Below are 57,671 nucleotides of genomic sequence, written 5' to 3' on the forward strand. Positions count from 1 at the left end.
GCAGCCACCGCTACCGAGGCTTGTTGCTGGGTACCATAAACGCTTACCGGCAGCTTCTCGTACCGGGTCTCTTCCAATAAATTTAATCGGGCCATAATTTTCTAAGAACCTGTGTTATAGTTATATGATGAATAAAAAAAGTCACTATACAAAAAACCCCCGCCGAAACGAGGATTTTTATCAAACCAATTAACAAAACCTTTTAAACCTCACCGACATGAGGCTAAAGTAAATTCCGTTGAATAACATGCTGTACATTATTGTTACAAACTTAATAAAACTAATTTTTAATTTCAAACACTTTTTAAATTTTTTTAATAAGTAAAATTCATTTTATCAAATTATTAAATAATCGTCTGCGGGGCTTAAGTTTGGTTTAAAAATATTTTGATGTAGAGAGGCATACTTGCGTCTCCCACAAGACAAGCCGCTTTGCAAAACGTTTAACCGACTTAATTAATGTGCATGCGGGAGACGCAAGTATGCGTCTCTACATTTAAAAACAATGGAATTTAAGCAGCCTTTAGGGGGTAAAATAAAAAAGAGCTCCTGATGGGCAGGAACTCTAATTAACCAATTATAAAACATAAATATGAGAGAAGAGAGATGCAGGGGAGGGAGTCGAACCCATCCGTTTGCTGCCGAACCAGCACCTGCTTTTGAGTTATATGAAATGAACCACCATTTATAAACCTTCTGTTGCAAATATAATATTTAATCTATTAAATCTATGTATTTAGTAGATTAAATTGTAATTATTTTTCATTTATAATATTTCGCATTAACTTAATACACGTACAAAGGCAGCGCGCCTGCCTTTATAATAATATTTAAATTTTATTAATGCGTTTTGCGCCGGGGCAAGCTTACCTGTGCGTGCTAAATAACCGAATAATAAAAGTATAAGCATCTGATTATTTAACTAGGCCGGCAAATTTCTGATAAAACACAGTAGGGCTGTTGGCATCTTTCGGCGCATATTTACCTGCAATAATAGGTACATAGATCACACGGCGGCGGCTGGCTTCGCCAATGACTGATGATTGCGCTACCCGGTGCCATAACCGGCCGTCATGGATGGTGAGGTCTCCGGCTTCTGGTGTAATGGCCAGCTCATTCTCGTCGGCATCGTGATCCAGGAAATATTTCTTTTTAAAAAGCATTTGATAAAGTCCTTGTTTATGAGTTCCGGGCAATATCCTTAATCCGCCATTTTCTGGTTTCAGGGTACTCAGGTGGATGCCTACATTTAGCATGGGGTTTAACTTTTGTCCATGGAAAATATCGCGCAGGCCATCCGTATGCCAGCCCATTTTGGTAAAGCTGCTTTGCTCGCTGTTTACGTAATGATTCAATACCATCCCATCTTTTTCATCAGTCCCAAACCTGGCATCGGGGCCAATAATATCAAGTAAAGTATTAAAACGGGGATCCTGTATAAATTCTGAAAACACAGGGTGGTGCTGGTTGATGAAAGCGAAACGCTGTACAATGGTATCACCATTCAGATCCTTACCATATTTTATAGGTACACCATTAACTTTGGCTACTTCGTTTTTTATCCATTGCTCCTGCACCTGCTCAGATGCCCTGGTGATGAGCTGCACGGTTTCGGGGTTAATGAAATTTTTGAAATGAATAAAACCATGCTCATTAAAAAAGGTGTGTTGTTCGGTGGTAAGCTTATCGCCTAAAAGAAATTTTTTATATACGGTACTCATGTTGAAATTATAAATAGTAAAAAATGATGTAGAAACCCCGGCTATGTGATAGCAGGTAATTGTATTGTAGTATGCAGCGAGGTGAAAAAGATCAACAACAACAAACCATTACCTTCTTGGGGAAAGGCATTCGCATGTAACATGCATTGGTTATATGTGAATTTTGTGTTGTCAATTATTTAATATATAATGTCTATAGATTTAATAGACATTGCAAATGTAGCAAGTGATCTGGAAAAAACAAATAATTATGAAAATATTTTTTGAAATAGGCTAATTGGGTGTAGTTCAAGCTGCCGTACGGTGTCGGCTCACCTTATCATCGCTGCGCTCGACATCCCTCCGCCTTCGGTACTTCCGCTCCATACGTCATTGCGAGGTACGAAGCAATCCCCGATAAGCAAGGCCGCTCTGTAAGCATAGAGATTGCTTCGTACCTCACAATGACGCGAGGAGAGAATCCCTCTAAAATATATCTTCACGATTTTATTTACTCTTATACAAATCACCCCCAATTTTTTCAATTAGTGCCTTAGGCAAATGCCGGGCCCCAGTCACCGAAAGTTTGTTCAGTAAACCGGGCACAATCTCTACCTTTTTATTAAATAGGCCTTTTAACCCAATTGCTGCAACCTCTTCAGGCTGCATATTGAACTTAGCCGCCAGATTGGCAAAGGCATCAAGACCTGCGCGATGGGCGAACCCCGTATCGGTAGGACCGGGACTAAGGCAACTCACGGATATAACAGAATCTTTAAGCTCATATCTCAGGGCCCTGGTAAACGACAATACGAAAGCTTTTGTTGCCGAGTAAATAGCCAGTGTGGGTACTGCCTGATAGGCCGCGGTACTGCCCACATTTAAAATATAAGCTTGCGATTGTTGCTTTAATATAGGTATAAACGCGTGTGTCAATTTCACCAGCGCATTGATATTTAGGCTGATCATGTTGAGCTGCCCGTCGATAGTTACATTTTCAAAACTGCCCCATAAGCCATAACCCGCGTTATTGATGAGCACAGATACGGGGTATGAATTATCGGTACACCATTTAACAACTTTTTCCGAAGCCTGGCTATCAGATAGGTCGATAGCCAGCCACCGGGCCTGTACCTGATAGGTGGTTATTATTTCGGTTGCCAGTGCTTGCAGTTCGTCTTTGGAACGGGCTACCAGTAAAACAGGGTATCCTTTTTTTGCCAGTTGCAGGGCTAAAGCCCGGCCTATGCCTTTGCTGGCCCCCGTAATTAAAGCGTAAGTATTCATGTTATAAGACCCTAAAATGCTATTGATAAACAAGTGTACAAATTTCTTTTACAAAATGACTACTAAATTTGTAGACTATTTGTATGTTTGTATCTATATGATTACAAACGCCACACATATGATTAACACTATATGCAACGTTAAGTGTTGTAGTATCAGGTTATTGTAGAGGGGCGGCATAAAATACAGATCAATATTTGTTGTTGGGCCTTTCAGTTTTATGAAAGGCTTTTGTTTTTAATAACCGTTTTGTTCAACCAAACCGCAATGAAATGAAAGCATTATTACGATGGATAGGATATAGTGCCATTATATTACTATCACTGCAAGTACCTCTTTATGCACAGAATGCCCCGGTTGTTAGATATGCGCAGTTACGGGTCGATTCTGGTGCTGTGCATAATAGGGTCATTTCGGCCACTGCCTTTAAAAAGCCCGATGTTACCGCGGATAACACCCTGAGCGCGGCCGATTTTGATGAAGAAAGCTATCTGCAAAAAGTAGCCAGTCTGGATGTATATGGCAAAAAGCATGATGCCCGGCCTATTGCCAAGCTCCTAAAAGCCGACCAGGTAAAAGCGGTAACCAGCGATAAAAAACGAAGCCACAAGTTTTACTACCACATGGCCAACATATTTGCCAGGCTCCGGATGTATTCGCTGGCGATGAAATGTTATTTTAAAACCCTGCAGGTAGAGGATGAACGGATTGGCACGCGTTTAACAGATTCGGTGGCTGTGGATAGTTCTTATACAGCTGATAACAAACCCACTTTTACACAGATAAATTTACAGGATAATGCATCAATTGCCGGTTTATTGGCTATAAACAAAGCAGATGAGCAAATGCTGGCTGCTGATTCTGGTAACTATGATTACCCTGACAGGGAAATAAAATCACCGCCCACGCAGCTGGTCAATATCATTGATCCTTTTGATGATGGTAAAAAAGCTTCGGCCTATGCCCTGTTGATCCATATCTCACAACCGGTATCGGGTAAAAGGAGAATATTTGTGAAATTAAGTAAGGTAGGGCATACCTTTATAACACTCATCAAGTATAACGCCGATTCTACATCGGTATCCAGGTCGTTCGGGTTTTATCCCAAAAAAGACCACTTTTTATCGGCCACGCCATTATTCCCGACAACAGGATCCGTTTTTAAAAATGATGAGCTGCATGGTTGGGACGAGACCGTTGGTAAATTTATATCAGAGCGGAGATTTAAGAGGATTCTCAAAGTGATTAAGCAGTTCGATCAGAAAAATTACAACCTCAACAGAAATAATTGTACCGATTTTGGATTGAGCCTGGCAAGTACAGCGGGTATCAGCATTTTATATACTAATGGCAGCTGGCCCTTGGGGCGGGGTAATAACCCAGCCAGTGCCGGGCAAAGTGTACTGGAAGGCAAGGTGCTGAATACAGACAATAACTATAATTTGTTTATCTGTAATGATTTATTGAGAGAGAATCAAGAGGTTAGAGTCAAGAATCAAGACAAATAAAATAGTATGGGTAGTTACGCGCTTATAAAAACATGGTTTACATATTTTTATGAAGGTAAGTATGTAATTATCTGATTGTCAATAAAATAAATCAATGTAAACCATGAAAAGTGTAAACCATGTAAACCCACTTTTAACAAAATGGCCTGCCTGTTTAATGATCCTGCTTCCGTCCACTAGCCTTGCGCTCGTTTGCAACGAGTGCTTAACATGGGTTTGCGTTTAAAACGCAAGGGCGATGCAATCGCCGTTCCACAATAAGCACTCGTTGCAAACGAGCGCAAGTAAGTTGTGAAGAGTAGTCCATAGCTATTAAGCCTTTAACTATGGACCATGGTCTATGGACTATGGACTATTGACTATGAGTAATCGCGCATAATTTTTTATCTTTACCCATCCAAAAGTTTTTTAGCATATAATGAGTGAAGATCTGAATCAAAACGATATACCCGCAGGCAATGAACAAAAATTACATAATGTTACCTCACTCGACGGGTTATACGAAAACTGGTTTCTGGATTATGCCTCTTACGTAATTCTCGACCGTGCTGTTCCGCATATCAATGATGGACTAAAACCTGTACAGCGCCGTATCCTGCACTCGCTAAAGGAGATGGACGACGGGCGATTTAATAAAGCAGCCAACGTAATAGGTAATACCATGAAGTATCACCCGCACGGGGATGCCTCTATTGGTGATGCCATGGTGCAGATTGGGCAAAAGAACCTGCTGATAGATTGCCAGGGAAACTGGGGCGACCCGGTAACCGGCGACTCGGCCGCGGCGCCACGTTATATTGAGGCGCGCTTGTCCAAATTCGCGCTTGATGTTGTTTTTAATGCCGATACCACCGTTTGGCAGGCTAGTTATGACGGGCGTAACAAAGAGCCGATTACACTTCCTGTAAAGTTTCCTTTGCTGCTGGCACAGGGTGCCGAAGGTATCGCTGTAGGTTTGGCTACCAAAATATTACCGCATAATTTTATTGAACTGATAGATGCATCTATCGCTGTATTGAAAGGGGAGCGGCCAAACCTGCTACCCGATTTTCCTACAGGTGGTATGGCCGATGCTTCTTTATATAACGAAGGACAACGTGGCGGTAAGATTCGTGTGCGTGCTAAAATTGTAGAGCGCGATAAAAAAACACTGGCCATTACCGAGATTCCCTTCTCGACCACGACCGGCAGTTTGATCGATAGCGTGATATCGGCCAATGATAAGGGTAAGATCAAGATCAAAAAGATCGAAGATAATACTGCTCAGCATGTCGAGATCATGATACACCTGGCACCCGGTATTTCGCCCGATGTAACTATCGACGCGCTGTATGCATTTACCGATTGTGAGGTATCCATATCGCCCAATACCTGCGTTATCCAGAATGATAAGCCAAGGTTCATGAGCGTAAATGATATGCTCAGCGAAAGCACCTTTTTTACCAAAGATTTGCTGAAGCAGGAACTGGAGATTAGGCTGAAAGAGCTAATGGAACGTATCTTCTTTAGTTCATTACTCAAAATATTTATACAGGAGGGGATGTACAAACACCCCGAATATGAAAACTCAGGCAATTTTGAAGCCGTATTAGAGGTATTGAATCGTTTGTTTGAACCTTTCTTCCCGCAGTTTTACCGGGAGATCTTACCTGAGGATTATAAAAAACTGATCGATAAACCCATGAGCAGCATCACCCGCTTTGACGTTAAAAAAGCGGATGAATTGATGAAGACACTGGAGAACGAGATCAAGCAGGTGAAACACCATCTGAAACACCTCACCGATTATACCATTGCCTGGTTCGAGAAACTCAAGGAAAAATATGGTAAGGATCGTGAACGTAAAACAGAGCTGCGCACCTTTGATAGGGTAGAAGCCGCCCAGGTGGCACTGGCCAATGTAAAACTATATGTTAACCGTGAGGATGGCTTTATCGGTTCGGGTCTTAAAAAGGATGAACTGGTGGGCGATTGCTCGGATATTGACGAGATCATTGTTTTCCGTGCCGATGGGCGTTGCATCATTACCAAAGTGCAGGACAAGGTATTTGTGGGTAAGGAGATCATACATGTTGCTGTATTTAAAAAGAATGATGAGCGTACCGTGTATAACATGATCTATAAGGATGGTACTAGCGGTATCAGCTATATTAAACGTTTCTCGGTAGTAGGTGTAACCCGCGATAAGGAGTATGACCTCACCAAAGGCACCAAGGGCACCAGGGTGCTTTATTTTAGCGCTAACCCTAATGGCGAAGCCGAAGTGGTGAACGTTCAGCTAAAACCTCATTCCAAACTCAAAAAGTTGCAGTTTGATGAAGATTTTGCTGTCCTGGCTATCAAAGGCCGTGGCTCTATGGGTAACATCATTACCAAATACCCGGTTAAAAAGATCATCTTGAAAAGTAAAGGTGTATCAACATTGGCCGGTCGTAAGATCTGGTATGATGATATCCTGAAACGCTTGAATGCCGATAGCCGCGGTAAATACCTGGGCGAATTTGATGGCGACGACCGTATATTAAATGTGCTGAGTAACGGTGTATACGAACTGACCAGCTTCGATCTGAATAATCATTTTGATGATAAGATGATCCTGATCGAAAAATATGATCCTAAAAAAGTTTATTCGGTGATACACCTGGATGGCAAATCGAAAAACTATATGGTCAAGCGTTTCTCATTTGAGCATATAGCTTTAGGCAAGCAGGTTAGTATTATTAGTGAGGAAGCCGGATCAAAACTGATATTGATGGCCAAGGAGTCGCCGCTGGTGAGTGTGGTGCAGCTGAAAGGTAAAGAACAAGCCCCCGAAACAATTGAAATAAATCTGGCCGAACTGATTGATGTAAAAGGCATGAAGGCCATGGGTAACCGCTTGTCGCAATTTCCGGTAAGATCAGTTGAACTGATAGCCGATAGCGAAAGCGCGGATGAACCCCTTGATACAGAAGAACCGGAAACCGTACTGGATGAAGAAACAGGTTCAGATGAACCTGTTGATCAGTTGCCGGACGAAGAACCTGAACTGACAGAACAGGAAACGGAAGTAGAGCAGCCTAAAGTGGGAGCACAGAAACCGCCGAAACCACCTGCTGCTTCAAAACAGGAACCGAAAGCGCCTGAAGCCAAAGAACCGGAACCATCAGACGATCAACCCAAAGAAGTACACAAAAAAGTAGATTTTGAGATCACCAACCCGGATGACATCCAGTTGGATGACAAAGGGCAGTTGGGACTCTTTTAAATAAAATAGCAAAGCCACCGCGAGTAAATACCGGTGGCTTTGTTGCTTTAAGACCAAAACATGACATAGACGGATAAAATATTGATTTTCTGATGAAAGTATATTTGCTTACCGCTTCGTTTTTTTATTTTTGATCATACAAATCACCTTTATCTTTTACAATGAATATGTTTTTTGGCGGCGGCGGTTCCTATTATTATATTATTATTGGTTTGCAGATCCTGTGTGCTATTCATAGCGCCCGCCGGGGTACGCTTAGCAGATGGATTTGGCTCATTGTATTTATACCTGTTATAGGCTGTATCGTATATATCTATAGCGAAATGATTTCGAACAGGAATATCATCAGGGCACCCAAAATAGATGTAGGCGCTGTACTGAACCCGGGCGGCAAGATCAAAAAGCTGGAAGATGAGTTGCGCTTTACCGACACCTTTGCCAATAAGGTAAAACTGGCCGATGCCTACCTGGCCGCAGGATATACCGATAAAGCGGTTGAACTATATACAGCAAGCCTCACCGGGGCCTTCTCAGAAAACGAACACGTACTTGCCCAACTCATCATTGCTTATTTTGAACAGCAACGGTATAATGAAGTGATCCCCATTGCAAAGAAGCTTTATAACCTGCCTCAGTTTACTCGTTCAAAGGCGCATATTTTGTATGCGCAATCGTTGGAACGTACCGGGGAAATGACATTGGCCGAAAACGAATTTAAAGCTATGAAAGGGCGGTATTCTTATTTTGAACCACGCTATGAATATGGTTTGTTTTTAACAAGGGCTGGTCGGGATAACGACGCTTACCAGGTTTTTGCAGATATGCTGGAAGAGCAACCCCACCTAAGTCCAATGGAACGGAAAAGCAACCGGATTTGGTTTGCCAAAGCAAAAGATGAGCTCAAGAAACTGTCGGTTCAAAAAACGGTATAAATAAAAAGGCCTCCCAAATACATCAGGAGGCCTTCTTTATTTTATAATGCCGATTAAAGGATCAGGATCAATACTAAAATGATGATGATAATAGCACCTACTGATAAGTAAACACCACCGCCACCTAATGCATTGGCTTCATGTTTTAAACCTTTAAGTTCTGTACGTAACTCTTTTTTATCTTGCCTGGTAAGTTCAGACTTATCCATAGCCTTAATTTCATTCACCCGGGCTTTGATCTCTTCAACACGGGCTTGTTTTTGCTCAGTGGTCATACTGGCAATTTGTTCCTTACTCAATATAGTTAAAGCACCGTCTGTAGCGGTAGATGCATAACTGTTAAATGCCGCAACAGAAAGCAGCATCGTAAGGGCGATAAGATAAATTTTCTTTTTCATGTTAATTAGTTTTAATAGCGTGTTGTGTTTAATTATTGTAAAATAAAAAAGCAGCAAAAATGTTTTACTGCTTCCCTTATTTTTTTATAGCAAAAATCCTGCCTAAAGACTAATAAAATAGGGGGCTTCAAAAACATGGCCTGCATGCAGGGTTTGTATGGCTTCTTTTTTGTTGATGTTTACGTGGTGATCCTGCGTATCAGCGCAGCCCAGCCAGGGTTCAATACACACAAAATCGGCGCCGGGCTTGGCCCATACGCCTAAGTAATTATAGTGTGGAAATTCTACCGAAACAGATTGATCATGCTTTTTACTTTTAATAGTAACCATCCGGGAGTTGAGCTGTTTAAAAACAAGTGCGTCGGCATCAAACAAATGGCGGGTTAAGTAGAGTTTATTACCTGGGGTTGCTACCGGGTGGGTTTCGCCGGTAAAAAATCCATCAGCCGATAGCATGTTGGCTTCCAGATGTTCGTCGGTTTCAAATTCAAGGTAATAATCCTCGTAGTTTTCACCTTTAAAAAACGGTATGTTAAAAGCAGGGTGCGCACCAACCGAAAAATAGATGGTTTTTTTATCCAGGTTGATCACCTTGTGGGTTACCCTCAACGAATTATCGATCAGCATATACAAAACCTGGTAATCAAATTTGAATGGATATACCAGTAGTGTTTTTTCGCAGTAAGGGAGCGAGAAACTGGCCGACACCTCATCAGATTCCAGCAAAATAAATTCTGATTGCCTTGCAATGCCATGTCTTGCCATATCGTATGCCTGTCCCTCAACTAGTAACTGGTTGTTGATGAGGCCGCCCACAATCGGGAAAAGATTAGGCGAATGCCAGGGCCAAATATCAGGATCGGCCTGCCAAAGGTGCTCAATACCGGTTTCTTTGTTATAAAATGAACTGAGCTGCGCGCCTTTCAAATCAATGGCTACTTTGAGAAACTCGTTTTCTAATACGGTCATACGTCAACGGCAATTATTTTTAGAAAATTAACTAATATGCAAGCAAGTTACAGCAATTTTTGTGAATTAGGATGTGCCAGATAGTACAAAAAATGCGTAATTTTTAGACTATTGTTTACTTAACAAAGCAAAACCTATCCTGTTTCTTTTTCATTAAACCATTGAGTAAACTTAAATATGAGTTATATTTGCAATGCTTAAACATAACCTATGAATTTTGAGCATCTCCTTCAACAAGTGGCTTTCATCCACGAAATAGACAAGGTAAAATACATCCAGCGTAAATCCCGCCTTTTTAACAGCGACAGACGTGAAAACGACGCCGAGCATAGCTGGCATTTAGCAGTAATGGCCATGGTTTTGGCCAGACATGCCAACGAGTCGGTAGACACGCTTAAAGTGATCAAGATGCTGCTGATACATGATGTGGTGGAGATTGATGCTGGTGATGTATTTTTGTACGATACGGTAATTAACCACACCAATACCGAAGCCGAGCGTAAAGCCGCCGAAAGGATCTTTGGCCTGCTGCCACCAGAACAAACCGAAGAATTTACGGCCATATGGGAAGAGTTTGAGGCCGGCGAAACTCCCGAAGCCAAATTTGCACGTGCCATGGACAGGCTGGAACCGCTACTTCAGGATGTTTCTAACAATGGCGTTGTCTGGCGGGAGCACAACATTAGTTACGATAAAGTGGTACAAAAGAATAGTATTATTCAGTACGGCTCGCAAACCCTCTGGGATTTTGGCAAATCGCTGATTGATGAACTGGCTGAAAAGGGCATTTTGAAAAAGGAAGAGTGATAAAATAGAAATGAGCGCCCGGTATAATCGGGCGCTCATTTCTATTAAGTATCAAGTCATGCCGAACTTGTTTCGGCATCCCACATGTAAGGTTGTATAACTAACTGTCCTGAGAGATTCTGAAATAAATTCAGGATGACTTCTTTCGTTTTTTACTTACTCGTTAATACTATCGACGCGCTTTGCAAACCATTGGAGGTTGCCGTAAAGTTAATAACGCCGGCCTTTTCTTTGGCCTGTACAATAGCCAGTGCCAGTCCATGGAATGCCTTACGGTAATTTACTTTAAAAGAATCGTGACTAACCGGGTCGCCGTTATCAACGCTGGCTATAAATGCCTCACCGTTAATTTTAAAGTTAATCAGGTTGTTGGCATCAGGTACAACGTTGCCATCTTTATCCAGAATTTTTACGGTGATGAACGACAGGTCTTTTCCGTCGGCAGCAATCAGTTTACGATCGGCAGATAATTCAATTTTTGCCGGTACACCCGCGGTATGGATCTCGCGGGTTAAAACAACTTTACCATCCTTGCGCGATACGGCCTTCAATATGCCGGGCTCAAACTTTACCCTCCACATGATATGCAGATCGTCGCCGGTTTTCTTTTTAATACCTAATGATTTTCCGTTCAGAAAAAGTTCTACCTCATCGGCATGGTTATAATAGGCCCAAACATCAACCGTTTTTCCAGGCTCCCAGTTCCAGTGCGGAAAAATATGAAGTACCGGTTTATCCGTCCATTCGCTCTGATACATATAATAAACATCCTTCGGGAAGCCCGCCAGGTCAACTATACCAAAGTAGGAACTGCGCGATGGCCAGCTGTAAGGCGTAGGTTCGCCCAGGTAATCAAAGCCTGTCCAGATGAACATGCCCGAAAGGAAGTCATATTTTTTCATCACCTTCCAGGTAGCCTCGTGGGTCGAACCCCATGGTGGTCGTACATTATCATAGGCCGAAACATTGTTGCCCTCCCGTACAAATGGTTTGTCCCAACGCTCAGGCCATATCCGGATACTGTCTGATGGCATTTCATAATATCCACGGGTTTCCAGGCCTGAAGTTGTTTCTGTAGCGATGAATTTTTTGCCTGGATATCGGTCATGAAATTTGGCGTATTCACCTTCATGATAGTTGTAACCCACCAGGTCAATAGCGCCAGATTTGATGATCTTATTACTGGTATCGGGGTTATTATTGGCAGCGGTAATAGGCCGGGTTTTATCAAGACTGTGCACTATTCGGGTCAGCTCGGGCGCGATCCGTAGGGCCGAAGTATCATGCTGCTGCGGGATCTCGTTACCGATGCTCCAGATCATCACACTGGGGTGGTTGCGGTCGCGCAGGATCTGATCTTCCAGGTCGCGTTTGTGCCATTCCTTAAAAAACAGGTGATAATCATATTTCTCTTTTTTCCAGTCCCAGCAGTCAAAAGCTTCGTCCATTACAATAAAACCCATTTTATCACAAAGGTCAAGCAGTTCAGGCGCAGGTGGATTGTGCGAAGTACGGATGCCATTACAACCCATCGCTTTTAAAATTTGCAGCTGGCGTTCCAGGGCACGGGTATTGATGGCAGCCCCTAATGAACCGAGGTCGTGGTGATCACATACACCCAGGATCTTCATGGATTTACCATTCAGACTAAAACCTTTGTCCACGTCGAAATTAAAATAGCGGATACCTAAAGGTGTGGAGTAGGTATCAACTATTGTTTTTCCGCTGATCACCTGTGTTACTACCTTGTATAAGTAAGGTTGGTTAACCGACCATAAATGAGGGTTTTTAACGGTAAGATTAATGGAGTTTTCAAATACCGTATCCTGTAAATCAGTTTTTGAAGGGATGGAACCACCTGTCGATACGACTTTACCTGTTTCGTCATAAACAGATGTTTTGATTGTAAAAACTTCCTTTTTACCGGCTCTGTTTTTCACTTTGGCCTTTAAGTTTATACTTGCTGATGCACTGCTTACTTCTGGTGTAGTGATATAAGTTCCCCAATGATCAATAGCTACTTTATTGGTAGTTATCAGCCATACATTCCGGTAAATACCCGAGCCGGAGTACCAGCGTGAGTTGGGTTGTACTGAGTTATCAACCTTAACCGCGATCACGTTTTTACCACCGAAGTTTAAATAGGGTGTAAGCTCATACCTGAAGGAGATATAGCCATTAGGCCTGAAACCCAGGTGATGCCCGTTGATCCAAACGTCGCTTTTTTGATAAACGCCATCAAAATCAATATAAACCAGCTTGTTTTTTGATGCCGCAGGAACGGTAAATGTTTTGCGGTACCAGCCTATGCCACCCGGCAGGGCGCCGCCTTCGGGCGTGGCCGGATTGTCTTTACTAAATTTCCCTTCAATACTCCAGTCATGCGGCAGGTTCAATGAGCGCCAGCCGGCATCGTTAAAGCCGGATAGCTGTCCATCGGTAACAACACCTAAATTAAATCGCCAGCCTTTATCAAAATCGACGGTTTGCCGGCTCTGTTGGGCAAAAGAATTTAAGCAGGTCAGCATCACCATACAAAGCAGACCATGCTTTAGTAAAGACAGTTTTAAAGGAGGCATAATTATTTATTTAGATTTTAATTGTGTTTTTGACACTAAATTATAAATAATTATGGAATAGTGAAATCGGGTAATTATTTTATCGTTTGACGAGGAAGATGTTTTTAGCCCCCTCTCCTTTGGAGAGGGCCGGGGTGAGGTTTAAAACTCAAATGCCGCCTCGCTTTCCGGATTGCTCAGTTTGGTGCTTTTGCGCTGGCCGCCTACGGTTACATGCAACATATTGATCTGCTCGGGATGCTCGGTGAACAGCAGATCGTCATGTACCTCAAATTTCTTTACTTTACTAATGCCCTTTACCTCAAAATAGGTCCAGGCGGCATCTTCCTGAATTTCATAACCTACATAACTTAACGCGAGCACTTTGCCATCGGCTTTAATGATCAGATGCTTTTTAATGTAATCATTCAACAACTGATTCATTTTGCTTTTATCGGCAGGCTTTACGATATCTACATGGGTGTGGTATTGTTTTTCCAGCGTACGTTCCAGATCGTCATAAAATATGCGGCAACTTACCTCAACCGCCTGTGTGTGGGCATTATGGTTAATTTCGGTAACGCTCACATAAAAAGGGTGGAAGAAGCTGAGCCAGCTGATGATTATTAATTGCAACATAATTGCGTTAAATAGTTTTGCTTTTCACAAAAAACGTTAATTTTATTGGCAATTGCGAATTTGACTACATGACTGATTTTTCTTTATACTTTGAGCTGGGATGGCAACACATCTGTAATTGGGCCGGGTACGACCATATTTTGTTTGTAACCGTACTGTGCGGAACTTATTTACTGGCCGACTGGCGCAAAGTACTGGTACTGGTTACCGCGTTTACTATCGGGCATTCTATTACGTTGGCATTAAGTGTTTTAAATATCATTCATATCAATACCTCGCTTATTGAGTTCCTGATACCCGTAACCATTGTTTTTACCAGTCTGGTAAATGTATTCAACAAAAAGCGTACGGTAACCACCATGCGCCTCAATTATACATTGGCGCTATTTTTCGGGCTGATACATGGCATGGGGTTTTCTAATTACCTCAAAAGTTTGTTGGGCAACAGCAGTAATATTACCGCGCAGCTGTTTGCTTTTAACCTGGGATTGGAGTTTGGGCAGGTGTTAATTGTAATATCTGCGTTACTTATCTCTTATTTATTAATCAAATTTGCTAAAACACCGCAACGGGAGTGGACAATGTTCCTTTCGTCGGCTATATTTGGAATTGCTTTTATCATGTGCATTGAACGCTTTTTACTCATAAAATTCAGATGAATAAATTTTACTTCGCATTATTTTCCTGTACACTATTAACATCAGCTGCCTGGGCGCAGTATGATAACAACCCTGGCTCAAACCACGGTAACCGTTTTGAGCAGTTAGGCACCATGATCTCTACGCCAAATGAGTACCGTTCGGCCTCTGGCGCTCCCGGTCCAAAATACTGGCAGCAAAAGGCCGATTACGAGATCAGCGCTACGCTTAACGATGACAAGCAGCGTTTAGACGGTAACGAAACCATCACATATACCAACAATTCGCCCGATCCACTCACTTATCTGTGGCTGCAGCTGGACGAGAATGAGCATAAAAAGGATGCCGAAAGCGCTAAGTTCGACGAGAGCAAAATGCAAAGCAAAATGACCATCCGTCAATTACAGGGCATTATGGGGCATGATCTTGATTTGGGTAACCATATTGTGAGTGTAAAGGATGCCAACGGCAACACACTAACCTATACCATTAACCAAACCATGATGCGTATTGAGCTACCTGTTACTTTACAGCCGGGACAGAAATTCCGCTTTAAAATTAACTGGTGGTATAACATATCTGACCGTTTAACTATTGGTGGTCGTGGCGGTTACGAATACTTTCCGGAGGATGGTAATTACCTGTATACCATGGCCCAATGGTATCCGCGTATGGCTGTTTACAGCGATTTTCAGGGCTGGCAAAACAAACAGTTCACCGGTCGTGGTGAGTTTGCTTTAACCTTTGGCGATTTTAAGGTAAGCATGAACGTACCGGCCGATCATATCGTTGGCGGTACAGGCCAATGTTCCAACTATGCGCAAACGCTTACCGCGGCGCAACTTAAACGCTGGAACGCTGCGCAATCTGCAACTGCTCCGCAGGAAATAGTTACGCTGGATGAGGTAAAGCAGGCTATGAAAAACCATGCTTCGGCACGCAAAACCTGGACCTTTCATGCCGAAAACGTACGCGACTTTGCCTGGGTATCATCACGTCGTATAGTTTGGGATGCCATGAGCACCCAGATTGATGGCGGCAAAAAAGTAATGGCTATGTCGTACTACGGCCCGGAGGCTTATCCGCTTTATCGCAAGTACTCCACTAAGGTTGTGGCGCACACCTTGAAAACGTATTCCAAACATACGTTCCCTTATCCGTACCCGGTGGCCATTTCTGTAGAAGCCTCCAACGGTATGGAATATCCGATGATCTGCTTTAACTATGGTCGTGCTGAAAAGGACGGAACTTACAGCGAGGCCACCAAAAACGGCATGATCGGTGTAATTATTCATGAAGTAGGGCATAACTTTTTCCCGATGATCGTGAACTCCGATGAACGTCAGTGGACCTGGATGGACGAGGGTTTGAATACCTTTTGTCAATATATGGCTGAGCAGGAGTGGGATAGCCGCTATCCGTCGCAACGCGGTCCGGCCTATAAGATTGTTGACTACATGAAGTTGCCGAAAGATCAGTTAGAGCCCATCATGACCAACTCGGAGAACATTGTGATGTTTGGCCCTAACGCTTACGCCAAACCGGCAACGGCGCTAAACGTACTGCGCGAAACTGTGATGGGGCGTGAGCTGTTTGACTACGCTTTTAAAACATACGCGCACCGCTGGGCCTTTAAACACCCAACCCCTGCCGATTTTTTCCGCACGATGGAAGATGCCTCGGCGGTTGACCTGGACTGGTTCTGGCGCGGATGGTTCTATGGAACTGAACCTGTTGATGTATCTATTGATAGCGTGAAATACTATCGCCTCAATACCAAAAATCCAGCTGTGGAAGGCACTGCCGACCGTGCACAGTATGACCGCAACCTCGAAAATATCAGCACCACCCGTAATAAAGAAGCGGGCACCCGTTTCGCGGTTGAAGCCGATACTTCCTTACGGGATTTTTACAGCAAATGGGATCGTTTTGCGGCAACACCGGCCACCTCGCAAAGTTACCAGGCTATGTACAACGCAGCCAGTCCTGCCGAAAAGAAACTGTACGATAGTAAGAACTACTTCTACGAGGTAAGCTTTAGCAACAGGGGCGGCCTGGTTACCCCTTTAATTATTGAATGGACTTATGCCGACGGCACTAAGGAGGTTGAAAAAATATCGGCTTATATCTGGCGTAAAAATGAAAATAAGATCAGCAAGGTTTTTGCCAAAACCAAAGAAGTAAAAGGTATTAAACTCGACCCATACCGCGAAACCGCCGACATTGACGAAAGTAATAACAGCTGGCCGCGCGAATACCAGCCATCAAGGTTTGAACTGTTTAAACAGCAAACCCTGCCACGTGGCGCCACTGCCGGGCCAAACCCCATGCAGGAAGCTAAAAAGGGCCAATAAACATAAAAAGCCTGCCGATATATATCGGCAGGCTTTTTATCTGTAGAGACGCATATTTGCGTCTCCTTGTCATTTAATTATGATCGCCGGTTGCGCTTGGCGGGAGACGCAAATATGCGTCTCTACAATCTAAGAATCCCGATCTTGACAACTTTTATATAGTAGGTTTTGCCGTAAATATACCGGCGTAATACTTACGATAGGCGATGCCTAGAAATAAATGGATCACGATAATACCTATACCCATCGGAGCTCCTGCCGGTGCCAGTATGGTATGGAACAGGAAAATATTGACCGATATGGGGAACAGGATCAGTAAAAAGAAAGCGGTGTAACGGTTAACCAATATGGCCAGTCCGCTCACAATTTCTATCACTTTCATATACTGGAAAAAATAGCCCGAGCCCCATAAGCCGCCGCTAAAGGCCTGCGCCTTGGCCGACATTGGAGGCTGTGCCATGTGTAAAAAGGGATAAAAGAAATTAATTCCAAATACTACAAAAAGAAGCCCCAACAAAATGCGGGCAATTAATACAGCAATCTTCATGGATTTAAAAGTTTAATATAAGGTTAAACACTAATTTAGTAATTTAAATGACATTTTCAAAAGGTACATTACCTGCCCAAGCCAAACAAGTATTAACTTCGTTTATAAATAGCATGAACATTCAAAAAATAACATTTGGCAACGGTTGCTTTTGGTGCACCGAAGCTGTATTTCAATCCCTTAAAGGTGTAACTTCAGTAACATCAGGTTACATGGGCGGCAAGATTTTAAACCCCACTTATGAGCAGGTTTGTACCGGTGCCAGCGGCCATGCGGAGGTGATACACCTGGAGTATGATGCCGACATCATTTCGCTTGACGAATTGCTGCTGGTGTTTTTCAAAACGCATAACCCAACTACGCTCAACCGTCAGGGTAACGATGTGGGTACCCAATACCGCTCGGCTATATTTTATTATACCGACGAGCAAAAACAGGCATCAGAAGCCATGATCAAAACGCTCAGTAATGAGCATGTGTTTGATGATCCGATAGTTACTGAAATTACCCCGGCCAATGAGTTTTACCCGGCCGAAGATTATCACCAGAACTATTTTAATGATAATCCCAATAAATCGTACTGCGCGTTTGTGATCCAGCCAAAACTGAATAAATTTGCCAAGGAGTTCAAGGATAAAATTAAGCCCGAACTATTATAAAAGTCTAATATGTTGGTCATCCCGAATTTATTTCGGGATCTCACAGGACAGGTAGCCAGCATATTGTACACCTTGTATGTGAGATGCTGAAACAAGTTCAGCATGACAGCTATTGGTTTATGCTAAAAAAATGAAAAAAAGCTATAGCTATCTAATACCAGCACTTTTAGTGCTCGGCGCCTGCGCCTCAAAAAAAGTAACTACAACATCAACTACCTCCGCAACCAATACGGCATCTGTTGTTAATGGCAATAGCTCCATTACCAATGATGGTAAAATATGGGCCTCTTTATGGCAGCAAAGGGCCGCCGAATACAGGGCTCTGTGTTTTCAGGCTTACAACATAGCTAAACAGCGTGTGGACGAAGGCGTAAAAAAGGTAAGTACCAAACCGCTGGCTATTGTGACCGATATTGACGAAACTTTGTTGGATAATAGTCCGTATGATGCGGCTCAGGGTTTAAAAAATCAGGACTACAGCGATAAAACCTGGAAACAGTGGACTGATAAGGCTGTAGCCGATACCGTGCCCGGCGCACCTGCATTTTTTAAATACGCGGCATCTAAAGGCATCACTATTTACTATATTACCAACCGCAACGAAAACGAGCGCGGTGCTACGCTGTACAACCTGCAGAAATATGCCATGCCCAATGCCAATGATGAGCACTTGTTTTTAAAGAATGGCAACTCCAGTAAAGAAGAACGCCGACAGGAAGTATTAAAAACACATGAGATCCTGCTGCTTTGCGGCGATAACCTGCCCGATTTTGATATGTTGTATGATAATCATCCTACAGAAGAAAACCGTATGGCGATAACCCAGAAACTGCAAAAAGAATTTGGCAGCCGCTATATTGTGATCCCGAATCCATCATACGGCGATTTTGAAGGCGCGCTGTTCCAGTATAATTACAAGCTGAACCCAGCGCAAAAAGATTCTGTGATCCGGGCTAAGGTGAAAGCGGACAGGTAAGGGGAAAGATAAGTCAAAAGTCAAAATTAAAAAGTCAAAAAAGGTATTTCGGATGAACGGTTAAATGTTCGGATGCTATTGATAAAAAAAAGCGTCGGAGATATACTGCATCCCGACGCTTTCTTGTTTTGGTTAGAATAACATTTCGGGCGGAGGAGTTACACCTTTTAAGCGCAGGTAAACGGTGGCTTGCCCGCGGTGGTGAGTTTGATGCTCAAATCCTTTTGACAATAACAGGCCACGGGTCGATTTCAGCTTGCCCAGATCTACCTCTTCGGCAAATTGTGCGTCGGTCATGCCTTGTAGGGCGCCGATAGCGTAGTCATAGCTGTCTAAAACCGCTTTGGTGGTAGCTTCTTTGTTTTGCTCTACGGTTTTCTCTAACGATACCCCCTTGGCCAGCGGACTTGGTTTGCCACTTACCTTGCTTAAAAAAAAGTAGTTGTCATCGGCTAAATGCAGCATCTGGCCGGCAAAAGAGCGAACCTCCGGTGTGGCTTTAAAAGTATAACCATCGGCAGGCATGGCATCCAGATAGGCTTTGGTGTATGCCTTGGCGCGTGTCCATTCGGCAACAAGTTGATCTTTAGTCAACTGTGCGAATGCTGTAGTGCAAGCAAAGGTTAACATTAATAACAGGAATGATACTTTTTTCATGATGATTTGGTATTGGTTTATTGGTTGTTCAAAAATACTATGAATCCCTCATTTATTATAAAGCTAAGGATAAAATCCGATCCGCAAATACTTGTATCGTTTAATCAAATTCAGTCCAAGGTCTGTATTATTTAGCCTGTGGTGATAACACCGACCACAAGCAGAAAAGTATAAAAAGATTAATCAATCCTGGTTGGATAACATGGCAGACCTTAGCTGTAGATTGATTTTAAACCTAAACTTGTAATATTTGCCTGCTTTTGGTATTTTAGTTACCAACCTATATCCCAAACAAATGAGTTTATTGAAAAGCATATTTAAAAAGAAAGAGACGCCCATAAAAACATATGATGATTTCTGGAGCTGGTTTCGGAGCAATGAGAAGTCGTTTTTTAATGTGATTAAACAGCAAGGGGATATTGAGAAAGAATTTTTTAGCAAATTATCGCCCAAACTCAATGAGCTTAAAAGTGGTTTCTTCTTTCTCACTGGCATGATGAATGATAACACCGCAGAACTTATACTGACCGCGGATGGCAATATTAAAAATATAAACTTTGTGGAAGAACTGGTGGCTGCTGCTCCTGAAATCAACGGCTGGAAACTCACGGCATTAAAACCGCCTTCCAACATACAGGATACTTATATTGAAATGGCCGGCTACAAGTTCAGTAGCGATAATATCTGGTTTTATCCTAACAATAATGAGTGGCATCCTGATGAGATCGATGTAACTATAATACATCCTGATCTGAATGAAAATAACAGAAACGATATCACCAATGGGGTATACATTTTCCTGGATAATTTTTTAGGGGAGTTGAATTTTGTGACCACTATTGATAACCTGAATGTTGTTGGTAATGATGATGTGGAAGCGGAACGGGTGCCTATTGAAAAGCTAAATGATTATCTGATATGGCGCGAAAAAGAATTTGTAGAAAAATACGAAGGCGTACGGCATGATACCGAGCAGGATAGCTATTCAGCAATGGAAGCTGAACTGAAGAGCGGTAATAAATTGCTGGCTATCATCAATATGGATTTGTTGAAATGGGAAAGTAAAGCCTCTCATCCATGGATATTGAATATTGAGATCAAATACGATGGCAGTCGCAGAAACGGTATGCCAGATGAGCGTACCTATCAGCTGCTTAGCATCATTGAAGACGAAATCATGGCTGATCTTAAAGATTATGATGGCTATCTGAATATTGGCCGCCAAACTGCCGACGGTATCAGGGAAATCTATTTTGCCTGTAAGGATTTCAGGAAACCATCTGCGGTTTTATACCGCATACAGCAAAAGTATGGTGTTGCCCTTGACTATGACATTTATAAAGATAAATACTGGCAGTCTTTTGATCGTTTTATCAATTAATTATTAAGGCATTTAACCTTTAGGCTATAATAACACAATTCAGCCCATGGCCGCTGTTATCACCACATCACAGGGTATTCTTTTCATATTAAACCTAAATTAATATCAGATGCCCTTGTTGGTGTGAATAGTGTGACCGGTTTTGAGTGTGGTAACTGAGGATCGAATAGGGATTCGGCTAAAACTTTTACATCCTGCTCGCTCAGTTTACTTGATTTTGCTTCCCACTGCCAGTAATGTTTAGTGTCAAAGTCTACATGTAAGCTTCCCAGGTAATACTTCTCGAAATCCTGCCCATAATTTATAATGTAGGTATCTGATTTGAATTTCTCTGGCAAAACTTCCTGCTCAAGCCTTGCTTTATAAGCATCATCTCTCAGTTGACCATAAAAGTATAAAATTTCAATCTTACCTGACTTGATATTAGGTGGCTCTTTGGATTGTAATAAGAACGGGCTAACAAAGATTTCGCAGTCTCCACTTTCTATTGGAATAGTAATGATGTAGGAGTTGAGCATAGTGTTTAGGTTTTTGCTTCGATGACATTCTGTATAATGGTAAATTTAAGAATTTTTATGCTTGTACGAACGATCAAGACTAATCTTCAATCTGTGGTCGGTGTTATTACCGCACCACTTAACGCGCCAATAGTTAAATGTCAATGGTGACCAGCAGTGGCGGCATCAAACACGCAGCAGAAGTTGCCACCGCCTAGCTTGACGATTTCATCCGGAGTAAAGCCAGTCTTTAACATCGCATCGACAACTGCATAATAAAATCCGGATTTCTGGTACTGCCAGGCCTGGTTGGTGCGTTCGCCAATCCTGCCGCCATTTTGACCACCGCCGAGTTTGTCCATAGGGAGGCCTTCCGGATGATGGCCAGGATCGCCACCAGATTGTGGGGTGGGTTCACCAGGTTTAGGGCCAAAGTTGCCGGCTGCTCTATAAGCCGGGGGCAACTTGGTATCGGTGCCGATGCAAACGTGGTCAATTCCAATAACATCAACCAAAGCCCGGATATTTTGGGCATACTCCAACGGCGTGTCGGCCAGGTGTGTCCAAACGCCAATCACGCCACCAGCATCGGCAACAATTTTAGCCTGCTCCTTGCTGATGAGTCTTGGCCGCATCATACGGGCCATGAGCTGGTTCTGCCCTAACTGGGTATCGAGGCCGGTATGAGAGATGATCACCGGATGGGTTGCCAATTTGAGCGCGGCTGCCACAGTATCCGCATTGGCGTGCGCCAGGTCGACGAGAATGCCCAGCCGGTTGCATTCCTTGATGATGTCAGCTCCAAAGGCAGTCAGTCCTCCAAAACGTGCGGGATTTGTATAAACATCGCCTAGCGGCACCGACGCATCACTGTCATGCAGCAGTCCGAGATGTCGCAAGCCCCGGTGGTAGGCCTCCCCGAGTCGATCCAGTTGTCCTTCAAGAAAGTGACCGCCTTCAACTGATTGAATGACGGTCGGTTGGCGCTGATTATGGGCAGCCTGGATGTCAGCCAGGTTCAGGGAGCGCTTCATGCCATTGCGCTCCAACTGCTGATCCATTGATGCTAAGCCGTTCAGGAACCGCTCATAAGCCTCTCCGGGTTTTTGTAATTTTTGATAGTCGAGGGCGAATGTCATGCAAATGGCCGATAAGCCTGATTGTTTCATCTCGCCGGCCAGGTCGATGTTTGGACCAGGTACTTCGGTCAGGGTGAGGGGGACGTCGATATGATTATGCGTGTCGATACCGATCGTATCGGCAACGATCTTAGCCACTCGCGGGTCCACCTCGTCGATAGCCCATGTTGCCAGGGGATTCATCATCATCACAGTACCCGCCCCGGCTACGGTGATGGCCGTAAGAAATTCCCGTCGTGACCATGTTGGTTGAGTTTTCATCATGATTTAAATTATATCGAAGGTAGAAACTGTTCCTTGTATCGCCAGATGTAATCGTCGTTCGGTCAGAGTAAGTAGATGAATTGGAAAATACAGCCGATAAGATAAGGATAAATAGCTTTCAGTCCAGTTCGTGTGGCGTTATCACTGCGCTGTGTGTTTTGATAAGGGGCTACATTAAACAAGCTGATAATAGTTGAGTTTTATATAGCACAAATTCGGATGCCGTAGGCCGTGCTGAAGAATGGATGTTTGTTTATTTCACAAATTTTCGGTATATTTATACAACTGAACAGCCCGGTTTTCCTGATCAAAAAGGAGAACCGGGCTGTTTAGTTAAGTGAAAAACAAGGCCAAAAAACAACCATTTTTCATATAGTTATTTGAATATCAGTAATTTAATACTTTTTAAACCTTTCAAAACCCATCAAAAATTTGTTAAAAAGTGTTAAAATGGCGTTAAAACTTTGTTAAAATGGGTAATTACCGGGTCTTTTTAGCCTGTTTTGACTAAAAAAGTGTTAAAATAAAAGGTTTAAAAAGTTTTTACAGGGGGCACCAAGCTATTGTATTATTAGAGATATAACTTATATTTATCCCTAATAAGTAGTTCGGAATTTTTAGAAAAACAGCATTTAGAACTGTCTGCAAAACAGAAAAAATGTTGAAACGGTGTCAAATATTGCAACAAAGTGTGTTTATGACACAAATAAATTGCAAATTTGTGGTCTGCATTAATTCAGTTAACTCCCTGTTTAACGATGAGTGAAAAGACGATATTGGTTTGGTTCAGAAATGACTTGCGGATACACGATAACGAGATCTTGTTAGAGGCTGTTCGTAAGGCTGATAAAGTGCTGCCCGTATATTGTTTTGATCCTTATTATTTCCAGCAAACTGCATCAGGGACTTCCAAAACCGGCAATTTTCGGGCGCGTTTCCTGATCGAAGCTGTGGCCGATCTTCGTAAAAACTTACAGGGCTATGGCGCCGAACTGATCATCCGAACAGGCAACCCAGCCGAAGTATTACCGCAACTGGCCGAGCAATACCAGGTAAACGAGGTGTATCATCACCGGGAAGTAGCTTATGAGGAAACCGGTATATCTGAGCAGGTAGAGGCGGCTTTATGGAAACTAAGGCTTAATCTGAAGCATTTTATAGGTCATACATTATATCATAAGGAAGACCTTCCCTTCCCGATTAAGGATATCCCGGATAGCTTTGCCATATTTAAGAAAAAGGTGGAGCGTGATAGTAATGTACGCCCATGTGTACCAACACCTGAACATATTATCGTCCCCGAAATAACAGATGCTGGGGAATTACCTACCCTGCAACAATTAGGCTTGGATGAACCTATTGATGATTCGCGTGCTACCAACTATTTTCAGGGGGGCGAAACCGCGGCTTTGGTACAGTTGCACAAATATTTTTCGCAAAGTGAACAGGCGGTTAAACCTAAAGGCTCCCGGGGAGGTGCTACTAACTCTTCAAAATTATCTCCATGGCTGTCTGTAGGTTGTATATCGCCAAGGCAGGTTTACTGGGAAATATTTAAGCATAGTGGCGACAGCTACGCGCAAAATGCCAGCATGCTGAAACTTGAACTGCTCTGGCGCGACTATTTCAGGTTTATGTTTAAAAAACACGGGCAAAAATTCATCAAAGCCAAAAACGCGGAAAGCGATGAGGCCGACATAGCCGTTAATGAACTGGAGTTTAATAAATGGGCACATGGCGAAACGGGCGTCCCGTTTATTGATGCCTGTATGCACGAGCTTAATGCTACCGGCTACATCTGTAATCAATGCCGGCAAATAGTAGCTACCTACCTGGTGCATGAGCTCAAAGCCGACTGGACTCTGGGCGCTGTTTATTTCGAAGAAAAGCTGATCGACTATTCTCCTGCCAGTAACTGGGGAAACTGGGCTTTTATTGCCGGGGTGAATGATGCCAAAGAAAGTAAATATACCATAGCCGCCATGCAAGCTAAAGATGCCGAGAGCGATTTTGTAACCACCTGGCAACACTCCACCATTGATGAGGCTGGCGACCTGGTAGGGGCCTGACCAAATATTCACTATCCCGGTTAAACTATTACCTCAATTCGATATCTCATAATAGCACTTTGCCCGGTTTTGCGTGTTATGACACAGATATTAGGCAGATGTAAAATTTCTTTACAATTAATTATGAAGTATATAAGCCTATATGCTTACTTTTGTACCGTTTTAAAGATCAGTTTCTCATGGATCGTCTCAATTATATCAATAGCGGCAACGCAGACTACATTAATACCCTATACGACAGCTACAAACAGGATCCCGAATCGGTGGATTATGGATGGCAAAAATTTTTTGAAGGTTTTGATTTCGGCAAGGATACGCAAGCCCCTGTCGGAACAACCGCGCCAAATGTCGGTGACAAGACCCCCGATCACTTTTTAAAAGAGATCAATGTACTCAATATGATTCACGGATACCGTTCACGCGGTCACCTGTTTGCCAAAACAAACCCGGTACGTGAGCGCCGTCATTATTTCCCCGGTAAAGAGCTGGAGACTTTTGGTCTGAGCGAAGCCGATATGGATACCGTGTTTAATGCCGGTGTCGAAGTTGGTTTGGGTGCTGCCACCCTGCGCGATATCCGCCAGTTGCTTGAAGATACCTATTGCCGCGCCATTGGTGCCGAATACAGGTACATCCGTAACCCTATAAAACTAAAATGGTTTGAAGACAGGATGGAGAGCAACCGCAACACGCCTTCATTTACTGTTGACGAAAAGAAATTGATGCTGGATAAGCTCAACGAGGCAGTAACTTTCGAAAACTTTTTGGGAACCAAGTTTTTGGGTCAGAAACGTTTTTCACTGGAAGGTGCCGAAGCGCTAATCCCGTCACTGGATTCAGTCATAAAAAAGGGTGCTGATCTGGGTATCGAAGAGTTCATCATTGGTATGGCTCACCGTGGCAGGTTAAACGTGCTGACCAACATTATGGAGAAAACCTACAAAGAGGTATTCTCTGAGTTTGAGGGTAAAAACTTTGATTCTGAATCACCTTTTGGTGGCGACGTTAAATATCACCTGGGTTTTTCGACCGACGTAACTACATCCAACGGTAAAAAAGTTCACCTGAGTCTTTGTCCAAACCCGTCGCATCTGGAAGCAGTTGACCCTGTTGTAGAAGGAATCACCCGTTCAAAGATCGATTTTAAATACGGTGGCGATCATTCCAAAATAGCCCCGATACTGATCCATGGTGACGCATCTGTTGCAGGCCAGGGTATTGTTTACGAAGTTTTACAAATGGAAAAACTGGATGGCTACCGCACAGGTGGTACCATTCACCTGGTGATTAACAACCAGATAGGTTTTACCACAAATTATAAAGACGCCCGTTCAAGTACTTATTGTACCGATGTGGCCAAAACGGTGCTTTCGCCGGTTTTCCACGTAAACGGAGATGACGTAGAAGCGCTGGCTTATGTAGTTAATCTGGCTATGGAATACCGCCAGGTATTTAACGAGGATGTGTTTATCGATATCTTATGCTACCGTCGTTATGGTCATAATGAGGCTGATGAACCCAAATTCACACAGCCATTATTATACAAAGCTATTGAGGCGCACCCAAATCCGCTGATCATTTATAATGATAAATTAGTGGCCGAAGGGAGCATTGACGCCAGCTTGCTGAAATCAATGGAAAAAACTTTCCGTGATGAATTACAGCAAAAGCTGGATGAGTCAAAAGCCGAGGAAAGATTTACCGAAACCATCGCCATGTTTGAGGGCGCCTGGAGCGGATTGCACTTAGCCAGCCATAAAGAACTGGTATCGGCTATTGATACATCCGTACCTAAAGAAGAAATCATCGAGATCGGTAACAAAATAACCTCCCTGCCAGCAAATAAAGGTTTCTTCAAAAAGATCGAAAAATTATTTGAAGACCGCCGGGCTATGGTTAACAATACCCAGGTATTTGACTGGGCTATGGCTGAGTTACTGGCTTATGGTACACTGTTAAAAGATGGTTTCCCGGTAAGGTTAAGCGGTGAGGATGTTAAACGTGGTACGTTCTCTCATCGCCATGCAGTATTAACCCTGGTTGATTCTGAAGATGAGTACACCCCGCTGGCTACTATTGATACCGAAGCTAAACTAAGCATTTATAACTCTTTATTATCAGAGTACGGAGTATTAGGTTTTGAATATGGTTACGCCCTGGCAAACCCTAATGCCTTAACAATATGGGAAGCCCAGTTTGGTGACTTCTTTAACGGTGCACAGATCATTGTTGACCAGTACATCGCCAGCGCCGAAACTAAATGGCAGCGTGGTAATGGCCTGGTAATGCTGTTACCTCATGGTTATGAAGGACAAGGTCCTGAGCACTCATCTGCACGTGTAGAGCGTTTTATGGAGCTTTGTGCCGATGATAATATCCAGGTGGCTAATTGTACTACACCTGCTAACTTCTTCCATATCCTGCGCAGGCAAATGCACCGCGATTTCCGCAAGCCATTGATCATCTTTACACCAAAAAGCTTGCTGCGTAGTCCTAAATGTGTATCGCCAATTGATGAATTTACCAATGGTAAGTTCCATGAGCTGATAGATGATACCTATGCTGATGTTAAAAAAGTAAAACGTGTATTGCTTTGTACCGGTAAAGTATATTACGACCTACAGGAGAAACAACTGACAGATAAACGCAAGGATGTAGCCATTGTTCGTATTGAACAGTTATACCCTACACCGGTTGTTCAGATATTAAAAATTAAGGCCAAATACGATAAAGCCACCGAGTTTATCTGGGTACAGGAAGAACCCGAAAATATGGGTGCATGGCCATATATATGTCGTAAGTTCCATAATGATAAGGTCATCAACCTTAATGTAATTTCACGCATCGAGGGCAGCAGTACAGCTACTGGTTTTGCTAAACAACATGCCGCTCAGCAAGCGTATATTGTTTCCAAAGCATTTGAAGCACCTGCCGGTAAAGTGGTAAAAGAAGCAATAAAAAAGACAACAAAAAAAATGGCTGATGCCGGAGCGGATTAAATTACGTAGTACGTTTTACGGGGTACGTTAATACGTAATCCAACAAAACGTGTAACTTAAAACGTCTAACGTATCACCTTTAAAATATACAATTACTAAAATATGAGTTTAGCGATCAAAGTTCCGCCGGTAGGCGAATCAATAACAGAAGTAACCCTATCAAGCTGGAAGAAAAAAGATGGCGATCACGTGGAAATGGATGAGGTTATTGCCGAATTAGAATCGGACAAAGCCACTTTTGAATTGACTGCCGAAAAAGCAGGTACCTTAAAAACAGTTGCCAAAGAAGGCGATACATTAGCTATTGGCGCCGTTGTTGCCAATATTGAAGAAGGCGCCGGCGCTGCTGCTCCTGCAAAGGAAAGTGCTCCTGCAGCTCAACCACAGCCCGAAGTTGTAGCTAATGCACCTGCTCCGGCCCCGATTGCCGCAGCTCCCGCAACAGGTGGCGGTTCAATAGAAATTAAAGTGCCTGCTGTAGGCGAATCTATAACCGAAGTTACTTTATCGCGCTGGATCAAAAAGGACGGCGATGCCGTTGAGATGGATGAGCCTCTTGCCGAACTGGAATCGGACAAAGCAACCTTTGAATTAACTGCCGAAAAAGCCGGTGTGTTAAAAACTATAGCTAAAGAAGGTGACGTATTGCCTATTGGCGCGGTGGTTTGTACTATTGAAGGTTCAGGTGCTGCTGTACAGGCTATACCTGTAACACCTGCTGTTGTAAGCGCTACGGATGAGTCGCCACGCGGCGGAGCACCTACCACAGCTGCTGGCGCGGTAACTTATGCATCCGGTACTCCATCACCCGCAGCTGCCAAAATACTGGCCGAAAAAGGTGTTGATCCTAAAGGTGTAAACGGAAGCGGTGTTGATGGTCGTATCACTAAAGGTGATGCCCTGAACGCACAAACTGCTCCAGCTAAGCCTGCCGGACAACCGGCAGCCTCAGCTCCTGTTGTAGCACCAGCTGTACCAGCAGGCGAAAGAAGTGAAAAACGCGAAAAAATGACCTCGTTGCGTAAAACAGTTGCCAAACGTTTGGTGGCTGTTAAAAATGAAACGGCTATGTTAACTACCTTTAACGAGGTGGATATGCAGCCGATCATGGAACTGCGTGGCAAATACAAAGATAAATTTAAAGAGAAACATGGTGTGGGCTTAGGCTTCATGTCGTTCTTTACCAAAGCAGTTACCGAAGCGTTGAAAGACTGGCCTGCTGTTGGTGCCCGTATTGAAGGCGAAGAAGTGGTATACAGCAATTTTGCCGATATCTCTATCGCTGTATCGGCCCCTAAAGGCCTGGTAGTTCCGGTGATCCGTAATGCTGATAGTATGAGCCTGGCCGAAATCGAAAAGGAAATTGTGGTATTAGCCGGTAAAGCCCGTGAAAATAAACTAACCATTCCTGAAATGACAGGCGGTACGTTCACCATCACTAATGGTGGTGTATTTGGTTCAATGATGTCAACCCCGATATTAAACTCGCCACAATCGGCTATATTGGGTATGCACAACATTATTGAGCGCCCGGTTGCCGTAAACGGACAAGTAGTTATCCGCCCAATGATGTACCTGGCCTTATCTTATGATCACCGTATCATCGATGGCCGTGAATCGGTAAGCTTCCTTGTACGTGTAAAACAATTACTGGAAGACCCTGCAAGGTTATTATTAGGAGTATAATTATTCCCCTTAATCATATTTAAAAAGCCCGGGCTATCCGGGCTTTTTTGTTTTTATCTCCTGCTATCATTACCACTTGCAATAATATTTTTTGTTAGTTGGTCTTAATTCTTGACTCTAACCTCTTGATTCTCTTTGCCAAGGGTTACCTAAATCCCTTTTTTGGTATCAATAGTAACCAAAAAAAATTAACAACAACATGAAAACAAAAATTTTAATGCTGCCATTGGCGGCCGTCTTGCTGCTGGGCGCTTGTAAGGGTTCTGGCTCACACTATGAGGCAATTAACAATAGAGCGGCCGACACGGTTGCCTCAGCTACAATGGATTCAACGGCTTCTCCAAAACTGGTGAAAACTGCAGATATGCGTTTCAAGGTAAAAAACGTACAACAAACAGCCGAGAAGATAACAGCATCGACAGTCAAAAATAATGGCATGGTGATGCACCATCAAATGGAATCGACAGTAAGGGACAGCAAGGATTTCAGGATCACCGGCGATTCTGTTAACCGGGTATCCTCTTTTAATACAACTGCTGATATGACTGTTAAAATACCTTCCGAACACCTGGAAGAGTTTATGACCGAAGTAGCACATATGGGCATGTATGTTACTATGCGCAAAATGGATATTGAAGATAAATCCCTCGACTTTTTATCTGCGAAGCTGAAACTGAATAGTCGGAAGGAGTTGGTAGACCAACAGAAAAAAGGAAAAGTTACGATCAAGAATCCGGTGAATGTTTTATTGTTGAAAGACGATATGGTTGATGGACAGATAGGTAACCTTGAAATTGATGATGCGGTAAAATACAGCATTATTACATTGAGCTTTTACCAAAGTAATACCATTCTTCAGGAGCATATTGCTAATGATGATCCCTCGGCTTATAATTTGCCTTTCTTTAGCCGGTTAGCAGGGTCATTTGCCAATGGCTGGCACCTTTTTATGGAAGCGATTTTAGTGATCGCTAATCTTTGGGTATTTATCCTGGCAGGTATAAGTATCTTGCTATTGATCCGTTTTTATAGAAGAAAATATTCAATATTACCCGACACGATAAAATCCTAAAAAATTGGTGGTAAATTCCGTAAACATTTCTATTTTTGCCCAACATTAAACAAAGTACCATGGAGTCTACACAAAACGCTAATTCAGAACAACATTATAAAATATTGGTTTTAGCTATCGCTATTGGCATAACAGGTGTTTTCATTCGTTTTGCAGGTGATGAAAATTCAACCTATTTTTCATGGATAGCTAACTTATTACTCATTGTAGGTGTGGCAATAGGTTTAAGAACTGTTTTCAAGATTATCAAATAAGATAAGATATGCAGATGTGCATATGAATTTCAAATAAAAAAACAGCCTCTCTGAATTTCAGAGAGGCTGTTTTTTTATTGCCTGGTTACAGACCTATCAATCATTTGCATATCTAAAATCTGCACATCTACTTAGGTCGGTATTTGGACTGATTCAGTATCTTCTGAGCATCTTTCTCTGCCATTAATTGTGGTAACGTAACTTCGGGGTGTTTCTCCATATATTCCCGCACAATCTGCCAACCCGTCCAGACTGCCAGTTTGGGTGCCGACTCATTTTTTTCGCCCAGGCCAGGGGTGAAGGGGGCCTCGGTAAAATACTTTTGAATTTTAGGGTAATCTGTTTCGTAAAGCAAATTTTCGTCTAAAAAATAAGCCCATATTTTTGCTTTAAAATCTTCGCACCATTTAAGCTGGGCAGTGGTATATCCAATTTTGGTAGTATCACCAACATCAGGTAGTATTTGATCCATAAAATACATGATCTTGCCGTTGTATACCATTTTTTCCAGCATCGATTTATTGTTATCATCCTCCGGGAACATATCCTCGCGGGCTATCCCTTCAACCACACGCGGGGTTATGTTTTCGGGGGTAAAATGCCTGGACAAATAATGCGGGAATGCGTTTGTGAGGGCAGGGTAGAACCGCGAATCGGCACCTAGAAACAGATCAAGCCCTATAGCAAAATAGCCATCTCCAATGGAAGTTTGTGCCTGGAAACCCGAAAAATAAGCATAAACTTTGGGTAGCCTTTTTTGCGGATAGTAATATTTAATGTATTTAAAAGCCTGGGTAAGGGAGGCATTCTGCGCATCCATGTTGGGGTAGGCGGCGTCTACATCATGTTTCAGGTCTATGTAAGCTTTGCCCTTAAAAACCTCGTGAAGGGTCTTAAAATAAGCCGTATCATTAGTGGTGCCCGCCTGTAGCATCCGACTGATAAAATCCTGGTAAAACGAGCCATATTTTTGCTGTAGGTATACAGCTTGTGTAGCCATAGACCTGGTACGCATCGCATCAAAGTCGTGATCAAAGCGTTCAACCTTAACTTCAATATTTATATTACTGACATCAACCTTTTTGTTGCGCCCGCATGACGCGAATATCAGGGCGATGGAAAAAATTAAGTAAATTTGCTTTGCTTTGAGCCGGGGGTTTATCATCTTTATCCTTTGAGCAAAAATAATTTTTATTTGCATTAATACGTTACACTACTGTCTATGAATCCATCGTGAGTTACCAACAAAAAATAACATAACTCACGATAGCTTCATCGCCTTAAAAAAACAAACATAATTGATGAAAATCGCATTAGCCCAGCTTAACTATCATATAGGTAATTTCGAATCAAATACCGCCAAAATTATCGACCATATACAAAAGGCCAAACAAAACGGCGCCGACCTGGTGGTGTTTGCCGAGTTATGCGTTTCGGGCTACCCCTCACGTGATTTTTTGGAGTTTGATGAATTTATTGACCTGTGCGAGGATTCAGCCAAAAAGATAGCTGCTGTTTGTACCGATATTGCCTGTATCATCGGCTTGCCGACGTATAATCATAAAGACGAGGGAAAAGATCTGAACAACTCGGCCTACTTTATGGAAAACGGTCAGGTAAAAGCTGTGGTAAACAAAGCGCTGCTGCCCAACTATGATGTATTTGACGAGTATCGTTATTTTGAGCCTTCAACAGACTTTAACTGTATTGAGTTTAAAGGCAAAAAGATAGCGTTGACCATTTGCGAGGATCTTTGGAATACCATCGAAAACCCATTATATATTACCCGGCCAATGGATAGCCTGATCCATCAGCAGCCCGATGTGATGATCAATATAGCTGCGTCGCCATTTGCGTATAACCATGATGAGGAGCGCATAACCATTTTGAGTGATAACGCCAGCCGTTATCATTTACCGTTGCTATATGTAAACCAGATTGGGGCACAAACGGAATTGATATTTGACGGTGGATCATTGGTTTTTGATAATACAGGGAAATTAATAGATGAGTTGCCATATTTTGAAGAGAACCTGGCGTACTACACTTTAAATGATGATGCTTCTTTAAGCTTCGATCACCCTTCAACCCTGAAAGCCGAACGCCCTGCCGATATTGAACAGATACACCAGGCTATTATATTGGGTATCCGTGATTATTTTTATAAATCGGGCTTTAAGCAGGCTATCCTTGGTTTGTCTGGTGGTATCGACTCAGCCGTAGTGTGCGCCCTGGCAGCCGAAGCTTTGGGAGCTCAAAATGTGATGGCTGTATTACTGCCATCGCGCTTCTCGACTGATCATTCGTTAAAAGATGCCGAAGACCTGGTGAACAATCTGGGTTGTAAAAGCGAATTGGTACCGATCAAAAATATTACCGAAGCTATTGAAACAGCCTTGCATCCGCAATTCAATAACCTGCCATTTAATATAGCTGAGGAAAATATACAATCGCGCAGCCGTGCCGTATTGCTGATGGCGATGTGCAATAAGTTTGGCTACATCTTATTAAACACCAGCAATAAAAGTGAAGCAGCTGTGGGCTATGGCACTTTATATGGTGATATGTGCGGTGGTATATCTGTAATAGGCGATGTTTATAAAACGCAGGTTTTTGAACTGGCCCGTTACATCAATCGTGACAAGGAGATCATTCCCATCAATTCTATTGTAAAACCGCCATCAGCAGAGCTCAGACCAGATCAAAAGGATACCGACTCATTACCTGAATACGATATCCTGGACAAGATCCTGGCTGAGTACATCGAGAATCGCCGTTCATCAACCGATATCATTAAAATGGGTTATGATGAAGCAATTGTCCGCCGGGTGATCAGGCTGACCAACCTGGCCGAACACAAACGTTATCAAACCCCACCTATCCTCCGGGTGTCGCCAAAGGCATTTGGCATGGGGCGCAGAATGCCAATTGTAGGAAAGTACCTGTCATAAGTAAGGTTTTTAAAATAAGTTTGCCAAAAGCCGGTATACCGCGAATATTCACCGGTCAATTATCAGTGAATTTTTTTATTAGAAAGTGGGTTTACATGGTTTACACTTTTTATGGTTTACATTTATTTAATTTATTGATAATCAAATATTTAATATTTATTACCCCAATAAAGTGGGTTTACAGTGACAACCATAAAATTAAGTATCCCATGTTGTAAGCAAAGTCCTATGGCGTATTAAGTATTGGGCACCACATGTGAAATAATAATTTTCGATGCCGGAAATTCAAAAATCCATTATTCGATATGATTTCTCTTAAATAAAATTCTGTTATATACACATATTTAATACTCTTTAATGGTTGGGCTTTAATAACTAATGGAATATTTATAGATTTAGGGCTGTAAAAATGCCTATATCTCAGATCTATGAATAAATCTTACGCAGCAATTTGTATATGTTTTTTATTGCTGTGTGCAACAGCCCGCGTTTTTGCCCAACAAGCGCTGGTAACCGATGCTAAACGTGCGGAATTAACACGCTTTTCAACCCAGTTACGCAGTAATTATGATGCCAGTCGTAAGCAGGCCTTATCATTGGCTGCCAGCCGTGGTTGGAGGGTGCAACGCCATACCAGAAACGGTAACCTGGTATCGCTACAGGGCGTTAACGCTTTAGGTTTTCCTGTTTATCTCATCACCCATAATAATACTACATCGGCAGCTACAACCGGTACCAATGCCGTACAGCCGGGTGGTTCGCTTGGTCTTAACCTATCAGGCTCCAGTACATTTTTGAATAATAAGCTGGCCATCTGGGATGGCGGCTCGGTATATACGGCCCACCAGGAGTTTGCCGGTAAAACTATCACCATTAAAGACGGTGCTTCGGTGCTTGATCATACCACGCATGTGGCCGGTACCATGATAGCCCGGGGAATATATGCGCCGGCCAGGGGAATGGCCTTTAACACAGCCACCCTGCAATCATATGATTTTAATAATGACGTGGCCGAAATGAGTGCTGCGGCATCGGGTCTGTTATTATCCAACCATTCCTATGGAGATGAGGCGGGTTGGAATTTCAACGATAGCGATAACCGCTGGGAGTGGTATGGCCTGCCTGGCGATTCGGTTGATTATACTTTTGGTTTTTATGATACTCGTGCCCAATCATGGGACAAAATAGCCTATAACGCACCTTATTACCTCATTGTGGAGTCGGCAGGTAACGCCCGGTCAAGCAATGGCCCGGCTGTAGGGGCCGACTATTATGGCTACAAAAGTAAAACCGATCAAACGCTGGTTGACAAAGGCCTGAGACCGGCCGGTATCAGTGATAATAAGGGTTATGATATTATCAGTACTACTGGCAATGCCAAAAATATACTTACCGTTGGCGCCATCAATCCATTACCGTATGGGCCAAGTACCCGGCAGGGTATCAGCAGTGCCTTTTTTAGCAGTTGGGGGCCTACAGATGACGGTCGTATCAAGCCCGATATTGTGGGCAACGGGGTAAATGTATTATCTGTTGGAGTAGCTAATCCTACCGCATATCTTACGCTTTCAGGTACATCGATGGCTGCGCCAAATATTACCGGTTCATTGTATTTGCTGCAGGAGTATTATGCTCAAAAGAATAACGGTGCCTTTATGCGGGCGGCTACGTTAAAAGGTTTAGTATGTCAAACCGCTTTCGATGCCGGCAATGTTGGCCCCGATTATATTTACGGATGGGGTTTGCTGGATATGAAAAAAGCGGCCCAGGCCATAACCGATAATGGGACAAAAAGCCTTATTAGTGAAAACTCTCTGCAACAAGGCCAAAAACAAACCTTTAATATCGTGGCCTCAGGCAGCGATGTGCTGGCTGCAACTATATCATGGACAGACCCTGAAGGGACACCCAATGCTGATGGAACGATCAACAGCCGTACACCCAAACTGATCAACGACCTTGATATCAAGATCAGCGATGGTACAACAACCTACAATGCCTGGGTTTTAAACCCGGATGCGCCTTCCACGTCTGCTACTACGGGAGATAATATCCGGGATAATATTGAACAGGTTTATATCCCCAATACCATACCTGGTAAAAGCTATACCATTACCGTATCGCACAAAGGTACCCTGAAGCAAGGGCCGCAGGCGTATTCGCTTATTGTTACCGGTGCCGGCGGAACTGCCTATTGTGCTTCGGCGCCGCTTTCCAATGCCGATTCACGCATTAATAATCTGACGTTATCAAACATCAACAATACCCCCGCTGCCGGTTGCAAAAGTTATTCGGATTATACCAATTTAACCGTTCAGTTGGAGCAGGCTAAAACCTACCCTCTGAGTATCACCTTAGGTACCTGTGGCGGTAATTTTAATAAAGCTGCTAAAGTATTTGTGGATTGGAATGGCAATGGTGTTTTTAATAATGATGAACTGGCGGCTACTACCACTGTGATTAACGGTACCGGAACGTTGAATGCCAATATCAAGGTGCCCGGATCTGTAATACCAGGTAATTACAGCCTGATGCGTGTAGTACTGACTGAAACAAGTGATACCGCGACCATAAAAGCCTGTGGCAGCTATGCCAAGGGCGAAACACAGGATTACCGGGTACAGTTTTTACAAACCAGTATTGATGCCGGTGTAGTAGCTATTGTTAACCCCGGCTCAAGCGGTTCATGCTCTGCCAGTACGCCGGTTACTATCAGGCTTAAAAACTTTGGAAGCGCGGCTATTACCAATATACCGGTTACAGTTACCATTACCGCGCCCGATAATACCAAAACCACCTACACCGAAACCTATGCCGGTACATTACAACCTCTGGTTGAGGATAACTTTACTTTTAGCCAGCAGTTTAATGCTGTAGCAGGTGCCACTTATACTATTACGGCTACCAGTAACCTGGCTAGCGATCCGGTTGTTGCTAATAATACGGTAACAGCAACTGTGGTGATCAATACTCCAGCTTTAATTGGCAATCTGAGTGCTTATTATTGTATTGATAGTAAACAATATTTGCTATCAGGTTCAGGCGATGGTACGTTACTCTGGTATCAGAATATTAATGATGCAATTCCGATAGCGTACGGTTCGGCGGCTATTACCGCGCAACCACCGGTAAATAATACTTATTATGCAGGTATAAATGATTTTAAGGGATCTGTAGGGCCTGCAACTAAAAGCGTTTTTACGGCAGGTGGCTATAACCAGTTTACCCCGGGAATGACTGTGAGCACCAAGGTACCCATGGTTATTCAAAGCGCCCGTTTATATATTGGTAATTCGGGAAAAATAACTTTTAATGTAAACAACAGTAACGGGCAAACAGTATCAACCACAACTATTGATGCTCAGGCTACCCGAACCAACCCACAACCCGGCGAACAAGCGGATGATCCTAATGACCAGGGGAAGGTATATGATCTGAACCTGGAATTGCCTGCTGCAGGTAACTATACCATATCAGCGGCATTTGATGCTGCGGCTACCATCTATCGGAGTAATGGCGGGGTAAAAGGTTATCCGTTCAGCATAGGTAATATATTCAGTATTACCGGTAATAATGCCACGCCTGATGGCCCGCCGGATACCACTTACTATAAAAACTTCTATTATTATTTTTACGATATTAAGGTGCAAAGCTTAGGTTGCGCATCGGCAGCACGGCAACCAGTTACTTTCTCCAAACCGGTTATTACCCAAACCAATAATACTTTAGGTTCAAATTTTGCAACAGGTAATCAATGGTTTTTAAATGGTAAGGCAATATCCGGTGCTATAGGAAAAACTTATGACCCATTGCAAAGCGGTGATTACCAGGTAGCGGATACTTTATCCAGTGGATGTGTAGCAATGTCTGATATTTACACCTATGCACGTACGGTTGAAAAACCAGATAATGCAACAGAGATTGGTTTATCTGTATTTCCGGTTCCGGCAAGCAGCCAGCTTAATGTGATCTTCGCGACAAAAGCCGCTGCCGATCTTAAATTATCATTGATCAATCCGGCCGGGCAAATGGTATATCTGGATACGCAATCTGTACCACAGGGGAATTTTAGTAAGGTAATTGATGTTTCCACGCAGATACCGGGTATTTATGTGGTAAAAATATTGCTGGGGCAAAAGATCTATGCCCGTAAAATAGTGATCAGCAGGTAAAAGAGCCTCACTCCAACCCCTCTCCAAAGGAGGGGGGGCTTAAAACAAAAGGCTTCCTTGAAGATGACAAGGAGGCCCTTTGTTTTAAGCCCTATTCCCGCTACAGACGATGAGGAGGGTGATCGAGCGAAGCGCAGATTGAGTAAGCTCTGCATTATGCAAATCGAAGCTTTCTGCTTTAAGCCTTCAGCTTTTGGCTATATTAAAAAGTATATTTTAATCCCAGACCCGGTGCTATGTCAAAGAATGGGCCCCGAGCCAGTTCAAGGCGCGGGTTAAGGTCAAGGCTGATGGCTATAGGGGCAGTTGGTATCTTATATTCAAGACCAAGCGTTGCGTCAGCACCAATCAGGATGTGTTTACCGCTATAGTATTCATCATCGCCGCCTATGCGTTTGTAATAACCGCTGCCTACCGATCCCAGGTGACCACCAAAACCATAGTAAAAATTCAGCTTATCAACACCAAAGGCCTGCTGGTGTATTTCATATAACCCGGTTATTACCACACCATGATCGCGTATGCCAATGATGCCTTCCAAAGCAGCACTATTATCCATAAAGTATTTTATAGAAGGGCCTACTTCGTAAGCGCCAAATTTTAATCCAACTGCTGTTTTGTAATCCTGTGCCTGCGAACGTTTACCTATTAATAAGAACGAAACCGAGAAAAATAAAATGTAAGCTAATTTTTTCATGTAGTGATTTTAAGTTAATGAATTTTGTTACTGTGCATGTAAAACCTCACGTTTGGTTAAATGTTTCAACTCGCACATATCCTGCAAATAAACGGCAGATTTGAAATTTTATGGCATTTTAATTAAAAAACAATGCCCGGAAAATTTTATCAGGCTGAAAATCAGTGCTAAATATTGAGCTTTTAAGCATGGTATTATAGGGGCAAATAGGTTATTTTAGTAAAATAATCTTACTGTGATAAAATGAATAACTTCAACCTAAAGAGAAACGGGTATTTGGGGATGGTTTTGTTGGCGCTATTTTTTGTGCCCTTAGGATGTGTGCAAAAACGCCTGGTAACCAATACTAATGGCCCATACTATAACGGTATGGTGGTATGTGCCTATCCCGATGCCGCGAAGGTTGGGCTTGATATACTAAAAAAAGGCGGTAACGCTGTTGACGCGGCAGTTGCCGTGCAGTTTGCTCTGGCAGTGAGCTATCCCGATGCCGGCAATATAGGTGGAGGCGGTTTTATGGTATACCGTTCAAAAACCGGCGAAACCAATACACTCGACTTTAGAGAAAAGGGCCCGGCCGGTGCCAGTGCCAATATGTATCTTGATTCGGTTGGAAACATGATACCCAATATGAGTCTTTACACCCATAAGGCATCCGGGGTACCCGGGTCTGTTGATGGCATGGTACAAGCTCATCAAAAGTATGGCAAACTCAAATGGGCCGATTTGCTACAACCTGCTATCAACCTGGCGCGTAACGGCTTTAAGGTAACACAGCGTTTTGCATCCGAATTAAACCATATAAAGGCTCAGGTTGAAAAATTAAATCCTGGCAAGGCTTATTTAATAAAAGATACTGAATGGCATGAGGGCGATATCCTGGTACAGGAAGATCTGGCCAAAACTCTGGAGCAAATTCGCGATAAAGGTCGCGAAGGATTTTATGGTGGCATAGTTGCCGACCAGATAGTTGCTGAAATGAAGGCAGGTGACGGTCTGATATCCAAAGCCGACCTACAAAATTACCATTCGGTTTGGCGCAAGGCAGTCACCGGAAACTATAAAGGGTATAAAATTATTACCATGCCGCCACCGTCAAGCGGAGGAATTGCATTATTACAGCTGCTCCAGTCGGTTGAGAAATATCCTTTAAAGAAATGGGGATATAACCAGGATTCTACCGTGAGATTGATCGTTGAGGCCGAACGCCGGGTATATGCCGATCGTTCCAAATATATGGGCGACCCTGATTTTTACAAGGTACCAGTGGATAGTTTACTGAAACCCGCTTATATCACATCGCGCATGAGCAACTTTAGCTGGGATGCAGCCACGCCAAGCAGCAGCATACAGCCTGGTACCTTTGCTGGCTACGAAAGCGATCAAACCACCCATTATTCCATTGTTGACCATGAGGGTAACGCGGTATCTATCACAACAACTTTAAATGATAGTTATGGTTCAAAGATATTTGTAAAAGGCGCGGGGTTTTTGCTGAACAATGAAATGGACGATTTTAGCTCTAAACCCGGCGTGCCTAACATGTATGGACTGGTAGGTGGGAAAGCCAACAGTATACAACCCGGCAAACGTATGTTATCGTCAATGACACCTACTATTGTTGAAAAAAACGGTAAATTATTGATGGTAGTGGGTACACCCGGAGGATCAACCATTATAACGTCGGTTTTTCAGACCATTATTAATGTGATCGAGTTTGATCAGGATATGCAGCAGGCGGTAGCATCCAAGCGTTTCCATCACCAGTGGCTACCCGATGCAATAGCGATCGAAAAAGGCGCATTAGATAGTACAACAATAATAAAATTGCAAAGCAAAGGCTATAAAATAAATAGCAGGGGCGGTATTGGCAGAGTTGATGCTATTTTGAAAACCCCGCAAGGCTATCAGGGTGGGGCAGATCCACGTGGGGATGATACGAAGATGGGCTATTGAGTTTGCAGTTCGTAGTAGGCAGTTTGCATGCATTATAAATACTGCTTACTGCTAACTTAAAACTGCCAACTAAAATTTGCGTAATCAACATGCATTTCTTACGTTTGGTATGCATGCAAAACAGCATTAAACATCAGGAAACGATTGACTATTTTTTAAAGATAGTATGGCAAACTGTTGCTAACCGGTATAACCAGTTGGTTACCGAATTTGGCATTACCCAGTCCATTGGCTATTTATTGATCAATATTGACGAAAAAGAAGGCACTACCGTTTCGCAGGCTGCCGCTTTGCTGGGCCTCAAATCAACCAGTTTATCCAGGATGCTTAGTCAGCTGGAAAAAACAGGACTGATATACCGCGAATCGAACCAGGGTGATAAGCGTTCGGTTAAAATATATCTGACCGAACTGGGAAAAGAAAAACGTCATCAGGCCCGTGCGGTGGTAAAGCAATTCAATAATTACCTCGATTCACACATCAGCGAGGCCGACAAGCAATATCTTACCGAAATGCTTAAGAAGATCAACAAGCTTACGCTGAACTATAAACCATGATCGCGCCCACACTTTTACCTTAAATTGTACGTTTTATTCAAAAAATTAAGCCCTAAGTATAGGGTGATGGTGTGCTTATGGGGCTATTAATTGTTAAAAAGTGTTAAGCTGCCGTTTTTCTATTATAAAAGAATAAATTTGCCTTTTGAAAATGAACAGGACGCTGTTAGCTTTATTCGTGATTGTTATTGGTTTTGGTGCGTGCAAAAAAACGACCGATCCTTTGATTCAATACAATGCGCAGAAAGCTATTGATGATAAGATCATAGCAGATTATCTGGCAGCTAATCCGGGCTTAAATGCTAAACGCATTGATACTTCGGGTGTTTTTTACAGTATTAAAGCAGGTGAGGAGGGGAGTGGTAATGATTTGTTCACCAGCTCAACACAAGTGACTGTTGGATATACAGGACGAATTTTGACATCGCAGGTGGTAATTGCCCAAACTAATGATTTTCATCCCTCATATCGTTTGAGTGATGTGATCAGGGGATGGCAGTTAGGTATACCAAAGATCAAGAAAAATGGTAAAATAAGGTTATTTATACCATCAAGATATGCTTATGGACCGTATCCACAGGATTCGTTACATTTGCCGGCGAATTCGGTGCTTGATTTTGATATACAGTTGTATAACGTGATCAATTAAAAATAAAAAGAATTAAGGAAGGATAGCGGATAAAACTGCCATTGAGCCAAAAAAATAAATAACCTAAATGAAACCGGCATTTTACGGGTTTTATTTAGCAGTTAAAAAAAACAAACAAATTTAAATGAAACAAACACTTTTTACGCTCTTATTAATTACCTCAATAGGTTTAATATCCTGTCGCAAAACAACAAACTCTCCCAATATCACACAATACGACCAAACCCAGATACAAAACTATATCAGTGCAAACGGGCTTACTGGTATGAAAAGGGATGAATCTAATGGCGATACCAGCGGTATATATTATCAGATACTTTCACAAGGGGCAACCAGTACACCTATGCAGTATTCTGATAGCGTTAGCTTTGTGCTATCGGTAAAATCATTTGATGGTAAGTATATCAACACAGATACCCTTAATTTAGCGCATTTTTCTGGTTTGCTGGGGCATGTATCGCTAGGTGGTAACATTATTGGTTTTACTAAAGGTTTACAATATGCCATCTACAATCTGGTTAAATACAAAGGTACAAGAGCAAGGATCCTTGTTCCGTCACGTGTAGCTTATGGTGTTAATGGCGTTGGTTCAGGTAGCTCAAGCAATACCAATTCGCGTGTTGCTGGTAACCAGTGCCTTGATTATTATGTAAACGTAGTTTCAAATCTTGATTATATTGATAATAAAACTCCCGGTTATGATGATTATGTGATCAATGACTATGCGAAGCGGAATAATATACCAATATCCACTTACACTCATGTTACATCTGGTCGTGGAAGAGGGCTATATTATAAAATAACCACCCCGGGTACAGGTACTGATATATTGAGTGATGCGTCAGCATTTACGGCAACCTATATTGGTAAATGGTTAAATGGCGCTACATTTGCAGGTACTGCTATAGATGTAGGAACTGCAGGTACAACTACTTTAACTTCATTTGATAGTCTTGGTTCACTTATTGTAGGTGTACAAGAAGCACTTACCGGGCAAAAAGTTGGTTCTACGGTTGCTATGCTTATACCTTCACGATTAGCTTATGGTAAAACAGGTACTACCGGTACAGGATCCAACGTATGCTTATATTATGAATTTACAATTGGTACGATAACTAATCCTTAATTTATTTAGCCAGCGCCACTTTAAAAACTTTTAAACAACGTTCACGTGCAAAAGCGTGATCAACAATGGGTTTCGGATATTTGCTAAAATCGGCATATTCCGGAACCCATTTTTTAATGTATTGTAATTGTGGGTCGAATTTTTTGGTTTGCGCATCAGGGCTAAATATGCGAAAATATGGGGCGGCATCCGTACCCGAGCCGGCGGCCCATTGCCAGCCACCTACATTGCTGGCCATTTCATAGTCAAGCAGTTTTCGGGCAAAATAGTGCTCGCCCCATCGCCAGTCTATCAACAAGTGCTTACTTAAAAAACTAGCCACGATCATGCGTAAACGGTTATGCATAAAGCCCGTGGTATTTAACTCCCGCATACCAGCATCTACAATGGGATAGCCCGTTTGCCCATCGCACCAGGCCTTAAATTGTGTTTCATCGTTCAGCCATTTAATCCGGTCATATTCCGGCCTGAAAGCATGATCCATCGTGTGCGGGAAATGGTACAGGATCATCATATAAAACTCCCGCCATATCAACTCATTCAGCCAGGTTTTATCTGGATTAGCATAAGCTGTTTTTGCTAACTCCCGGATGCTTACTGTACCAAAGCGCAAATGCAAACTGATACGGGATGTGCCTTTAATAGCTGGAAAATCCCTTTTCGCCTTATAATCACTGATCACATTTTTATATTCCTGATTTGGGAAAGGAACGGTATTTTTCTCAAATCCCATTTCTTTCAGGGAGGGGATAGGCAGGGCTTTAGTTTTAGCCAGATTTTTCAGGTATTTTTCGGTAGGATAAGGTTTTAAGTAAAATGGTTTCAGCAAGTTATACCATTTGCGCTGGTAGGGTGTGTAAACCGTATAAGGTTTGCCATCATCTTTAATAACTTCGTCCTTTTCAAATATAACCTGGTCCTTAAAGGTCTTTAGTTCGATGCCATGTTTTTTTAGCTTTTCTTTTATAGTATTATCGCGCTTTAGGGCATAGGGCTCATAATCATGATTGGTATAAACGGCGGTAATATTATACGCTTGAATGATATTGTCCCAAGCCTGTGTGGCTTTGTCATATATCACCTTTACACTGCTGCCCAATTGATGCAGTTCTTTATCCAGTTGCTCAATGGTTTGATGAATAAAGGTTACACGGGCATCACGCTTATCTTCGAGGTCGTCCAGTATCTCTTTATCAAAAATAAAGAGGGGGAGTACCGGGGTACCGCTTTTTAAGGCATGATATAAGCCTGCATTGTCATGTAGGCGCAGGTCGCGGCGAAACCAGAAAATGGTTACCGGATTTTTTTTATCCATAGATTTCTTTTAGCGCCGTAGATACTTCCGTGAATTTAAACCTAAACCCGGCGTCCTGGATCTTTTGTGCCGAAACTTTGGTACTCCCTAAAACAATGGTGCTCATTTCGCCAAGCATCAGTTTCAATACAAAAGCAGGTACGTTTGGCGCCCAAAGTGGTTTGTTTAATTGTTTGGCTACGGCCTGGGTTAGTTGTGCGTTGGTAGCCGGGTTGGGGGCTACCATATTGTAAACGCCGGTAACAGCGGTATTTTCAATACCATATACGTACATATCCACCACATCCTGCCAGTGTATCCAGGGGATCCATTGCCGGCCATTACCTATAGGTGAGCCTATATACAACTTTATAGGTTTGGCCAATGTAGGCAGCGCGCCGCCATCTTTATCCAACACCACCCCTGTACGGAATTTTACGATACGTAAACCCAGCTTTTGGCCTTCATCAACAGCATTTTCCCATTCAATGCAGCAATGGGCCATAAAGTCGGTATTGGGTGTGCTATCTTCTGTCATCAATTCATCGCCGCGGTCACTGTAATAGCCTATGGCGGCTGCAGAGATCACCGAGCTTACCTGATGTTCCCTGGTTTTGAGCAGATCATAGATCAGATCGATCGACTTGGTACGGCTATCGATCAGCTCCTTCTTACGCGCATCCGTCCATCGTTTTTCGGCTATGCCTGCTCCGGCAAGGTGTATTATGGTATCTATCCCCTCAATACAGTGTTCATCAATAATACCCCGATTAACATCCCATATAAAGGTTTTAACAGCGGGGTTATGCCCCGGAGTGCGACTCAGGGCACTTACCTGGTAACCCTTATCAAGCAGTAAACCCGTAAGTCGCCTGCCCACCGAACCCGACGCGCCTGTGATCAGAATGTTCTTACTCATTGTTTTCTGCCTGTATGTGGTTTATAGCTAAAAGTAACGATTCTTTATAAGTTAAACATTGGCTGGGTACAAGATCCTGGATAGAATGATCATGCATAATGATTTCGCCCTTCAGACTGCTGCCCAGGTTACGGGTAGCAGCGTAATCAAAGGAATTGGTGCGACTAAGCCAGTATGATAATATTCCGGAAGGCAGGAACGGGATGGTGATGATATGTCTTTTGAGTTGACGTATTTGGGCATAGCCTAAGATCATTTCTTTAAAAGTTAAAATATCAGGTCCGCCGATGTCAAAGCTCCGGTTAAATGTTTTCTCATTCAGCATCACGCTTTCCAGGTAGGTTAGTACGTCGCGTATAGCTATGGGCTGGCAGCGGGAATTTACCCAATTGGGTACGGTCATCACCGGTAGTTTTTCAGTAAGATCACGGATAATCTCGAACGACACGCTGCCCGAGCCAATGATGATAGCTGCCCGTAAAATAGTTAAAGCTGATTTACCCTCTTTCAGTACATCCTCTACATGCTTGTGCGATTCGAGATGCTTGGACTGGCTTTTACCGTTACTGATGCCACTTAAAAATATGGTTTGGCGGCAACTTGTCTGATCAAGCGCGTGTACAAAATTATATGCCGACAGGGCCTCCAGCGCGGCAAAACCTTGTGATTGATTAATGGAATGTACCAGGTAATAGGCCACCTCAATATCTGCCGGAAAGGCTTCTATACTTTGCTCCCGTAACAGATCGCCGGTAATAAGGGTAACGCGATGGCCAAAGTTGGTACGTTCCTGAAAACGCTTTTTATCACTTACCAGGCAAACAACTTCATGGCCTTTCTCCAATAAAATGGGGATCAGCCTCATACCTACGTAACCATTAGCACCAGCAAGTAAAACCTTCATTAATGGGCAACAATAAAAAAGGTTTGGTGTTTTAAAATTACGCACGCTGTACCATAATATGTTTGAACAAACGGCTATATGTTTACACTATCAGATACAACTACTTTGGCACACAGTGGCTTAGCATATTGTTCGGCAAAAATAATATGGGTAGGATCTATCTGGTAGGCGGCCTGGGCCTCAGGTGTATTAAACAGGAGCAACAAGGAGACATCGTATGAACGGTCGATCACATCGCGATTGGTATCGGCAGGTACACCGATATGGATATCGCGGATATGAGGAATGGGTTTCAGCAGATTTAAGCCCTCTATCAGTTTGTCTTTATCGGCTTTATTTTTAAGCCAAAAATGTACGTGATGAACAAAGGTATTTTGAAGTAATGGCATGTGCGTTTGATTAATTTGAATGCTAAACTAAATTATTGAAAACAATGTTACAACTCCGGACGAGTCTGATATGGAAAAACTTTTTAAACCTTTAATTTTAACACTTTTCTACTCAAAAACGGTTGAAAAGCAGTCAGAAATCACTCAAAAAACATCAATTTTAACACTTTTTAACAAATTTTAACACGATTTTGATGCGTTTTGAAAGCTTTAAAAAGTATTAACTTGTTGATTGTTAAATTATTAATTGTAAAATGACCAGTTTTGGCCCTTGTTTTACCCTTAACAACACAGCCCGTCTGTCTGATAAAAAGACAAGCGGGCTGTTAGATATATAAATATACTAAAATTTATGGGGAGGGGCAAGTCATATTGCAAATACGCTGGGCGCATTTGCCGAACGCGAAATTTGGTTTGATTATTGAGCGCTAAATGCATATGTATGCAACCCTATTACATCAATATCAATTGGTTTTATCATCCCGCGGGGCATTGCTGGACTATTGTGAAACCATCTTCCCGGAACATTTGGCCGAGCCAATCCCATCGTACAATAATGATAGTATGGGCAGTTTAATGAGGCATGTGGCTAATACTTATTTAGGCTGGCTGCTCAATTTTTTGCAACAGGAGCAACGACCCTACTTTACCAAAGACAACCACAAAAACCTGCAGGCTATTCGCAGTATGTTTGATCAGGTGAACGTGGTGGTTAACGACTTTTTGCAGCAATATAAGGATGATATTAACGTGCCGCTTACCTTGCCAAGGGAGGGCGAAACGGCACAAATCTTAACACCTCTGGAGCTGTTTACCCACGTAATCACCCATGAATTTCATCATAAGGGGCAATTAGCCAATATGAGCAGGCAATTGGGTTATACCCCGGTTGATACGGATGTGATAAGAGATTAAAAATTGCCCAATCAATTCCCTTCCCTATAGAATGAGTCGCACTATCCCCTGCTTTTATTGTGTGATGATATTAATTTTACTGCTATCCGCCAACTGAAAACTACCAACTCGGAAAATTAATACTCCAACACTACATGCGGCTTAAAAGTATCGGTTTTAACCTCGGCTTTGAGCTCGTGCAAAATATTGTACAGACCAAAGTTGGTGCGGTTTACGTAGATAAAGTGCTTTACCCCGCGGGCTTGCTTAAACTCGGGTAGTTTGGATAAGCGTTCACCAAAGCGGTACAGTTGGTCGAAAAAAGCTGTCTGACTAAAATCAAAATGATCATGGATGTAAGGCATGGCAAACAGCTCTATCATTTCGCGGAACTGGGTATAAAAAAACTCGATCTGCGCCGGGGTATCATCCTTGTGGATCATATCCAACTGACGGAAAGCCTTGATGGTTTCTGTTTTATTATCCAGCAAATTGGTGGAGGTAAGCGAGAAGAAAGGATAATAAAAATCTTCCGGCATCTCTTTAATACAGCCAAAGTCAATAACACCCAGTTTACCTTCGGGAGTGATCATGAAATTGCCCGGATGCGGGTCGGCATGTACGGCACGTAGCTCATGCTGCTGAAAATTGTAAAAATCCCATAGGGCCTGTCCTATCTGGTTACGCAGCTCCTGCGATGGATTGGTGGCCAGAAACTCGCGAAGGTGTTTACCCTCAAGCCAGTCCATGGTGATGATGCGTTTGCTGCTTAGTTCGGGATAATATTTCGGGAATACAATGTTATCGAGGTTGGCGCAGGCGGTCGAAAATTCGATGGAGCGCCGCACTTCCAGCTCGTAATCAGTTTCTTCCAGCAGGCGTTCTTCTACCTCACGCATATAAATATCCAGTTCGCGCTCGCTCATGCCCAGCATCCTGAAGGCGAAGGGTTTCACCAGCTTCAGATCGGATGATATAGAATCGCCCACGCCGGGATACTGGATCTTGATAGCCAGTTTTTTACCATCGAGTTCGGCCTGGTGAACCTGACCGATAGAGGCAGCATTAGTAGAGCGGATATTGAATTTATCAAAGATCTGATCGGGGTTTTTGCCGAAGTATTTTTTAAAGGTTTGCACGATCAGCGGCCCCGAAAGCGGAGGCGCATTGTATTGCGATTGGGTGAATTTATCTACATAAGCCTGCGGCAGCAGGTTTTTATCCATGCTGAGCATTTGCGCCACTTTGAGGGCGCTGCCTTTGAGCTCGCTTAATGATTTATAAATGTCTGCGGCATTATCCTCGTTCAGTTCGGACTTGTCCATATCCGGGTTGAACAACTTTTTAGAATAATGCTTGATATAATTACCGCCGATTTTAATGCCTGTAGTAACAAACTTGGCCGAACGCTGTACTTTGGTGGTGGGCATGCTGTTTTGTTCGGGAGTGCCCCCATCTCCTTTTAAATCTCCCCCGCCAGGGGCGACTTTATCATTTTCATCTACCATAGGTAATGTTAAAATCCCATCTTATCCTTTATACCGCCGTTTTTAACCAGGAACTTACCATACTCAAACAGGTTGTCGATAGGTGAGCGCTGGAACAGGTCGAACGTTACGTTAACGCCTTTTTCAATGGCTTCATCAGTTTTCTCGAACCCGGCCGAATTATCATTCACCCAAAAGTTAAGTACAAACACAAATTGTACCCACAGGGCGTCTTTATAACGCTTGCTGAAAAATTTACGGTCGCTCAGTTCTGATGATTCCAGACCTTCTTTCAGTATCTCATCGGCAAAATTTTCGTAAATGTCCTTCAGTTGTTCAAACACACGGGGCGTAGTAAACCCTTTGGGTTGTTTGTTGATAGTGTAAATGGCAAAACTGCGGCTGTTTTTAATCAGTTCGAAGAAACCATAAAAGAAGGATAGGGCTTTTTCGCGGGCGCTGTAACCAGCCCAAACTTCCTGTCCACGGATCTCGGTTAAAGTTTTGCGGGCAAATTCGGCCCAAATGTTTTGTTCAACCGCCTCAAATGAACCAAAGAACTGATAAAACTCAGCCTCGGTCATTTCGTTTTGTTTGGCAAAAATGTAAACCGATTTAGGTTGTGCGCCTTCGGTCAGTACATAATCAATATACGCGTTTTGGATGCTTTCGATAGTTGCCATAATCTAAATTGCTTTAATAAACCTCTCCTAAATCCTCTCCAAAGGAGAGGACTTTACTTAGCACATCTTAGTTTTTAACTCCCTCTCCTTTGGAGAGGGCCGGGGTGAGGCTTTATATAAACTGCTCAACCGCCTGTTGTAATTGCCGGGCCTGTATCACCCCACTTTGCCGCCATTTGGTTTGCCCTTTTTGAAATATCATAAGGGTAGGTACGCTTTGTATTTTATAAGCGTTGGCTGCCGAGGGGTTTTTGTCGATATCTATTTTTAGGATTTTTACCTTGTCGCCAAGGGCGTGTTTTACATCCTGCAATATCGGCGGCATCATTTTACAGGGGCCGCACCACTCGGCCGAAAAATCGACCAGTACAGGGGTTTCAGATGCTATAATTTCCTGGAAGTTAGCCATAGCGTATTAAATTAGTTCAAGGGTGAAAGTTCATAGTCCACATGATATGAACACTCTAATTTCGTAAAAGTTTAGGGTATTTAAAGGTATATGGTATATTATGACTTTTGGGTTATGAAGGAGGAGCGGGCTGAATATTAAGAAATACGTCATTGCGAGGTACGAAGCAATCTCTTTCGGTTTGTCATCCTGAGGAACGAAGGATCTACTCGTCGGTTTGTATGGCGTATACCCGCTCTTGGCCGCGGGAGGGCCAGTCACTTTTCCTTGATGAAAAGTAACCAAAAATCAAGTCACCAGAAATGCTTCTTTGTGCTCATAGCCATTACCCTGCAAAGCAGTCAGAACCACGGCTGCTAAACCTTACCTCCACTTCGTTCGCTCATTATCCCCACTTCAGATAAGGTTCGCTATACCCTTGCAACCGCACCCGCCCACCATCGTTCTGCCCGCTTTCGCCCGAAGCTGTTCTGCTGACGGGGAAAAAGAAATCACTAAATCATTAATTAAAAACCGTCCGAAGCTTGTCTGTTGACGAAGAAGAAAAGAAGGGAGAGTATACGCTGAATGACAAAAATATTGAGTTTAAAATACCTAAATTTAAGCATGCAAACCAAACTAACCATCTGCTTGTACCTGCTACTGACCTTGCCTATGGCCATGATGGCGCAGGATAAACCAACTGTAATACCGCTTTGGCCAAAAGGCGCGCCTGGTTTCGAGAACCGTCGTAATGAGCCGGAGCAGGCTAAAGATTACTGGGTGAAAAATATCCACAATCCATCGCTTACAGTTTTTGCACCGCCGGCAGGTAAAGCCAACGGTGCGGCTATTGTGGTGTGTCCGGGCGGCGGTCACCGTTTGCTGGTTTATACCGCAGAAGGGATAGAGCCGGGTAAATACCTGAGCAACCTGGGCATAACCGTTTTTGTACTGAAATACCGTTTGGGCAGGGATACGCTGTCGCCTTATAAAATTGATGTACATGCCAAGCAGGATGGTTACCGTGCTATGCGCCTGGTGCGCAGTAAAGCCGCTGAGTATGGTTTGGATACCAACCGCATAGGGATGATGGGTTTTTCGGCCGGTGGCGAAGTGGTGGATATGGTGGCTTATGGTCCGGGTAAAGGCGATGCCAATGCGCCTGATCCTGTAGACCGGCTGAATGCCCGGCCAAACTTTGTGATCCAGATATATCCCGGGCCGCTGTATGTACCCGATGTGCTGCCTGCCGATGCTCCGCCAGCCTTTTTGCTGGCTGCCAATGATGATCCTTGCTGCTCGCTCCCGATAGTGAAACTGTTGAACGCGTACCGGACAGCCAAAATACCGGTAGAGGTGCATCTGTATACCCAGGGTAGTCATGGTTTTAACATGGGCAACCGGTCCAAACTGCAGTCCATCAACACCTGGCCGCAGCGCATGGCCGACTGGCTAATGGATAATAACTATTTAACACCAGTAAAAAGGGAAAGACCAAAGGTGCTGCATTGAATAAGTCAAAATTCAAAAATAAAAAGTCAAAATGCGGGCGTTGATTAGCAAGTGGTTTTGACTCACCCTGTCATCGCTACGCTCGGCATCCCTCTCTTCACCTGCGGTGGAAAGAGGGAACTCCCAAAAAACTACAGCTTGTCATGCTGAACGAGAGTGAAGCATCTATTAAACGACATACAAAGTTTGCGAAATAGATCCGTCGTTCCTACCCACTACGTCCCATCCTCATGTCATTGCGAGGAGGAACGACGAAGCAATCTCATCGCGTTCAATATACAAGCGAGGAGATTATTAATGTTGCTAATTGTTTTCTTTTTCTAAGGTATTAATGAGCTCCCTGCGGTCGGTTGTCCACGCTTCGCTACGCAATGACATACTTTTTATAAATAATAGAGTTAGTGCTTTAATGTAATACGTCATCTCCCCTTCATAGACCGTCGGTTTTTAAAACTCAGGATGACAAAAGGATTTTGTGGATATTGCCTATGGATTGAGCAATACCACCTGCACCTCTGATAATTCTTTTTCGCGCGTGTTGCGGTTCAGAAATGTGGGTTTAAGACGAGTTACCGAATAGTGTTTAAAGGTTTTGATAACCGTGAATTTCCAGCCTTTTGCTTCCAGGTCATGCAGTACACCGGTATTGGCGTAGAGCAAACCCTTGCCCTTTATTGTGGAAGAACCGGTAACTTCTGTGAAGGGGGCATCCAGGTAAAAGTTAAAATCGTCATGAAACATACCATCATTAATATAAACCGGGAGCTTTTGCGGGTTGTTCTGGTTGATCCATAGAGCGGCTTCACTGCCCGATTGGTAATGCAGCAGCGAGGGATAAAAACACAGGTTAAGAAACAGGTTTACGACAAAGGAGGCCAGTAAGGTGCTGAAAATGGTCCGCTGCATGCCTGTAGAAACTTTGCCGGGTAAAAATATCAGCAACAGCAGGAATATAACGATGATGGATGCGGTAAGCCAGCCAAATGTTTCGGGGCGATAAAAATACCACAGCGTAACCGTAACCAGTAGCATGAGTACAATAACCACATTTTGGGTGACACGTATCGCTTTGATACTTTTTTCGGAACTAAGCCCGCTGAGATATTGAGCCGTGATGATAGAAAAAAATGGGAATACGATATTTAAATAATGTGGCAACTGAAATTTGGATGCCGAGAACAGCAGAAATGTAAGGAGCGATCCGCAGATGCAATACCACTCCTGCGCCTGTACATTTTTGATGCCTTTTTTAATGAACTGAAATATCGCCACAAACAATAACAGCGACCAGGGCAGAAAAGCCCAAAGCGTGGTATGTATAAAAAAGGTAGGGTCGCCATGACCTTTGATGGGGCCGGTATTAAAAAAACGCCCGAACTGGCTATCCCAGAAAAAGAATTTGATACCGGATACACCGGTGTGCCCGAACACCACCTTTTCGGGGTGGAGGTCAAACTGTTTGTACAGGCACCATACCTCGGGCATGATGAACAGCAGCACCAGTACGATAGCCACTAACCATCGCCAGTGAAAAAGCTGTTTCCATTGACGGGTGATGATCAAATGTCCAACCACAGCGCCGCCGATAGTGATCAACGCAAACATGCCTTTAGTCATAATGGCACAAGCGGTGAACAGACAGGCCAGCACCAATTGCCCAAAACTGTTGCGGGTGTGCGCTTTATAAAAATGATAAACCGAAGCAATAATCAGCCCGGTTAAATAAGGCTCGGCACGTACATCGGTATTGGAGAGGATGATATGCTGGGCGGTAAGCAATATCAAGACGGCCCAAAGAGCGGTTTGTTTATTATACAGATCTTTGGCAAAATGATAGGTATACGCAACTCCCATCATCATAAACAGGATGCCCGGTAGTTTGTAAGCCCAGGTAGTAAAGCCAAAGCATTTAAAAAACAACGCGGTAACCCAAAACGGAAAATGCGGTTTATCGAGCCAGTCGCTTCCCCAGGCAAACAGGTCGGCATAGTTGTTACGCTGTACCATGTTTTTGGCTATGGTGGCATACAGGTTGGCATCAGGCCCCATAATGGTGGTGAACAAACCGCTAAAATTGATGATCACTGCCATGCCGATGAACAGGTATAGCCATTTGGTTTGATGAGCGGTATTGGGACTTGGGGTTCCTGGTTCGTGTTGCGTATATCGGGAGCTCATCTTGTGGGTATCGTGTACGCAAATATAGTAAACATGGTTTTAACCCGAACCCCGCTGCCTTTATTCTACTGGCGGAAGTACCTGTAACCAGCGAACATGCTTTACTGGATTTTAAAAACACATCATCCAAATTTTATAAGGTTTGTATTGAAGGGCAATTTAATACGGTGAATAGGTAGGTAGTTTTGGAGGAGAAGAAGTAGGGGGATTGAGTCAAGAGATAAGAATCAGGAATCAAGATAAAGCACATATGCACGCGTCATTGCGAGGTACGAAGCAATCTCTAAGCTATACAGAACGACTCTGTAAGTAGGGGATTGCTTCGTACCTCGCAATGACGTGTGTTTAGAGTTAAGAGCAACAAAAAGGCCGGGCATTGATGCCCGGCCTTTTTTATTATGGAGGATTAACCTAAACTACTTTCCCCATTAGCGGATCACTAAAGCTGTGTTGCCCGGTTTCTACACGACCAGCATACCTTTTCTCAAATAATTGGCTGCCAGCGACTTTTACGCTGAAATCATACCAGCCATGGCTTTTGGCCAGGTTAAGTATCAGTGTACTTTGCCCTTTAGCTGCTAATACCTTTTTAAGGTTGTTGGTTTTATAAGCATGGTCCGTGATCTCGATGGTGTGGGCTTTGCCATCAGCGTTGGCCAGTTTTACGGCCACGTTACCAGTAAGCTTATTGCCTGTATGTTCGTAATCGCAGGTTACATCCAGGTGTGGATCGTTGGCGTTGCCTTTGTACTCCCGGAAGAAACCGTTAGGGCCGTAAACACGCAGATAGTACTCACCATTCTCAAATTCATGTACCGGCCAGTTATCAGTAAGGCTATCGCCTGCGGTAAGCGCATAAGCCCAGGTACGCAACGCTTCCATCTGCTGCGGATCATTAAAACTAACGTATTTACCCGGCGCATAAACATTAAAGGGGGCTCCGGTAGCTTTATCGCCAAATACCTTGTTATCGGCAGTGAATTTTATTTCGAACGATTTTTTATCGGCACTCAGCTTACCATCGGCATATAGCTGGTAGGGCAGAGCGCACGATGGTTTGATACCTTTTTCCTGTTGCGGCATGTATGGCGATGAGTGCGGATCTTTGTTAATCTGCGCAATCTCATCGGCAGTAAGCAGTTTATAGGTAGGCAGCTTTTTAAATTTGGCCTGGTGTATACTCTCTAAAAAAGCATCTTTGGCTACAAACTCTGGGTTGGCTATCTTTTCACCATTATAGGGTCTGAAAACGCTGGTCAAATCGCCGCAGATGGTACGGCGCCAGCTGCTGATGTTAGGCTCGGTAACTTTTTTACCTGTTTTTTTACTTAAAAAGTTCTCCAGGAATTGCAGGGTAGAGGTATGGTCAAACACCTCGGAGTTCACCCAGCCGCCCCTTGACCATGGGGAAGCGATAACCAAAGGCACGCGGAAACCCAGGCCTATAGAGCATTCCCTGTCAAACATCTGGGGGAAATTATTGCGGGCTTTTTCCTGTGCAAGGGTCACAAAATCAACACTGGTATCAATGCCTTTCGAAGTTAAACCCGTACCCGGTTTTTTAGAATGCGGCACTACAAATGGCGGAACGTGATCAAAGTAACCATCGTTTTCGTCGTAGGCTAATATGAAAATAGTTTTCTTCCAAACCTCGGGATTCTGGGTCAGGATATCCATTACTTCGGACACGTACCAGGCACCAAACCAGGCGGCGCTGGGATGGTCCGAGAAGTTTTCAGGAGCCGAGATCCAGGATACGGTTGGTAATTGCCCCGTTTTTACATCTTGCCTGAATTGATGTAACACATCACCTTTGGGTACCAGCAGTTCGCGTTCGGTGCCGTTATCATCATATTTCAGGTTTACCAGTTCGCGATAATGCGGATCATTGGTATTGGTGACAAAACCTTTCTGGTGCAGGTTTTTTTCGCGTTGCGATAAAGTAACGAATTTGCCTGGATCAAGACTGGCCATATCCTTTTTGATATTATCCAGGTCGCGTTTTTTCTGTTTCAGCTGTTTTTGCAGGTGATCGATATGCGCATCGCCGGCAGGCAAAGCGGCTATTTGTTTCTCAAGCGCGCTTATCTCATCGGGCAAAAGCGTAAATCTTTTTTGCAGATAGGTAATATGGTTATCATGCAGCTTGATGTTGTACTGGCCAAAAAATTCCAAAGGGTTATCCTGGAAGTTTGATAGCCATGAATCTTCCTCACCTTCAAAACCGCTGTCAATAGCCACCTCGTTCTGGTAATGCTTCCAGGAGATGCCATGATCTTCTAAGCGTTCCGGAAAAGTAGCCCAGTTGAGCGTGCCATAATCCATATCATCGTTCCATACGTGGGCCAGCGAATCTTCATGCTGCTCGGCGCGTATGGTACCGCTCCAGAAATATAACCTGTTAGGGTTGGTGCCGGTTAATGCCGAGCAAAAATTCTGGTCGCACACGGTAAAGGCATCGGCCAGGGCATAATAAAAGGGCAGATCCTCCCGGTTATAATAACCCATGGTAAGCGGCATGTGCTTATACTCTTTAATACCGTTTTGTTTTACATTGAGCCACTCATCATACTTGCCATCGTTACGGGCATTTACCTGGTTGGCCCAGGAATGTGGTAACGATGACATCCAGGTAGCTTTGGTACCTTTGATATCCAGGCGAAAAGGAGCATAAGTTTCACCGGCTTTGTTGGATTGCAGCCATACTTTATTTTTATTAGGCAGATCAATTGCCCGCGGATCGTTATATCCGCGCACGCCTTTAAGCGTACCATAGGTATGGTCAAAAGAGCGGTTTTCCTGCATCAGGATCACGATATGCTCGGCATCCAGGTAGGTACTGCCGGCGGCCGGGTTAATGGCCATCGCTTTTTGAATAGATTCGGGCAAAATACTGGCCATGCCAGCCGCACCGGTCAATAATGCTGCTTTCTTTAAAAAGTCTCTGCGGGTATCAAACATTAGTATTTATTTATTGGTCCATGGTCGATAGTCCATAGACCATGGTTGTTGTTTTGGTCCATAGTCGATGGTCCATAGACCATGATTAGTTTGTCAATATTAAGAAATTTTAAAATCTATTATCCGTGTCTGTGTTTCTAAATTTTAAATTAACCTATGGGGCTATCGACCATGGTCCATGGACTAACCTCTTGCTGCTATTACTTCCTCGCACAAGCCAAATGAAAGCGTCATACCGTTACCGCCCATTCCGTTGATAATGGTTACACCAGGTTCGATCTCGACCACCAGCTCGGTTGCCCCGTTAGTCATTTTGGGGTAAATACCATGCCATGACTGCAGGAGTTTCCAGTCCTTAAAGGTGGCAAAAGTATGTAAGTACTCTATTATTAAATTATTAATAAATGCCTTGTCAAAAGGATCGTGTACCAGGCCATATTCATGCGAATCGCCGATGGTGAGTTCACCACTGCCATTTTGCGAAACCATTACGTGGATGCCCCATTTCAAATGCGTAGCATACTGTTCTTCATAACGTTTGCGCAAAGCCGGTAGCGAAACTGCCGACTGAAAACCAGGGTAATGGATCATGGATAAACCACCACATAATGACGGGCCTATACGCCATTCATCAGGCTGGGTAACCAGGCGCATCATTTGCAGTTTACATTTAGTGATGGGGGTTTGAGCAAACAACTCAGGATATAGCGTTTC

The 57,671-nt window shown here is 43.3% G+C and carries 44 protein-coding genes and 1 pseudogene (1 of these 45 running past the window's edge); 22 read left to right on the forward strand and 23 right to left on the reverse strand.

Translation table 11 applies throughout. The annotated features are described in order from the left end of the window. The 3 genes and pseudogenes from BLR84_RS30510 to BLR84_RS00010 all read right to left on the reverse strand — a co-directional run. A pseudogene (locus tag BLR84_RS30510) lies at positions 1-95 on the reverse strand (glucosamine-6-phosphate deaminase); the annotation flags it as partial. 819 nt (positions 96-914) lie between these two features. Next, a complete protein-coding gene (locus tag BLR84_RS00005; protein ID WP_090462569.1) occupies positions 915-1,721 on the reverse strand; it encodes a phytanoyl-CoA dioxygenase family protein in 807 nt (268 codons plus the stop codon). Between the two features lie 486 nt (positions 1,722-2,207). Then, a complete protein-coding gene (locus tag BLR84_RS00010) occupies positions 2,208-2,987 on the reverse strand; it encodes an SDR family NAD(P)-dependent oxidoreductase (protein ID WP_090462572.1) in 780 nt (259 codons plus the stop codon). 272 nt (positions 2,988-3,259) lie between these two features. On the opposite strand from BLR84_RS00010, the gene BLR84_RS00015 reads away from it, so the two are divergent. The 3 genes from BLR84_RS00015 (at position 3,260) to BLR84_RS00025 (ending at position 8,674) form a co-directional block, all read left to right on the forward strand. Continuing rightward, the gene (locus BLR84_RS00015; RefSeq protein WP_090462575.1) at positions 3,260-4,495 is read left to right on the forward strand and encodes a hypothetical protein; all 1,236 of its coding nucleotides are present in this window, start codon (positions 3,260-3,262) and stop codon (positions 4,493-4,495) included. Positions 4,496-4,913: 418 nt separating this feature from the next. Then, positions 4,914-7,742 (forward strand): DNA gyrase/topoisomerase IV subunit A, encoded by a 2,829-nt coding sequence (locus BLR84_RS00020; RefSeq protein ID WP_090462578.1) that lies wholly within the window; start codon positions 4,914-4,916, stop codon positions 7,740-7,742. 161 nt (positions 7,743-7,903) lie between these two features. Continuing rightward, positions 7,904-8,674 (forward strand): hypothetical protein, encoded by a 771-nt coding sequence (locus BLR84_RS00025; protein ID WP_255366824.1) that lies wholly within the window; start codon positions 7,904-7,906, stop codon positions 8,672-8,674. A gap of 53 nt (positions 8,675-8,727) precedes the next feature. On the opposite strand, the gene BLR84_RS00030 is transcribed toward BLR84_RS00025, so the two are convergent. Next, positions 8,728-9,072: a hypothetical protein gene (locus BLR84_RS00030; protein ID WP_090462581.1), complete on the reverse strand. Its 345-nt coding sequence runs from the start codon at positions 9,070-9,072 to the stop codon at positions 8,728-8,730. A 102-nt stretch (positions 9,073-9,174) separates the two neighbouring features. Continuing rightward, complete coding sequence (locus tag BLR84_RS00035; RefSeq protein WP_090462584.1) at positions 9,175-10,041, reverse strand: aldose 1-epimerase family protein; 867 nt, start codon at positions 10,039-10,041, stop codon at positions 9,175-9,177. Positions 10,042-10,251: 210 nt separating this feature from the next. On the opposite strand from BLR84_RS00035, the gene BLR84_RS00040 reads away from it, so the two are divergent. Beyond that, positions 10,252-10,848, forward strand: coding sequence for an HD domain-containing protein (locus tag BLR84_RS00040; protein ID WP_090462588.1), 597 nt, complete (start codon positions 10,252-10,254; stop codon positions 10,846-10,848). A gap of 152 nt (positions 10,849-11,000) precedes the next feature. Here BLR84_RS00040 and galB read toward each other — a convergent pair whose 3' ends face one another. Together galB and BLR84_RS00050 are read right to left on the reverse strand one after the other, a co-directional pair. After that, positions 11,001-13,427 carry a beta-galactosidase GalB gene (gene galB / locus BLR84_RS00045; RefSeq protein WP_090462591.1) on the reverse strand — a complete coding sequence of 809 codons (2,427 nt, stop codon included), beginning with the start codon at positions 13,425-13,427 and terminating at the stop codon, positions 11,001-11,003. A gap of 141 nt (positions 13,428-13,568) precedes the next feature. Continuing rightward, positions 13,569-14,045 carry a DUF6702 family protein gene (locus BLR84_RS00050; RefSeq protein ID WP_255366825.1) on the reverse strand — a complete coding sequence of 159 codons (477 nt, stop codon included), beginning with the start codon at positions 14,043-14,045 and terminating at the stop codon, positions 13,569-13,571. Positions 14,046-14,113: 68 nt separating this feature from the next. Here BLR84_RS00050 and BLR84_RS00055 point away from each other — a divergent pair, with 68 nt between their 5' ends. Both BLR84_RS00055 and BLR84_RS00060 read left to right on the forward strand, forming a co-directional pair. Beyond that, on the forward strand, positions 14,114-14,704 hold the full coding sequence (locus BLR84_RS00055) for a HupE/UreJ family protein (RefSeq protein WP_090462594.1): 591 nt from the start codon (positions 14,114-14,116) through the stop codon (positions 14,702-14,704). Then, positions 14,701-17,037 (forward strand): M1 family metallopeptidase, encoded by a 2,337-nt coding sequence (locus BLR84_RS00060; protein WP_090462597.1) that lies wholly within the window; start codon positions 14,701-14,703, stop codon positions 17,035-17,037. The genes BLR84_RS00055 and BLR84_RS00060 overlap by 4 nt, the downstream gene beginning before the upstream one ends. 154 nt (positions 17,038-17,191) lie before the next feature. Here BLR84_RS00060 and BLR84_RS00065 read toward each other — a convergent pair whose 3' ends face one another. Continuing rightward, positions 17,192-17,584: a hypothetical protein gene (locus BLR84_RS00065; RefSeq protein ID WP_090462600.1), complete on the reverse strand. Its 393-nt coding sequence runs from the start codon at positions 17,582-17,584 to the stop codon at positions 17,192-17,194. Positions 17,585-17,697: 113 nt separating this feature from the next. On the opposite strand from BLR84_RS00065, the gene msrA reads away from it, so the two are divergent. Continuing rightward, positions 17,698-18,243: a peptide-methionine (S)-S-oxide reductase MsrA gene (gene msrA, locus BLR84_RS00070; RefSeq protein WP_090465630.1), complete on the forward strand. Its 546-nt coding sequence runs from the start codon at positions 17,698-17,700 to the stop codon at positions 18,241-18,243. 130 nt (positions 18,244-18,373) lie between these two features. After that, a complete protein-coding gene (locus BLR84_RS00075; protein WP_090462603.1) occupies positions 18,374-19,219 on the forward strand; it encodes a 5'-nucleotidase, lipoprotein e(P4) family in 846 nt (281 codons plus the stop codon). Positions 19,220-19,351: 132 nt separating this feature from the next. On the opposite strand, the gene BLR84_RS00080 is transcribed toward BLR84_RS00075, so the two are convergent. Continuing rightward, complete coding sequence (locus BLR84_RS00080) at positions 19,352-19,876, reverse strand: DinB family protein (RefSeq protein ID WP_090462606.1); 525 nt, start codon at positions 19,874-19,876, stop codon at positions 19,352-19,354. A 295-nt stretch (positions 19,877-20,171) separates the two neighbouring features. Between BLR84_RS00080 and BLR84_RS00085 the strand changes: the two genes are divergently transcribed. Continuing rightward, on the forward strand, positions 20,172-21,257 hold the full coding sequence (locus BLR84_RS00085; RefSeq protein ID WP_090465633.1) for a DUF695 domain-containing protein: 1,086 nt from the start codon (positions 20,172-20,174) through the stop codon (positions 21,255-21,257). Between the two features lie 83 nt (positions 21,258-21,340). Here the strand turns inward: BLR84_RS00085 and BLR84_RS00090 are convergent, their stop codons facing one another. Both BLR84_RS00090 and BLR84_RS00095 read right to left on the reverse strand, forming a co-directional pair. Continuing rightward, complete coding sequence (locus BLR84_RS00090) at positions 21,341-21,775, reverse strand: hypothetical protein (protein ID WP_090462609.1); 435 nt, start codon at positions 21,773-21,775, stop codon at positions 21,341-21,343. A gap of 140 nt (positions 21,776-21,915) precedes the next feature. After that, complete coding sequence (locus BLR84_RS00095) at positions 21,916-23,157, reverse strand: dipeptidase (RefSeq protein ID WP_090462611.1); 1,242 nt, start codon at positions 23,155-23,157, stop codon at positions 21,916-21,918. Between the two features lie 758 nt (positions 23,158-23,915). Here BLR84_RS00095 and BLR84_RS00100 point away from each other — a divergent pair. From BLR84_RS00100 to BLR84_RS00120, 5 genes are all read left to right on the forward strand, one after another. After that, on the forward strand, positions 23,916-25,226 hold the full coding sequence (locus BLR84_RS00100) for a DASH family cryptochrome (protein ID WP_090462614.1): 1,311 nt from the start codon (positions 23,916-23,918) through the stop codon (positions 25,224-25,226). Between the two features lie 179 nt (positions 25,227-25,405). Next, a complete protein-coding gene (locus tag BLR84_RS00105) occupies positions 25,406-28,225 on the forward strand; it encodes a 2-oxoglutarate dehydrogenase E1 component (RefSeq protein ID WP_090462617.1) in 2,820 nt (939 codons plus the stop codon). Between the two features lie 102 nt (positions 28,226-28,327). After that, positions 28,328-29,911 (forward strand): 2-oxoglutarate dehydrogenase complex dihydrolipoyllysine-residue succinyltransferase, encoded by a 1,584-nt coding sequence (gene odhB / locus BLR84_RS00110; protein ID WP_090462620.1) that lies wholly within the window; start codon positions 28,328-28,330, stop codon positions 29,909-29,911. 199 nt (positions 29,912-30,110) lie between these two features. Then, positions 30,111-30,983: a DUF4349 domain-containing protein gene (locus tag BLR84_RS00115; RefSeq protein ID WP_090462624.1), complete on the forward strand. Its 873-nt coding sequence runs from the start codon at positions 30,111-30,113 to the stop codon at positions 30,981-30,983. A 59-nt stretch (positions 30,984-31,042) separates the two neighbouring features. Then, positions 31,043-31,237: a hypothetical protein gene (locus BLR84_RS00120; RefSeq protein ID WP_090462627.1), complete on the forward strand. Its 195-nt coding sequence runs from the start codon at positions 31,043-31,045 to the stop codon at positions 31,235-31,237. A 127-nt stretch (positions 31,238-31,364) separates the two neighbouring features. Here BLR84_RS00120 and gldB read toward each other — a convergent pair whose 3' ends face one another. Further along, positions 31,365-32,402 (reverse strand): gliding motility lipoprotein GldB, encoded by a 1,038-nt coding sequence (gene gldB, locus BLR84_RS00125; protein ID WP_090462630.1) that lies wholly within the window; start codon positions 32,400-32,402, stop codon positions 31,365-31,367. Positions 32,403-32,538: 136 nt separating this feature from the next. Between gldB and BLR84_RS00130 the strand changes: the two genes are divergently transcribed. Together BLR84_RS00130 and BLR84_RS00135 are read left to right on the forward strand one after the other, a co-directional pair. After that, positions 32,539-34,188 carry an NAD+ synthase gene (locus tag BLR84_RS00130; RefSeq protein WP_090462633.1) on the forward strand — a complete coding sequence of 550 codons (1,650 nt, stop codon included), beginning with the start codon at positions 32,539-32,541 and terminating at the stop codon, positions 34,186-34,188. Between the two features lie 428 nt (positions 34,189-34,616). Continuing rightward, positions 34,617-38,360 (forward strand): S8 family serine peptidase, encoded by a 3,744-nt coding sequence (locus BLR84_RS00135; RefSeq protein ID WP_090462636.1) that lies wholly within the window; start codon positions 34,617-34,619, stop codon positions 38,358-38,360. A 202-nt stretch (positions 38,361-38,562) separates the two neighbouring features. On the opposite strand, the gene BLR84_RS00140 is transcribed toward BLR84_RS00135, so the two are convergent. Then, positions 38,563-39,057: a hypothetical protein gene (locus tag BLR84_RS00140; RefSeq protein ID WP_090462639.1), complete on the reverse strand. Its 495-nt coding sequence runs from the start codon at positions 39,055-39,057 to the stop codon at positions 38,563-38,565. 243 nt (positions 39,058-39,300) lie between these two features. On the opposite strand from BLR84_RS00140, the gene ggt reads away from it, so the two are divergent. From ggt to BLR84_RS00160, 4 genes are all read left to right on the forward strand, one after another. Next, positions 39,301-41,013: a gamma-glutamyltransferase gene (gene ggt / locus BLR84_RS00145; RefSeq protein WP_255366826.1), complete on the forward strand. Its 1,713-nt coding sequence runs from the start codon at positions 39,301-39,303 to the stop codon at positions 41,011-41,013. Positions 41,014-41,138: 125 nt separating this feature from the next. Further along, positions 41,139-41,570 (forward strand): MarR family winged helix-turn-helix transcriptional regulator, encoded by a 432-nt coding sequence (locus tag BLR84_RS00150; RefSeq protein WP_175614176.1) that lies wholly within the window; start codon positions 41,139-41,141, stop codon positions 41,568-41,570. A 151-nt stretch (positions 41,571-41,721) separates the two neighbouring features. Beyond that, positions 41,722-42,219 (forward strand): FKBP-type peptidyl-prolyl cis-trans isomerase, encoded by a 498-nt coding sequence (locus BLR84_RS00155; RefSeq protein ID WP_090462642.1) that lies wholly within the window; start codon positions 41,722-41,724, stop codon positions 42,217-42,219. A 124-nt stretch (positions 42,220-42,343) separates the two neighbouring features. After that, positions 42,344-43,345, forward strand: coding sequence for an FKBP-type peptidyl-prolyl cis-trans isomerase (locus tag BLR84_RS00160; RefSeq protein ID WP_090462645.1), 1,002 nt, complete (start codon positions 42,344-42,346; stop codon positions 43,343-43,345). A gap of 1 nt (position 43,346) precedes the next feature. Here BLR84_RS00160 and BLR84_RS00165 read toward each other — a convergent pair whose 3' ends face one another. The 4 genes from BLR84_RS00165 to BLR84_RS00180 all read right to left on the reverse strand — a co-directional run bounded on the left by BLR84_RS00165 (position 43,347) and on the right by BLR84_RS00180 (position 46,851). Beyond that, a complete protein-coding gene (locus BLR84_RS00165) occupies positions 43,347-44,660 on the reverse strand; it encodes a cryptochrome/photolyase family protein (RefSeq protein WP_090462648.1) in 1,314 nt (437 codons plus the stop codon). Continuing rightward, positions 44,653-45,558, reverse strand: a complete 906-nt coding sequence (locus BLR84_RS00170; protein ID WP_090462651.1) for a TIGR01777 family oxidoreductase — start codon at positions 45,556-45,558, stop codon at positions 44,653-44,655. Before BLR84_RS00170 ends, BLR84_RS00165 begins: the two co-directional genes overlap by 8 nt. Then, a complete protein-coding gene (locus BLR84_RS00175; RefSeq protein ID WP_090462654.1) occupies positions 45,551-46,462 on the reverse strand; it encodes an NAD(P)H-binding protein in 912 nt (303 codons plus the stop codon). Before BLR84_RS00175 ends, BLR84_RS00170 begins: the two co-directional genes overlap by 8 nt. 74 nt (positions 46,463-46,536) lie before the next feature. Continuing rightward, a complete protein-coding gene (locus BLR84_RS00180; RefSeq protein WP_090462657.1) occupies positions 46,537-46,851 on the reverse strand; it encodes a Dabb family protein in 315 nt (104 codons plus the stop codon). Positions 46,852-47,289: 438 nt separating this feature from the next. On the opposite strand from BLR84_RS00180, the gene BLR84_RS00185 reads away from it, so the two are divergent. After that, entirely contained in the window at positions 47,290-47,766 is a 477-nt protein-coding gene (locus BLR84_RS00185; protein ID WP_176851897.1) for a DinB family protein, read from the forward strand. Between the two features lie 116 nt (positions 47,767-47,882). Here BLR84_RS00185 and BLR84_RS00190 read toward each other — a convergent pair whose 3' ends face one another. From BLR84_RS00190 to trxA, 3 genes are all read right to left on the reverse strand, one after another. Beyond that, positions 47,883-49,253 (reverse strand): ABC1 kinase family protein, encoded by a 1,371-nt coding sequence (locus BLR84_RS00190; RefSeq protein WP_090462664.1) that lies wholly within the window; start codon positions 49,251-49,253, stop codon positions 47,883-47,885. A gap of 8 nt (positions 49,254-49,261) precedes the next feature. Then, on the reverse strand, positions 49,262-49,915 hold the full coding sequence (locus BLR84_RS00195) for a TetR family transcriptional regulator C-terminal domain-containing protein (RefSeq protein ID WP_090462666.1): 654 nt from the start codon (positions 49,913-49,915) through the stop codon (positions 49,262-49,264). A 112-nt stretch (positions 49,916-50,027) separates the two neighbouring features. Continuing rightward, the gene (trxA, locus tag BLR84_RS00200; protein WP_090462669.1) at positions 50,028-50,324 is read right to left on the reverse strand and encodes a thioredoxin; all 297 of its coding nucleotides are present in this window, start codon (positions 50,322-50,324) and stop codon (positions 50,028-50,030) included. Between the two features lie 606 nt (positions 50,325-50,930). On the opposite strand from trxA, the gene BLR84_RS00205 reads away from it, so the two are divergent. Next, positions 50,931-51,818 carry an alpha/beta hydrolase gene (locus BLR84_RS00205; RefSeq protein WP_090462672.1) on the forward strand — a complete coding sequence of 296 codons (888 nt, stop codon included), beginning with the start codon at positions 50,931-50,933 and terminating at the stop codon, positions 51,816-51,818. A 486-nt stretch (positions 51,819-52,304) separates the two neighbouring features. Here BLR84_RS00205 and BLR84_RS00210 read toward each other — a convergent pair whose 3' ends face one another. The 3 genes from BLR84_RS00210 to BLR84_RS00220 all read right to left on the reverse strand — a co-directional run. Further along, entirely contained in the window at positions 52,305-53,996 is a 1,692-nt protein-coding gene (locus BLR84_RS00210; RefSeq protein WP_090462675.1) for an ArnT family glycosyltransferase, read from the reverse strand. A 411-nt stretch (positions 53,997-54,407) separates the two neighbouring features. After that, entirely contained in the window at positions 54,408-56,957 is a 2,550-nt protein-coding gene (locus BLR84_RS00215) for a phosphocholine-specific phospholipase C (protein ID WP_090462681.1), read from the reverse strand. 183 nt (positions 56,958-57,140) lie between these two features. Then, positions 57,141-57,671: the end of a TIGR03364 family FAD-dependent oxidoreductase gene (locus BLR84_RS00220; protein ID WP_090462684.1), read on the reverse strand. Its footprint extends 633 nt past the window's final position; the window shows 531 of its 1,164 coding nt (coding positions 634-1,164); the start codon falls outside the window, past its right edge — the gene reads right to left on this strand; its stop codon occupies positions 57,141-57,143.

Origin of the sequence: Mucilaginibacter sp. OK268 (assembly GCF_900103125.1) — a bacterium.
Taxonomy (GTDB): Bacteria; Bacteroidota; Bacteroidia; order Sphingobacteriales; family Sphingobacteriaceae; genus Mucilaginibacter.

Excerpts from the sequence above, each read along its gene's own strand:
- BLR84_RS00005 (WP_090462569.1), bottom strand. The coding sequence starts at position 1,721 with ATGAGTACCGTATATAAAAAATTTCTTTTAGGCGATAAGCTTACCACC.
- BLR84_RS00010 (WP_090462572.1), bottom strand. The coding sequence starts at position 2,987 with ATGAATACTTACGCTTTAATTACGGGGGCCAGCAAAGGCATAGGCCGG.
- BLR84_RS00015 (WP_090462575.1), top strand. The coding sequence starts at position 3,260 with ATGAAAGCATTATTACGATGGATAGGATATAGTGCCATTATATTACTA.
- BLR84_RS00020 (WP_090462578.1), top strand. The coding sequence starts at position 4,914 with ATGAGTGAAGATCTGAATCAAAACGATATACCCGCAGGCAATGAACAA.
- BLR84_RS00025 (WP_255366824.1), top strand. The coding sequence starts at position 7,904 with ATGAATATGTTTTTTGGCGGCGGCGGTTCCTATTATTATATTATTATT.
- BLR84_RS00030 (WP_090462581.1), bottom strand. The coding sequence starts at position 9,072 with ATGAAAAAGAAAATTTATCTTATCGCCCTTACGATGCTGCTTTCTGTT.
- BLR84_RS00035 (WP_090462584.1), bottom strand. The coding sequence starts at position 10,041 with ATGACCGTATTAGAAAACGAGTTTCTCAAAGTAGCCATTGATTTGAAA.
- BLR84_RS00040 (WP_090462588.1), top strand. The coding sequence starts at position 10,252 with ATGAATTTTGAGCATCTCCTTCAACAAGTGGCTTTCATCCACGAAATA.
- galB (WP_090462591.1), bottom strand. The coding sequence starts at position 13,427 with ATGCCTCCTTTAAAACTGTCTTTACTAAAGCATGGTCTGCTTTGTATG.
- BLR84_RS00050 (WP_255366825.1), bottom strand. The coding sequence starts at position 14,045 with ATGTTGCAATTAATAATCATCAGCTGGCTCAGCTTCTTCCACCCTTTT.
- BLR84_RS00055 (WP_090462594.1), top strand. The coding sequence starts at position 14,114 with ATGACTGATTTTTCTTTATACTTTGAGCTGGGATGGCAACACATCTGT.
- BLR84_RS00060 (WP_090462597.1), top strand. The coding sequence starts at position 14,701 with ATGAATAAATTTTACTTCGCATTATTTTCCTGTACACTATTAACATCA.
- BLR84_RS00065 (WP_090462600.1), bottom strand. The coding sequence starts at position 17,584 with ATGAAGATTGCTGTATTAATTGCCCGCATTTTGTTGGGGCTTCTTTTT.
- msrA (WP_090465630.1), top strand. The coding sequence starts at position 17,698 with ATGAACATTCAAAAAATAACATTTGGCAACGGTTGCTTTTGGTGCACC.
- BLR84_RS00075 (WP_090462603.1), top strand. The coding sequence starts at position 18,374 with ATGAAAAAAAGCTATAGCTATCTAATACCAGCACTTTTAGTGCTCGGC.
- BLR84_RS00080 (WP_090462606.1), bottom strand. The coding sequence starts at position 19,876 with ATGAAAAAAGTATCATTCCTGTTATTAATGTTAACCTTTGCTTGCACT.
- BLR84_RS00085 (WP_090465633.1), top strand. The coding sequence starts at position 20,172 with ATGAGTTTATTGAAAAGCATATTTAAAAAGAAAGAGACGCCCATAAAA.
- BLR84_RS00090 (WP_090462609.1), bottom strand. The coding sequence starts at position 21,775 with ATGCTCAACTCCTACATCATTACTATTCCAATAGAAAGTGGAGACTGC.
- BLR84_RS00095 (WP_090462611.1), bottom strand. The coding sequence starts at position 23,157 with ATGATGAAAACTCAACCAACATGGTCACGACGGGAATTTCTTACGGCC.
- BLR84_RS00100 (WP_090462614.1), top strand. The coding sequence starts at position 23,916 with ATGAGTGAAAAGACGATATTGGTTTGGTTCAGAAATGACTTGCGGATA.
- BLR84_RS00105 (WP_090462617.1), top strand. The coding sequence starts at position 25,406 with ATGGATCGTCTCAATTATATCAATAGCGGCAACGCAGACTACATTAAT.
- odhB (WP_090462620.1), top strand. The coding sequence starts at position 28,328 with ATGAGTTTAGCGATCAAAGTTCCGCCGGTAGGCGAATCAATAACAGAA.
- BLR84_RS00115 (WP_090462624.1), top strand. The coding sequence starts at position 30,111 with ATGAAAACAAAAATTTTAATGCTGCCATTGGCGGCCGTCTTGCTGCTG.
- BLR84_RS00120 (WP_090462627.1), top strand. The coding sequence starts at position 31,043 with ATGGAGTCTACACAAAACGCTAATTCAGAACAACATTATAAAATATTG.
- gldB (WP_090462630.1), bottom strand. The coding sequence starts at position 32,402 with ATGATAAACCCCCGGCTCAAAGCAAAGCAAATTTACTTAATTTTTTCC.
- BLR84_RS00130 (WP_090462633.1), top strand. The coding sequence starts at position 32,539 with ATGAAAATCGCATTAGCCCAGCTTAACTATCATATAGGTAATTTCGAA.
- BLR84_RS00135 (WP_090462636.1), top strand. The coding sequence starts at position 34,617 with ATGAATAAATCTTACGCAGCAATTTGTATATGTTTTTTATTGCTGTGT.
- BLR84_RS00140 (WP_090462639.1), bottom strand. The coding sequence starts at position 39,057 with ATGAAAAAATTAGCTTACATTTTATTTTTCTCGGTTTCGTTCTTATTA.
- ggt (WP_255366826.1), top strand. The coding sequence starts at position 39,301 with ATGAATAACTTCAACCTAAAGAGAAACGGGTATTTGGGGATGGTTTTG.
- BLR84_RS00155 (WP_090462642.1), top strand. The coding sequence starts at position 41,722 with ATGAACAGGACGCTGTTAGCTTTATTCGTGATTGTTATTGGTTTTGGT.
- BLR84_RS00160 (WP_090462645.1), top strand. The coding sequence starts at position 42,344 with ATGAAACAAACACTTTTTACGCTCTTATTAATTACCTCAATAGGTTTA.
- BLR84_RS00165 (WP_090462648.1), bottom strand. The coding sequence starts at position 44,660 with ATGGATAAAAAAAATCCGGTAACCATTTTCTGGTTTCGCCGCGACCTG.
- BLR84_RS00170 (WP_090462651.1), bottom strand. The coding sequence starts at position 45,558 with ATGAGTAAGAACATTCTGATCACAGGCGCGTCGGGTTCGGTGGGCAGG.
- BLR84_RS00175 (WP_090462654.1), bottom strand. The coding sequence starts at position 46,462 with ATGAAGGTTTTACTTGCTGGTGCTAATGGTTACGTAGGTATGAGGCTG.
- BLR84_RS00180 (WP_090462657.1), bottom strand. The coding sequence starts at position 46,851 with ATGCCATTACTTCAAAATACCTTTGTTCATCACGTACATTTTTGGCTT.
- BLR84_RS00185 (WP_176851897.1), top strand. The coding sequence starts at position 47,290 with ATGTATGCAACCCTATTACATCAATATCAATTGGTTTTATCATCCCGC.
- BLR84_RS00190 (WP_090462664.1), bottom strand. The coding sequence starts at position 49,253 with ATGGTAGATGAAAATGATAAAGTCGCCCCTGGCGGGGGAGATTTAAAA.
- BLR84_RS00195 (WP_090462666.1), bottom strand. The coding sequence starts at position 49,915 with ATGGCAACTATCGAAAGCATCCAAAACGCGTATATTGATTATGTACTG.
- trxA (WP_090462669.1), bottom strand. The coding sequence starts at position 50,324 with ATGGCTAACTTCCAGGAAATTATAGCATCTGAAACCCCTGTACTGGTC.
- BLR84_RS00205 (WP_090462672.1), top strand. The coding sequence starts at position 50,931 with ATGCAAACCAAACTAACCATCTGCTTGTACCTGCTACTGACCTTGCCT.
- BLR84_RS00210 (WP_090462675.1), bottom strand. The coding sequence starts at position 53,996 with ATGAGCTCCCGATATACGCAACACGAACCAGGAACCCCAAGTCCCAAT.
- BLR84_RS00215 (WP_090462681.1), bottom strand. The coding sequence starts at position 56,957 with ATGTTTGATACCCGCAGAGACTTTTTAAAGAAAGCAGCATTATTGACC.